Raw genomic sequence first — 57671 nt, 5'->3', positions numbered from 1 at the left:
GCAAAAGCACTGCTGGATGGCGGCGTCGATCTGTTCCTCGTCGAAACGATCTTCGACACGCTGAACGCAAAGGCCGCGCTGTTCGCGCTCGACGAACTGTTCGAGAACACCGGCGAGCGTCTGCCGGTCATGATCTCCGGCACCGTGACCGATGCATCCGGGCGCATTCTGTCCGGCCAGACGGTCGAGGCGTTCTGGAACTCGCTGCGTCACGCGAAGCCGCTCACGTTCGGCCTGAACTGCGCGCTCGGTGCGGCGTTGATGCGTCCGTACATCGCCGAGCTCGCAAAGCTCTGCGATACGTATGTGTCGTGCTATCCGAATGCCGGCCTGCCGAATCCGATGAGCGATACAGGCTTCGACGAACTGCCGGCCGACACGTCGGGGCTGCTGAAGGAATTCGCACAGGCCGGGCTCGTGAACATCGCGGGCGGCTGCTGCGGCACGACGCCGGAGCACATCGCCGCGATCGCGAAGGCGCTGGCCGACGTCAAGCCGCGCAAGTGGCCGACGCAATACCGCGACGCGGCCTGAACGGCCACACTGACTGCTCATTTTCAATCAGGCAACAAGCAGGCAACCGCGGCAACTCCCCGCAGCACGCAACCGAATCAGGCACAAGACATGACCGATCACACCATGCGCCTCGCCGGCCTCGAGCCGTTCAACGTCACTTCCGGCTCGCTTTTCATCAACGTTGGGGAACGGACCAACGTGACGGGCTCGAAAGCGTTTGCCCGCATGATTCTCAACGGCCAGTTCGACGACGCGCTCGCGGTGGCACGTCACCAGGTCGAGAACGGCGCGCAGGTCATCGACGTCAACATGGATGAAGCGATGCTCGATTCGAAAGCGGCGATGGTCCGCTTCATGAATCTGATCGCCTCCGAGCCGGATATCGCGCGCGTGCCGATCATGATCGACTCGTCGAAGTGGGAAGTGATCGAGGCGGGCCTGAAATGCGTGCAGGGCAAGGCCATCGTGAACTCGATCTCGCTGAAGGAAGGCGAAGAAGCATTCCGCCATCATGCGAACCTGATTCGCCGCTATGGCGCGGCAGCGGTGGTGATGGCGTTCGACGAACAGGGTCAGGCCGATACGTATGAGCGCAAGACGCAGATCTGCAAGCGCTCGTACGACTTCCTCGTGAACGAAGTCGGCTTCCCGCCGGAAGACATCATCTTCGATCCGAACATTTTCGCGATCGCGACCGGCATCGAAGAGCACAACAACTACGCCGTCGACTTCATCAACGCAACGCGCTGGATCAAGGAAAACCTGCCGTATGCGAAGGTGAGCGGCGGCGTGTCGAACGTGTCGTTCTCGTTCCGCGGCAACGATCCGGTGCGCGAGGCGATTCACACCGTGTTCCTGTACTACGCGATCCAGGCGGGCATGGACATGGGCATCGTCAACGCCGGCCAGCTCGGCGTATATGCCGACCTCGACCCGGAACTGCGCGATCGTGTCGAAGACGTGGTGCTGAACCGGCGCGACGACGGCACCGACCGTCTGCTCGAAATCGCCGACAAATTCAAAACCGGCGCCGCGAAGAAAGAAGAGAACCTCGAATGGCGCAACCAGCCGGTCGAGAAGCGTCTCGCCCACGCGCTCGTGCTCGGCATCACGAACTTCATCGTCGAGGACACCGAGGAAGCGCGCGCGAAGATCGCGGCCGCGGGCGGCCGCCCGATCAACGTGATCGAGGGCCCGCTGATGGACGGCATGAACGTCGTCGGCGACCTGTTCAGCCAGGGCAAGATGTTCCTGCCGCAGGTGGTGAAGTCGGCGCGCGTGATGAAGCTGGCGGTCGCGCACCTGATCCCGTTCATCGAAGAAGAAAAGAAACTGCTCGAACTGGCCGGCGGCGATGTGCGCGCGAAAGGCAAGATCGTGATCGCGACCGTCAAGGGCGACGTGCACGACATCGGCAAGAACATCGTATCGGTGGTGCTCCAGTGCAATAACTTCGAAGTGGTCAACATGGGCGTGATGGTGGCGTGCAACGACATCCTCGCGAAGGCGAAGGTCGAGGGCGCTGATATCGTCGGCCTGTCCGGACTCATCACGCCGAGCCTCGAGGAAATGGCTTACGTCGCGTCGGAAATGCAGCGCGACGACTACTTCCGCATCAAGAAGATTCCGCTCCTGATCGGCGGCGCGACCACGTCGCGCGTCCACACGGCCGTGAAGATCGCACCGCATTACGATGGGCCGGTGGTGTACGTGCCGGACGCATCGCGCTCGGTTTCGGTGGCGTCGAGCCTGCTGTCCGATCAGGGCGCGGCGAAGTACCTCGAAGACCTCAAGACCGACTACGACCGTATCCGCGAGCAGCATGCCAACAAGAAGGCGCTGCCGATGGTCACGCTCGCCGAAGCGCGCGCGAACAAAACGAAGATCGACTGGCGCAGCTATCAGCCGGCAAAGCCGAAGTTCATCGGCCGTCGTGTGTTCAAAAATTTCGACCTGAACGAACTGGCCCCGTTCATCGACTGGGGTCCGTTCTTCCAGACGTGGGATCTCGCGGGCCCCTACCCGGCGATCCTGAACGACGAGATCGTCGGCGAATCGGCGCGCAAGGTGTTTTCGGACGCGAAGTCGATGCTCGCACGCCTGATCCAGGGGCGGTGGCTGCAGGCCAACGGCGTGATCGCGCTGCTGCCCGCCAACACCGTGAACGACGACGACATCGAAATCTACACGGACGAATCCCGCTCGGAAGTCGCGCTGACCTGGCGCAACCTGCGCCAGCAGAGCGTGCGTCCGGTCGTCGACGGCGTGATGCGGCCGAACAGGTCGCTCGCCGATTTCATCGCGCCGAAGGATTCGGGCGTCGCCGATTACATCGGGATGTTCGCGGTGACGGCGGGAATTGGCGTCGACGTGAAGGAACAGCAGTTCCTGAAGGATCACGACGACTACAACGCGATCATGCTGAAAGCGCTGGCCGACCGCTTCGCGGAAGCGTTCGCCGAAGCGATGCACGCCCGTGTCCGCCGTGACCTGTGGGGCTATGCGAGCGGCGAAACGCTTTCCAACGACGACCTGATCGGTGAAAAGTACAAGGGCATCCGTCCGGCGCCGGGCTATCCGGCGTGCCCGGACCACCTGGTCAAGCGCGACATGTTCGACTACCTGCAGGCCGGCGAAGCCGGCATGAGCGTGACCGAATCGCTCGCGATGCTGCCGGCGGCAAGCGTGTCGGGCTTCTATCTGGCCCATCCGGACAGCACGTATTTTTCGGTCGGCAAGATCGGCGAAGACCAGCTGGCGGACTACGCGCGGCGCGCCAGCCTGTCAGCCTCCGATGCCCGCCGGGCACTGGCTCCCCAGCTATAGGCGGCCCGCGCGGGACGGACTATATCGTTGCGCGTATAAGCTGAATATTTCAGGCAGCCTGGTTTTCGGCTTTGTAGACTGCGATTGCCTGATCCCGCCAGACGCGGCCCAAAAACGCGTCGGTTCAATGACTTGCAACCGTCATGGAGAAAAATCGCATGAAGAAGCTGACGCTGATATTGACTGGACTTTCACTCGCCTGCGGCGCCTCGGTGACGCTGGCGCAACAGCCGGCGGCCCCGGCGCAGGCGAGCTCGGTGAGTTCGTATTCACCGCCCACGACCAGGCACGTGAAGAAGCCGAAGAAGGCGAAGACAAAAAAGGGTGCCTCGGCGCCGATGGCCGCACCGGCAAACGCCGCCAGCGAGTAAATACCGGCGATCCATCAGCAGGAAACGAAAGAGCCCGCATCGCATGCGGGCTCTTTTTTGTCAGGCAAGGATCGATACGCACGAAGAGGGCATCGCGCTCCATCAGCGCAGTGGCGTACCGCCGGCCCTGTCAGATGCCCCAAAGGACGTCTGTGTTTTCCTTCTGCGCCGCGCGCAGCATGTCGAGGAACGGGAACGCGCGCTGCGCGAGGCCGATCGGAATCTCGTGATGCTCATGGCCTTCTTCCCCTTCGTGGAAGTGGCCGTCGTGCTCGGCGCGCTCTTTCTTGTCGGTGTGAATCGCGGCTTCGAGTTTCGTGATCGCGCCGGGGAGCTCATCGTGCGTGATGACGCCACGCTCGCCTAACCGCTTGCCCACGATACCGACCAGATACTGGGCGAGATTCTCCAGCATCACCACATCCGGACAGGAGCGGCACTTAAAAGTAATCAACATGACATTTCCCTTTTCGTTTTGTTGGATCCGCGCGCGCGGCGTCAATCGGAACGCGTCCGCGCTGGTCCCGCCAACGCTTTCGCGCGTGCCGGCGGCCCCGGCTGTTGCCGGGTATCTCATTGGATATATTAGCACCTGCTAAAATCCGTCTGAACGGAAAAGCGCCGACTGGTGCGCCGCACAGGGCCTTGTGTGCATGGTCACGCGCCGCGATGGCCGGACATGCCGATGGCGCTGCCGCGGCTGTCGCGGCACGAAGCCCGCTTTCCACCTCATTCGACGGACCGGCCGGAAGCATTAAACAAGGCCGGTGCCGCGCCCGAACACACGGACTGCCTCACTGGACTCGCAACAAGCATGCTGCCCGCACATAAACAAACCATCGAAACCCTCTTCGCCGATGCCGTGAAGCAGGTCGCCCGGACGACCCAGGGCGCGACCGAAGCCGCCTTCGTCGAGCCGGTGATCACACTCGAACGCCCAAAGGTCGCCGCGCACGGTGACGTCGCGTGCAACGTCGCGATGCAGCTCGCCAAACCGCTGCGCGCGAATCCACGCCAGCTCGCGCAGCAGATCGTCGAAGCCGTGCTCGCGCATCCGAAGGCTGCGGGGCTCGTCGAAGGCGCGGAAGTGGCGGGTCCGGGCTTCATCAACCTGCGTCTTGCCGCGACCTCGAAGCAGGCCGCGGTCGGCGCCGTCTTCGCCGAAAAAGAAGCGTTCGGCCGCTCGACGCGCGAAGCCGGCAAGCGGGTGCTGGTCGAATTCGTGTCGGCGAACCCGACCGGTCCGTTGCACGTGGGTCACGGCCGTCAGGCCGCGCTCGGCGACGCGCTGTCGAACGTGCTCGCTTCGCAAGGCTATGCGGTGCATCGCGAGTTCTACTACAACGACGCCGGCGTGCAGATCGCCACCCTCGCCGCTTCGACCCAGGCCCGCGCCCGCGGGCTCAAGCCGGGCGATGCCGGCTGGCCGGAGTCGGCCTACAACGGCGAGTACATCGCTGACATCGCGCGCGATTACCTGGCGGGCGAAACCGTGTCGGCAAGCGACGGCGAGCCGGTCAAGGGCGAAGGCGACGTTGAGAACATCGACGCGATACGCCGCTTTGCCGTGGCGTATCTGCGCCACGAGCAGGACATGGACCTGCAGGCCTTCGGCGTGAAGTTCGACCAGTACTATCTGGAATCGTCGCTGTACAAGGAAGGCCGCGTCGAAAAGACGGTCGCGGCGCTCGTCGCCGCCGGCAAGACGTACGACCAGGAGGGCGCGCTGTGGCTGCGCACCACCGACGACGGCGACGACAAGGACCGCGTGATGCGCAAGACCGACGGCACGTACACGTACTTCGTGCCGGACGTCGCCTATCACGTCGCGAAGTGGGAGCGCGGCTTCACGAAGGTCATCAACGTGCAGGGCTCGGATCACCATGGCACGATCGCGCGCGTGCGCGCCGGTCTGCAGGGACTCGGCGTCGGCATTCCGAAGGGCTATCCCGACTACATCCTGCACAAGATGGTCACCGTGATGCGCGACGGCGCCGAGGTGAAAATCTCGAAGCGCGCGGGCAGCTATGTGACGGTGCGCGACCTGATCGAGTGGTCGGGCGGCGCGACGCCGGGCGCGGAAGTGTCGCCGGACCTGCTCGACGAAGAGACGATCCGCCGCGGCCGCGACGCCGTGCGCTTCTTCCTGATCTCGCGCAAGGCCGATACGGAATTCGTGTTCGACGTCGACCTCGCGCTCAAGCAGAGCGACGAAAACCCGGTGTATTACGTGCAGTATGCGCATGCGCGGATCTGCTCGGTGCTGAACGAATGGAAGTCGCGCTACAACGCCGACGAAGCCATTCTGCCGGCGGTTGATCTCTCGCCGCTGGTCACCGAACGCTCGCTCGCGCTGTTGCAGAAGATCGCCGGATTCCCGGACATGCTCGAACACGCCGCGAGCGAGCTCGCGCCGCACGCGGTCGCGTTCTACCTGCGCGATCTCGCGGGTGAATTTCACTCGTTCTACAATGACCGCGCCGAACGTGTGCTGGTCGACGACGAAGCGGCCCGCAACGCGCGCGCCGCGCTTCTCGCCGCGACGCGCCAGGTGCTGGCCAACGGTCTCGCGACGATCGGCGTCTCGGCCCCCGAAAAGATGTAATCGTCGCAATGCGACTTGCGTGCGGCCGTCGTTATAATCGACGGTCGTTCCAGGCTCTTTTCAAGACTCATTTCTCTGGCAGGTGATTCAGACGATGGCAAAACCACGCCGCACAACGAAGCAGTCAAAGCAGTCCGGGGGCACGTTCCTCGGCATCGTGCTGGGCCTCATCGTAGGTCTCGCGATCGCGGTGGTGGTGGCGCTCTATATCACACGTGCGCCCACGCCATTTGTGTCGAAAGTCGCGCCGCCTGCGGCATCGGAGGGTGGCGCAAGCCAGCCGCAATACGATCCGAACCGTCCGCTGCAAGGCAAGACGCCGGGGCAACCCGTGCCGCAGGCCGCCCAGCCGGCGCCGCCGAACACCGCGCCCGGCCAGACGACCAACCAGACGCAGTCGTCGGGCATGCTCGAAGAGCCGCAGATCGTCGAAGTGCCGCCTTCGACCGCGAACGGCGTCGCCGTACCGCCGAAGGCCGCCACCGACAACGGCAGCAGCGCCGCGCCAGGCAAGAAGCCACAACCTTCAGGCGCAACCGCGGGCACGGCAACGTCCGCACCGAAGCAGGCCGAGGCGAACGCGAAGTCAGGCTCCGCGCCCTCCGCCGCGGAGGCGAACACCGGCTATTTCCTGCAGGTCGGCGCCTACAAGACAGCCGCCGACGCCGAGCAGCAGCGCGCGCGTCTTGGCTTCCAGGGTTTCGAATCGAAGGTCACGCAGCGCGATGCCGGCGGCGTCACGTACTATCGCGTACGCATCGGGCCGTTCTCGAAATTCGAGGATATGAACACAACACGCCAGCGGCTGTCTGATGCTGGAGTGGACACCGCCGTGATCCGCTTCACCAGACAGTAACCACAGGCCAACGCCATTCCGCCTTCACAGGTCAATACAACATGATCAAAAAACTACTCGGCATTCTCTTTCTCTCGCTCGGTCTCGTGACCGCTGGCGCAGCGCAGGCTTCGCCCGCCGCGCCGGTCGCCGGCAAGGACTACACCGTGCTCGCCTCGCCGCAACCGGTCGAAGCGCCGGCCGGCAAGATCGAAGTCACCGAATTCTTCTGGTACGGCTGCCCGCACTGCAATGAATTCGACCCGTTCCTCGAGGCGTGGATCAAGAAGCAGGGTCCGGATGTCGTCTTCAAGCGCGTGCCGGTTGCTTTCCGCGACGACTTCATTCCGCACTCGAAGCTGTATCACGCACTCGACGCGCTCGGTCTCGCGCAGCAACTCACACCGAAGATCTTCAACGAAATCCACGTCAACAAGAACTACCTGCTGACGCCGGAAGATCAGGCCAGATTCCTCGCGAAGAACGGCGTCGATCCGAAGAAGTTCATGGACGCGTACAACTCGTTCTCGACGCAGAGCGAACTGCAACGCGACAAGAAGCTGCTCGACGCCTACAAGATCGAGGGCGTGCCGACGCTCGCCGTGCAGGGCAAGTATGAAACCGGCCCGGCCGCGACCGACAGCCTGCCGGGCACGATCCAGGTGCTGGATTACCTCGTCGCACAGATCCGCGCGAAGAAGATGTAACACCCGGGCGCCGGTATGAATTCACCGTTGAAGGTTTTCATTACCGGCGCGTCGAGCGGTATTGGTCAGGCACTCGCCGCCGAATACGTGCGGCGCGGTGCGATTCTCGGCCTCGTCGCCCGTCGCGGCGAAGCACTCGCCGCGTTTCAGCAGGCGCATCCGCAGCACCTCATCTCCGTTTATCCCGTCGATGTTCGCGATGCCGACGCGCTGGCGTCCGCGGCCGAACAGTTCATCGCGCAATATGGCTGCCCCGACGTGGTGATCGCCAATGCGGGCATCAGCCGCGGCGCGGTCACCGGTCAAGGCGATCTGGCGGCGTTTCGCGACGTGATGGACATCAACTACTTCGGCATGGTCGCGACGTTCGAGCCGTTCGCGCGCGCAATGATCGCGGCACGCAAAGGCACGCTCGTCGGCGTGACGAGCGTCGCGGGCGTGCGTGGACTGCCGGGTTCAGGCGCGTACAGCGCGTCGAAATCGGCGGCGCAGAAGTATCTCGAGGCACTGCGCGTCGAGATGCGGCCGTTCGGCGTCCCGGTCGTGACGATCGCGCCCGGCTACATCCGTACGCCGATGACCAGGCACAATCCGTATCCGATGCCGTTCCTCATGGACGCAGACCGCTTCGCCACGAAGGTCGCCGATGCGATCGCGAAGAAGACCGTCTTCGCGACGTTCCCGTGGCAGATGCGCATCGCGGGTGCGATGCTGCACGTGTTGCCGCGCTGGCTGTACGACCTCGCGTTCGAAAAGGCACCGCGCAAGCCTCGGGCGTCCGATAGCGGATCGTGACGCGTGCGCGTCGAGACACCAACGCGTCGCACAGGAACGCTGTCGACATCGATGCCGGCCGCACGCCGCAATCCATCCATCGGATAGCCGCGCGTTAGGCAACGGGCAAACGCCGTCGCCCATATCGGTATGCCGATTAAGTTGTTGTCGTCGCAACCACGCAGCGTTTAAGCTTTCCCCCAGGCGGGCACGCCCGACTGGCACCCGGCTGGGTCACGCGCCCGCATCGAAAACGATTCACAATAAAGCGGTCTGTATCAGCCACGATCCGCGTCCTCGCAGCGCCCATGCAACGAACCCGGCGCACTGCCTGACCACGTTTGTTACCGGAGATCCTATGCGCTTCAAACTGTTCGCCGCCGCCCTGCTCGCTACAGCGCCCGTGCTCGTCCTCGCGAAGCCGCTGACCGTCTGCACGGAATCGAGCCCGGACGGCTTCGACGTCGTCCAGTTCAACTCGCTCGTGACCACCAACGCTTCGGCCGATGTGATCTTCAATACACTCGTGTCGTACGACGAAGCCGCGAAGAAAGTCGTGCCCTCCCTCGCCGACAAGTGGGACGTAAGCGCCGACGGCCTCACATACACGTTCCATCTGCGTCCGAACGTGCAGTTCCAGAGTACCGGTTACTTCAAGCCATCGCATGCGCTGAACGCCGACGACGTCGTTTTCACGTTCACGCGCATGCTCGACGAGAACAATCCGTGGCACAAGGTGGCTGGCCCGAGCGGCTTTCCGCATGCGCAGTCGATGGGTCTCGTGAAGCTGGTCAAGGCCGTCACGAAAGTCGACGACAACACGGTGAAATTCGAGCTGAACGAGCCGAACGCGACGTTCGTGCCGATTCTCTCGATGGGCTTCGCATCGATCTATTCCGCCGAATACGCCGACCAGTTGCTGAAGGCCGGCAAGCAGGTCGACCTGAACGCAAAGCCGATCGGCACCGGCCCGTTCGTGCTGAAGAGCTACACGAAAGACGCGGTCATCCGTTACGACGTGAACCCGACCTACTGGGGCGCGAAGCCGAAGATCGACCGCCTGATCTACGCGATCACCCCGGACGCCTCCGTGCGCGCGCAGAAGATCAAGGCCGGCGAATGCCAGATCGCGCTGTCGCCGAAGCCGCAGGACGTCGCCGATGCGAAGACCGACAAGTCGCTGAAGGTCGTGCAGACGCCCGCCTTCATGACCGCGTTCGTCGCGCTGAACACGCAGAAGAAGCCGCTCGACAATCCGAAGGTGCGCCAGGCGCTGAACATGGCGTTCGACCGCGCGACGTATCTGAAAACGGTGTTCGACAACACGGCATCGCCCGCGACGAATCCGTATCCGCCGAACACATGGAGCTACGACAAGGCGATCCAGCCGTATCCGTATGACGTCGCGAAAGCGAAGAAGCTGCTTGCCGACGCGGGCCTCCCGAACGGCTTCGAAACGACGATCTGGGTGCGCCCGAACGGCAGCGTGCTGAATCCCAGCCCGAAGGCCGGCGCGGAACTGCTGCAGGCCGACTTCGCGAAGATCGGCGTGAAAGCCGACGTGAAGGTGATCGAATGGGGCGAGCTGATCAAGCTGGCGAAGCAGGGCCAGCACGATGCGCTCTTCATGGGCTGGGCCGGCGACAACGGCGACCCCGACAATTACCTGTCGCCGCTCTTTAGCTGCAATGCGGTGAAGTCGGGGATCAACTTCGCGCGCTATTGCGATCCGCAACTCGACAAGCTGATCGACGAAGGCAAGGCGACACCGGATCAGGCGAAGCGCACGAAAGCCTATGAGGCCGCGCAGAAGATCATCCACGACGAAGCGCTGTGGATTCCGCTGGGTTATCCGGTCGCGGCGGCGCTGACGCGAGCGAACGTGAGCGGCTATAGCGTGAGCCCGTTCGGCCGGCAGAACTTCACGACGGTCGTGGTGCGGTAACGCCGTCACCTGTCGTTTAACGGCGTGCAGAAAAACAGGCCCATGCGGGCCTGTTTTTCCATCAGCAGCGATACGTCAGCGTCATCGTCACGTGGAAAAGCGGATCACGCCATCGCCATCGAACTGACGCTTCAATTCTCCCTTGAGCCATAGCACGTGAAGATGGGCAAGCGCCTCGCCCATCGCGAACGTCAACTGATGGATATCGAGCTGGCGTTTGAACATCAATGGCACGATGTCCGCGGCGCTATGCGGTTTTTCCGCACAGGCGGCGCGTACCTCGGCGAGACGCGCATCGTGATGATCGCGTAGCTGGCCGATACGCGTACGCACGCCCGTAAACGGCTTGCCGTGCGACGGCAGCACGAGCGTATCGGGTGCCATCGTTTCGTAGCGGCCCAGCGACTCCAGATAGAGCGCAAGCGGATTGCTTTCCGGCTCGATGTCGAACACCGACACGTTCGTCGAAATACGCGGCAACACCATGTCACCGGAAATCAGCACGGCGGTTTCCTCGCAATGCAGCGCGCAGTGTTCCGGCGAATGGCCGAAACCCGTGACGACGCGCCACGTGCGCCCGCCGATCGCGAGCCCGTCGCCTTCGCGCATCCGGCGGTATTGCGCGGGTATCGAGGGCACCAGGCTCGAGTAATAGCTCGTGCGGTTGCGCAGCTTGTCGATCGACGCCTCATCGGTCAGACCGTGCCGCGCGAAATGCGCCGCCGCGCGCTCGCCGCCGGCGTTCGAGCCATCGCCGGCCGCCATCACGCGCCCCAGCATGTATTCGCCGAGCGAGATCCATAGCCGGACGTCCCAGCGCTTTCGCCCGCCGCCGGTGCAGATCCAGTCCGCGAGGCCCAGATGATCGGGATGACAGTGCGTGACGATCACCCGCAGCACCGGCAGGCCTTCGAGCGCCGTGTCGAAGACCGTTTCCCAGTTCGCCTTGATCGTGTCGCTGGCGACGCCGCAATCGACGACCGTCCAGCCTGCCTCGCCGTCTATCTCGTCGCGCAACAGCCAGAGGTTGATGTGGTCGAGCGCGAACGGCAGCGGCATGCGCAGCCAGCGCACACCGGGCGCGACTTCGAGAGCGTGGCCCGGTTCGGGAAGCGTGTCGCGGAACGGATAGTCGAGTTGATGTTCAAGAGCATTCATCGTAGGGATCGGTCCAGAAGCGTGGCAGGCGTAGTGCGGGTATTGCGGCAGGTATTGCGATATCGGGCGCACCCTGCTTCGAGGCAATGTTGCACTTTATCAAGGTTGACGATAACGTAAACGTCTATCTCACGTCCAATCCGCTTTGGGCCAGTCGAGTCGGCCATTCACGGGATACCCGATGAACACGCAATACACGATCACCGAGCTCGCGCGCGAATTCGACGTCACGCCGCGCGCCATCCGCTTCTACGAAGATCAGGGTTTACTCTCTCCCAGCCGGGAAGGATCGAGCGGGCTGCGACGCGTATATTCCGGTCGCGACCGCACGCGCCTGAAGCTCACGCTGCGCGGCAAGCGGCTTGGCTTCACGCTGTCGGAAATCCGTGCGTTGCTCGATCTGTACGAATCCCCGACCGACACCGTGCCGCAACTGAACGCGTTCCTTGCGACGGTGAACCGTCATCGCGAAGTGCTCGAACGCCAGCTGGAAGACCTGAACGCGACGCTCGAGGATCTCGCCCAGTACGAAACACAGGCGCGGGCGCTGCTCGAAAGCGGCACGCGAGCCGGGGTTGAAAACGTCGCCGGGCCGGCTACCGGAGACGCCGGGCGCGCTCCGGCGCAGCACGCGCGGCCGGCAGACGGGAAAGTGGCGCATTAGCTTCGGCGCGCGCCCGGGACGATACAATTGCGGGTGACTTCACGACATCAAACGCACGCACGGTCGGTATGAGTCAATTTCCCAAACTGCTTTCGTCGCAGATCGGCTTCGATGTCGCGCAGACCATGCTCGAGGGATTCGATCGTCACTACCGGATTTTCCGCGAGGCGGCGATCCGTGCAAAGACGCTGTTCGAAGCCGGCGACTGGCTCGGGCACCAAAAGCTCGCACGCGAGCGCATCACGTCGTATGACGAACGCGTCGCGGAATGCGTCGTCCTGCTCGAAGACGAATACGACGCGGAAAACATCGACGACGAAGTGTGGCAGCAGATCAAGCTGCACTTCATCGGCCTGCTGACGCGGCATCGCCAGCCCGAATGCGCGGAAACGTTCTTCAATTCCGTGTGCTGCAAGATCCTGCACCGCTCGTATTTCAACAACGATTTCATCTTCGTGCGTCCGGCGATCTCGACCGAATACATCGAGAACGACGAACCCGCCGCGAAGCCGACGTACCGCGCGTATTACCCCGGCAAGGATGGTTTCGCGGCAACGCTCGAACGCATCGTCACGAACTTCCAGCTCGAGCCGCCGTTCGAGGATCTGACGCGCGATGCCGGCTGCGTGATGCAGGCCATTCACGATGCGTTCGGTACGTTCGAAGCGGCGGCCAACTTCCAGATTCACGTGCTGTCGTCGCTGTTTTTTCGCAACAAGGCGGCGTATATCGTTGGACGCATCATCAATGGCGAGGCGGTGCTGCCGTTCGCGATACCGGTACGCCATGTGCAGCCCGGCCTGCTCGCGCTCGATACGGCCCTGCTCAGACGCGAGCAGTTGCTGATCATCTTCAGCTTTTCGCATTCGTATTTCCTCGTCGATATGGAAGTGCCGTCGGCATACGTGGTGTTTCTGCAAACCGTCATGCCGGGCAAGCCGAAGGCTGAAATCTATACGTCGGTCGGCTTGCAGAAGCAGGGCAAGAACCTGTTCTATCGCGACCTGCTGCATCATCTGAAGCACTCGAGCGATCCGTTCATCGTCGCGCCCGGCATCAAGGGGCTCGTGATGCTGGTGTTCACGCTGCCGTCGTTTCCGTACGTGTTCAAGCTGATCAAGGACAGTTTCCCGCCGCCCAAGGAAACCACGCGCGAGAAGATCCAGCAGAAGTACCAGCTCGTCAAACGGCACGACCGCCTCGGGCGCATGGCCGACACGCTCGAATATTCGAGCGTCGCGCTGCCGCTGTCGCGCCTCGACGACGCGCTGCTTCGCGAGCTGGAAAAGGAAGTGCCGTCGCTGCTCGAATACGACGGCGACAGCGTCGTGATCAGGCATCTGTACATCGAGCGAAGAATGGTACCGCTCAACCTGTATCTGCAAAACGGCACGGATGCCGATGTCGATCACGGCATCAAGGAGTACGGCAACGCGGTGAAGGAGCTGATGCAGGCGAACATCTTCCCCGGCGATATGCTGTACAAGAACTTCGGCGTGACGCGCCACGGACGCGTCGTGTTTTACGACTACGATGAAATCGAATATCTGACGGACTGCAATGTGCGCGCCGTGCCCGCGCCGCGCAACGAGGAAGACGAACTGTCGGGCGAGCCGTGGTATGGCGTCGGCCCACACGATATCTTTCCGGAAACGTACGGCACGTTCCTGCTCGGCGACCCGAGGGTGCGCAAAAGTTTCATGAAGCACCATCCGGATTTCTTCGAGCCGGCACTATGGCAAACCAGCAAGGAGCACCTGCTCACGGGTGAACTACCCGACTTCTTTCCCTATGACCCAGGCATGCGATTCTGCAACTGCTATCCAGAGCGCTTCAGCGTTCCGGATGCGCAACCGCAAAACGCGGACGGCGAACCTGCCGCGCGCGCTGAACGTGTCGCGTGATTTCGCTCGCAATTCGCGTTGACCGTCCATGCCGTTTGTTCCTGTTGTTAAGACACTGGGCGCATGACCGGCCCTGAACCCTGACAAGACACCTATGAATACGACTACTCAACCTCCTGCCAATCCGCTCTCGCGTCTGTTCGACAATAACGAGGCGTGGGTTGCACGAGAACTCGCCCAGGATCCGGAATATTTCTCGCGGCTCGCGCATCAGCAGACGCCGGAATACCTGTGGATCGGCTGCTCCGATTCGCGCGTGCCGGCGAACCAGATCATCGGCCTGCCGCCGGGCGAAGTGTTCGTGCACCGCAATATCGCCAACGTCGTCGTGCACACTGACCTGAACTGCCTGTCGGTGATCCAGTTCGCCGTCGATCTGCTGAAGGTCAAGCACATCATGGTGGTCGGCCATTACGGATGCTCCGGCGTCGGCGCGGCGCTGCATGGGCGACGCGTCGGCCTCGCCGACAACTGGCTGCATCACGTGCAGGACGTGCGCGAGAAGCACGCGGCGCTGCTCGAGGAATGGCCGCTTGGCGATGCGCGTCACCGTCGTCTTGTCGAGCTGAACACGATCGAACAGGTCGTCAACGTGTGCCGCACCACGATCGTCAACGACGCGTGGGCGCGCGGCCAGGAGCTGACCGTGCATGGCTGGGCGTATGGCATCCATGACGGCCGCGTGCGCGATCTCGGCATGGCGACGAGCGCGCCCGACACGCTCGCCGCAACGTACGAACATTGCGTGGCCGCCGTATCGGCGGGCCGCGCGCACGAAGCCGACAACGACGTCGTCGTCGCCGATGCCGCGAGGCTCGGCGATGTGCCGGCCATCGTCGAAGGTGTGATCAAGGAGCTGAAACATGAGTGAGATACAACGTGATCCGGTCGTGATCGTTTCGGTGGCGCGTACACCGATGGCCGCGTTCCAGGGCGATTTCGCCGCATTGACCGCACCGCAACTCGGTTCCGTGGCGATCAGGGCGGCCGTCGAGCGCGCCGGCCTGAAACCGGAGCAGGTCGAAGAAGTAGTGATGGGCTGCGTGCTGCCTGCCGGCCTGGGCCAGGCGCCCGCGCGGCAGGCCGCGCGCGGCGCGGGCCTGCCGCTCGCCACGGGCAGCACCACGGTCAACAAGATGTGCGGCTCGGGCATGCGCGCGGCGATGTTCGCGCACGACATGCTGGCCGCCGGTTCCGTCGACGTGATCGTCGCGGGCGGCATGGAAAGCATGACGAACGCGCCGTATCTGTTGCCGAAAGCGCGCGGCGGCATGCGCATGGGGCACGGACAGGTACTCGATCACATGTTCCTCGACGGCCTCGAAGACGCCTACGAAAAGGGCCGTCTGATGGGCACGTTCGCCGAGGAATGCGCAGGCTCCTTCGACTTCACGCGCACGGCGCAGGATGCGTTCGCGATCGAATCGCTGCAACGCGCGAAGCGCGCCAACGAAGACGGCTCGTTCGCATGGGAAATCGCACCGGTTACCGTCGCAAGCCGCAAGGGCGACGTGACGGTCGACCATGACGAGCAGCCGTTCAAGGCGAACCTCGACAAGATCCCGACGCTCAAGCCCGCGTTCAGCAAGACGGGCACCGTGACGGCGGCGAATTCGTCGTCGATTTCCGACGGCGCCGCGGCGCTCGTGATGATGCGCGAGTCGACCGCGAAAAAACTCGGCGTGACGCCGCTCGCGCGCGTCGTCGGTCATACGACGTTTGCGCAGGAACCGGCGAAGTTCACGACGGCGCCCGTCGGCGCGATACGCAAACTGTTCGAAAAGAACGGCTGGCGCGCCGACGATGTCGATCTGTACGAAATCAACGAAGCCTTCGCGGTTGTCACGATGGCCGCGATGAAAGAGCACCATCTGCCGCACGAGAAGGTCAACGTGAACGGCGGCGCGTGCGCACTGGGTCATCCGATCGGCGCGTCGGGCGCACGCATTCTCGTCACGCTGATCGGCGCGCTGAAACAGCGCGGCTTGAAACGCGGTGTCGCGAGCCTGTGCATCGGCGGCGGCGAAGCGACCGCGATGGGCGTCGAGCTGGTTTAAGCAGATGTTTCGCGTGCGGCGCGCGCCGCACGCGAGTGGACGCAAAGCGCGGACGCGGCAAATGACAGGCATGCAAACCGTACATCAGGACGAGGTCGGCAGATGAAGACAGCGTTGATCGTGGGTGCATCACGCGGCATCGGTCGCGAGTTCGCCCGGCAGTACCGGCGTGCCGGCTGGCGCGTGCTGGCCACCGCGCGCGACGAAGCCGCGCTCGATGCGCTGGCCGATCTCGGCGTGGAGACGTTTTCGCTCGATATCGCCGAACCCGAAGAGATCGCCGCCCTCGGCTGGAAACTCGACGGCGAGCCGCTCAATGCCGCGGTGATCGTCGCCGGCGTATACGGTCCGCGTACGGAAACCGTCGAGACCTTCACCGCCGAGGATTTCGATCACGTGATGATCACCAACGTGCGCGGACCGATGCAGCTGATTCCGGTTCTGCTGCCGCTCGTCGAAGACGCGGGTGGCGTGCTCGCCGTGCTGTCGAGCAAGATGGGCAGCATCAGCGAGGCGAGCGGCACGACCGGCTGGCTCTATCGCGCGAGCAAGGCGGCGCTCAACGACGCGATCAAGGTCGCGTCGCTCGAGACCACGCGGGCGGCGTGTCTGTCGCTGCATCCGGGCTGGGTGCGCACCGACATGGGTGGCGCGCAGGCGGCCATCGATCCGGAACGCAGCGTCGCCGGCATGCGCGACGTGCTGGCGCAGGCCGCCGGCGCGCGCGACGCGTTCAATGGCCGCTTCTACCAATACGACGGCACGCCACTCGAGTGGTGAGGAGACGAGGCAGCCATGGTGCTTGATCAGGACCATCAGATGATCCGCGACGCGGTTCGCACCCAGAAGATACTGATCGCGCGCGGACTGAACTGAACCTTCGACGATGACCCTTTCCGCCTCGAAGACAGCGCGGCCGTCCGATTGCCCGTGCGGCGGCGCCGCGCCCAGCCTGCGCAACGGTGCGAAACCGCCTCGTTTTGCCGCGTGTTGCGGGCGGCTCATCGATGGCGGCGCGAGCGCATCCGACGCGCTGGAACTGATGCGCTCGCGTTACAGCGCGTACGTGCTGGGCGAAACGGCGTATCTGCGCGCGACGTGGGCGCCGCAAACCTGCCCCGCGGACCTCGACGTCGATCCCGAAGCCGCCGATGCGCCTCGCTGGCTCGGACTGCAAATCAAACGCTTCACCGCCGTTGACGCCCGCAACGCCGAGGTCGAATTTGTCGCGCGATACAAGGTGGGTGGACGCGCGCACCGGCTGCAGGAACTCAGCCGCTTTGTGCGTGGCGAGGATGGCCGGTGGCGTTACGTCGACGGCGATGTAAGCGAACGCTGATTCCGGTCAGCTTACGATTAGCCTGTCCAGATGGCACGATCCTTCATGGCCCTCAAAATCGCCAGTATTTTCCTGTTGGCCTCGCGCCACTATGTCTTTGGGGCCGGTCCGTCCGCAGGCCGCGCCGGCGCTTGTTCCCGCTGTTTCGCCGATCTGTCTCGCCGGGGTATCGCCTCGATCCGGGGGTTCTCCTGCATTGCACAAAGATAATTTGTCGTGCCAGGATGCCCATGTGGATCTTGCAGTGCCGGCGTATCGCTGGTGCTCAAATAACGGCGTAAACGATTTGCGCGCCGGCCGGCTTTCGGTTCATCCCATACGAATTGCAACTGTATGCGAGTGCTTTGCGCCACATACACGAGATTTTTTGCGCTCTGGCGGGCGCTGAAAACGATTCGTCAGGTGAGAACCGGGAGGCGGCAGTTCTCAGGTGGCGTCCAGGGCAGGCGGGTAGAGCGGATGATGTTCAGAAATATTTTGACCGGATGGATCGTCATGGCGTGTGCGACGCTTGCCGCATCGCCGGTCTGCGCGGATCCGCTTCACGACGCCCCGGCTGGCCCGCTGGGAAGCGCGCACGTCGCGCCGATTGTTCTCGACGACGCCTACCTTCCCACCGTTCCCGCGAGCCTGAATGAGCAGGTCATCCGCATTCCGGCGGACGCTTCCGGCTCGATCACGCTTGAAACGACGATCTACAAGCCGGACGGCGCAGGTCCGTTTCCGATGATCGTTTTCAACCACGGCAAGATTCGCGGCGATCCGCGCACGCAGGAGCGCAGTGATCCGTTGCCGCTTGCGCGTGAGTTCGTGCGACGCGGTTACGTGGTCGTGGCGCCGAACCGTCGCGGCTTTGCGGAATCAGGGGGCACTTACGAGCAGGATGGTTGCGATATCGCGCGCAACGGGTTGGGTCAGGCGGCCGACGTGGCGGCGACGATAAATTTCATGTCGAGGATGCCGTACGTCGATGCGACGCATATCGTTGTGTCCGGCACGTCACACGGTGGTCTCGCGACGATTGCATATGGTTCCGAAGCGACGTCGGGCGTGCGGGCGCTGATCAATTTTTCGGGCGGACTGCGGCAAGACTCGTGCGCCGACTGGCAGGGCAACCTGGTGCAGGCGTTTGGCGATTACGCCGAAAAGACGCGTGTCCCGTCGCTGTGGCTGTATGGCGATAACGATTCGATCTGGCCGGCCGCGCTGGTTGGGAAGATGTACACCGCTTACGTGGAGCATGGCGCGAGCGCGAAGATGGTCGATTTTGGCGTGTACAAGAACGACGCGCATCGGCTGGTGGGCGATCGCGACGGCGTGCGGGTCTGGTGGCCGGCCGTCGAGGCATTCCTTGCGCGGGTGGGGATGCCCACGGGCGTGCAATATCACGTGACTGATCCGGCGCCACCGAAGCCGACGGGATTTGCATCGATCGATGCTGTCGATGCCGTGCCGTTTCTCGATGAAGCGGGACGCAATGGGTATCGGAACTTTTTGCATCAGTACCCGAGCCGGGCGTTTGCTGTTTCGGATTCCGGATCGTGGTCATGGGCGGAGGGCGGCGATGATCCGATGTCGGTGGCGATGGCCAACTGCCAGAAGCATAGTGAGGATGCGTGTCGGCTTTATGCTGTGAATGAGGCCGTCGTATGGAAGGGGTCTGCTGATACGCAGACGGCTGATGGGGCGGGTGATTCTGCTGCTGAAGGGAAAGGGGCGCTTGCTGCTCGCTAGCGCGAGCGGTTTTTCTGTTTTTTGCTTTTTTCTGTTTTTTGCGTTTTTTTTGCTCTCGCTGGTTCTGCTTTTTCTCTCTGGTTTTTTCCTCTTTCTGGTTGGCCTTTCCTTGTATTCGTGTCGGTCTATTGGCGTCGCCCCTGTGCGGGGCGGCACCTACTTTTCTTTGTCCCCCAAGGGGACTTCCTTCGGGGCGTCTTCCAAAGAAAAGTAGGCAAAAGAAAGGCGCTCCGAAACCTTATCTCTTCCCGGTGTGTCATCTCTGGGGAATGGCAACCCATGAAGTGTCGCCCCCACGCTTCACCCGGCATCGGTCCCCGCGCGATTCCATCCCGCGCGAGTTCAGTGCCCGTGACAAAGCCGTCGTCCACCCGACTCCGCGCTACGCGCATCGCCGACCGACATAACCCCCTCTCCGCGCACTCGCACTCGCGCCCTCAATCGCGATCGGCGATCCTCAGCCCCTGATGCCGGCACCATCGAGCGGCCGTTCCGCGACGCACGTAGAGCGGAGTGGGATGAATGAGCCCTGTGTCACGGGCGGTGCTGTGCGGGGGATCAGATCGTGCGCGGACCAGCACGGCATGAAGTGCGAGGGCGACATCTTATGGGGTGCCATTCCCGGCGGGTGACACACCGGGAAGAGATAAGGTTTCGGAGCGCCTTTCTTTTGCCTACTTTTCTTTGGAAGACGCCCCGAAGGAAGTCCCCTTGGGGGACAAAGAAAAGTAGGTGCCGCCCCGCACAGGGGCAACGCTAATAAACCGACACCAATACAAGGAAAGGCCAAAGCAACACCAGAAAACGAAAAACAAAATGCCGCCCCGCCAAAGGGGCAAAAAGATCCCTCATTGGGCGGCATGACTTTGCCGTCGTCATCTGCGCTCATCTGCGATGTTCGTAAACCAACAGCCCTGAGCCGCGCCAAACCCCCTTCAACCTCGAGCCAAACAGAAAAACCCAGCAAATTCCAGCTAATGCAAACACCAGGATAAACAGCTAATCTGAGCCCCGAATCGACCGCGATGCCCCACATCGCCGCGCAAAAAACCGACGATTGACCAAAAACCACCGAACAAACACGCCTGAAAAAAAGCAGGCCCGCATGAACATGCGCACAACACCTACATCAACCGAAGACTGGATCACCCGCAGCCTGCGTGCCGTCTGGCATCCCTGCACGCAGATGAAACATCACGAGCGTCTGCCGCTCATCGCCGTCGCGCGCGGCGCGGGCCCGTGGCTTTATGATCGCGACGGCCGTCGCTATCTCGATGCCATCAGCTCCTGGTGGGTCAACCTTTTCGGTCACGCCAATCCACACATCAACGCCGCGCTCAAAACGCAACTCGATACGCTCGAACACGCAATGCTCGCCGGCTGTACGCACGAACCGGCAATCGAACTGGCCGAACGTCTGCACGCACTCACGCAGAACACGCTCGGTCACGCATTCTTCGCGTCGGACGGCGCGTCAGCCGTCGAAATCGCGCTCAAGATGAGCTTTCACACGTGGCGCAATCGCGGCCACGATGAGAAACGCGAATTCGTCTGCGTCGCGAACAGCTATCACGGCGAAACGATCGGCGCACTCGGTGTCACCGACGTCGCCCTCTTCAAGGACGCCTACGATCCGCTGATCCGCAACGCACATGTCGTCGCTTCGCCAGATGCCCGACTCGCGCAGGATGGCGAAACAGCCGCCGATGTCGCACGCCGCGCGCTCGATAACGTGCGCGCGCTCTTCGATGCGCGAGGCACGCACATCGCCGCGCTGATCGTCGAGCCGCTCGTGCAATGTGCCGCTGGCATGGCAATGCACGATACGTCGTACATTGCCGGCCTGCGCGCGCTATGCGACCAGTACGGCATCCATCTGATCGCCGATGAAATCGCCGTCGGCTGCGGCCGCACGGGCACCTTCTTCGCGTGTGAACAGGCCGGAGTGTGGCCCGATTTCCTGTGTCTGTCGAAGGGCATCAGCGGTGGCTATCTGCCGCTTTCAATCGTTCTGTCACGCGACGAAATATTCGAAGCGTTCTACGACGACGACACCACGCGCGGCTTTCTGCACTCGCATTCGTACACAGGCAATCCACTCGCGTGCCGCGCCGCACTCGCGACACTCGATCTCTTCGAAAACGATAACGTCCTCGCTGCCAATGCGAAAAAATCCGCGATGCTGCGCGCCGCGCTCGAACCGCTAGCAACACATCCGCAGGCACGTAATCTTCGCCAGTGCGGAACGATCTTCGCGTTCGATGCCGTCCTCGAAGACAAAGCAGAAGCCGCGACCTTCTCGCGCCGCTTCTTCGAAAACGCGCTGCAGCGCGAACTGTTGCTACGCCCGATCGGCACAACCGTGTATCTGATGCCGCCGTACATTCTCGACGACGCGGAACTCGCGCTGCTCGCAGCACGCACGCGCGATACGTTCGACGCCACACTCACGAGAGCTCGCTAATGCATTTGCTGGACACACTCACACAAGGCCTGAACGATATCGACGCACGCGGTCTGCGGCGTCGCCGCCGTACCCTCGATACACCGTGCGCCGCACACATGACGGTCGACGGTCGCGCGATCATCGGCTTCGCAAGCAACGACTATCTGGGCCTCGCCGCGCATCCGGAACTCATCGCGGCCGTCGCGGAAGGCGCACAGCGCTACGGCGCGGGTAGCGGCGGCTCGCATCTGCTCGGCGGCCACTCGCGCGCCCACGCGCAACTCGAAGAGGATCTCGCCGCATTCGCGGGCGGCTTCATCGATGCGCCGCGCGCGCTCTACTTCAGCACCGGCTACATGGCGAACCTCGCCGTCGTGACGGCGCTCGCGGGCCGCGGTACGACGCTCTTCTCCGATTCGCTGAATCATGCTTCGCTGATCGACGGCGCGCGGCTCTCGCGTGCCGACGTGCAGATTTATCCGCACGCGGACGCGGATGCGCTTTCGGCAATGCTCGAAGCGTCGGACGCCGCGGTGAAGATGATCGTCACCGACACGGTCTTCAGCATGGACGGCGACATCGCGCCGCTCGCCGCGCTCGTCGCGCTGGCGGAAAAACACGGCGCGTGGCTCGTCGTCGACGATGCGCATGGCTTCGGCGTGCTCGGCCCGCAAGGTCGCGGGGCACTCGCGCACGAAGCGCTGCGCTCGCCGCATCTCGTGATGGTCGGCACGCTCGGCAAGGCCGCGGGCGTGTCCGGCGCATTCGTCGCCGCGCACGAGACGGTGATCGAATGGCTCGTGCAGCGCGCGCGCCCCTACATTTTCACGACCGCGGCGGCGCCCGCCGTCGCGCATGCGGTCTCGGCAAGCCTGCGCATCATCGGCGGCGACGAAGGCGAGACGCGTCGTGCGCATCTGCGGACGCTGATCGAACGCACGCGCGCGATGCTCAAGGAAACCTGCTGGTTGCCGGTCGATTCGCACACAGCCGTGCAACCGCTCATCATCGGCGCGAACGAAACCACGCTCGAAGTCGCCGCCGGACTCGATCGCGCGGGCCTGTGGGTGCCTGCGATCCGTCCGCCGACAGTGCCCGCCGGCACGTCGCGCCTGCGCATCTCGCTGTCGGCGGCGCATTCCCACGCGGATATGGACCAGCTGGAAACCGCGCTGAAAACGCTGAGCGGGTGCGCTGCATGAACGCGCCGCTCTCCGTTTTCGTCACCGGCACCGACACCGGGATCGGCAAGACGCTCGTCTCGGCAGCGTTGCTTCGCGGCTTCTCGCGTGAAGGACTGCGCGCCGCCGCGATGAAGCCGGTCGCCGCCGGCGCATTCGAGCGCGACGGCGTGTGGCATAACGAAGACGCGGATCAGCTCGACGCAGCCGCCAGCGTGCTGCTGCCCGCCGCGATACGCACGCCGTTTCTGCTGCGCGAACCCGCCGCGCCGCACATCGCGGCCGCGCTGGAAAACGTGTCGCTCGATATCGCGCACATCGTCGATTGTCACGCCGAGGCGCTGACGCTTGCGGATGTTGTCGTGGTCGAAGGCGTCGGCGGCTTTCGCGTGCCGCTCACCGATGCACACGATACGGCCGACCTCGCGCTCGCGCTAAACCTGCCGGTGGTGCTCGTGGTCGGCATGCGGCTCGGCTGCATCAGCCACACGCTGCTCACCGCGGAAGCGATTGCCGCACGCGGACTGCAACTGGCCGGCTGGGTCGCGAACCGCATCGACCCGGCAATGCATTTCGCTGACGAAAACATCGCCACGATCCGCGACTGGCTGGACCGGCACTACGACGCGCCGCTCCTCGGCGTCGTGCCGCATCTGAGCCCCACATCACCCGACGACGCCGCGAATCATCTGGACGTCGCCACCCTGTTGCATGCGCTGCGCGAAGCGCGGCACTGAACACGAATTGAATCACCGTCTCCGAGGATTGACGCCATGACCGATCTCCACACAGAAACCACACTCGCCGAGCCTTCCGCTCAACATGCTGGGGGCGCCGCGAATATCGCAAGCACGGCAAATGCAGCATCATCACCCGCGCGCTGGCGCGTGGCGGATATCGTCGCGTTGTACGAACTGCCGTTCAACGATCTGCTGTTTCGCGCGCAACAGGTGCATCGCGAGCATTTCGATGCGAACAGCGTGCAGCTTTCCACGCTGCTGTCGATCAAGACGGGCGGCTGCGAGGAAGACTGCGCGTACTGTCCGCAATCGGTGCATCACGACACGGGTCTGAAGGCCAACAAGCTGATGCCCGTCGACGAGGTGCTCGCAGCCGCCCGTGTCGCGAAAGAGAACGGCGCGACGCGCTTCTGCATGGGCGCGGCGTGGCGCAATCCGAAGGACCGTCATCTTGAGCCGATCAAGGAAATGATCCGCGGCGTGAAAGCGATGGGTCTCGAAACGTGCGTGACGCTCGGCATGCTCGAACCACATCAGGCGCACGGACTGCGCGAAGCCGGTCTCGACTATTACAACCACAACCTGGATACGTCGCCGGAGTTCTACGGTCAGATCATCTCGACGCGCACTTATCAGGACCGTCTCGATACGCTGGAGCGCGTGCGCGATGCGGGCATCAACGTGTGCTGCGGCGGAATTGTCGGGCTGGGCGAATCGCGTCGCGAGCGCGCGGGCCTCATCACGCAGCTGGCGAACATGGAGCCGTATCCGGAGTCGGTGCCGATCAACAATCTGGTGCAGGTCGAAGGCACGCCGCTCAGCGGCACCGAGGCGCTCGATCCGTTCGAATTCGTACGCACGATCGCGGTCGCGCGCATCACGATGCCGAAAGCGATGGTGCGCCTGTCGGCCGGGCGCGAGCAGATGGACGAGGCGCTGCAGGCGATGTGTTTCCTCGCGGGCGCGAACTCGATTTTCTACGGCGACCAGTTGCTGACTACCCGCAACCCGCAGGCCGAAGCCGACCGCAAGCTGCTGGAACGCCTCGGCATCCGCGCCGAAGCGGCACAGCAGATGCCCGTCGAGCAAAGCGGCTGCGAACATGGCTGTGATCGTCACTGATTTTTCTTCGACGTGAAGCGTGGCGCGACGCCCTGAACGCGTCACGCCGGACCGCTGCAATGCAAAAGGCCGCCTGATCGCTCAGGCGGCCTTTTGCATGGTGCTACGTGCGCGTCCGCTCAGCGCATCACTTCCGGTCGACGATGATCTGATCGAACGTGCCGCCATCCGAGAAATGCGTTTGCTGCGCCTTCTGCCAGCTGCCGAATTCCTGCTCGACGGTGAATGTCTTCAGCGGCCTGAATTCGTTTGCGTGCTTTGCCAGCACACTCGCATCACGCGGACGCAGATGATGCTGCGCGATGATCTCCTGCGCTGCCGGCGAATACAGATACTGCAGGTATGCCTGCGCCTCCTTGCGCGTGCCGCGCCTGTCGACCACCTTGTCGACGAGTGTCACCGGCGGCTCGGCCAGCAGGCTGATGGACGGATAGACCGCTTCGAAACTGTCCGCGCCCACACCGGTATCGATCAGCGAAACCTCGTTCTCGAACGTCACCAGCACGTCGCCGATATCGCGCTGGGTGAACGTCGTGGTCGCGCCACGACCGCCCGTGTCGAGTACTGGCACGTTCCTGAAGATGGCTTTTTCGAAATCGAGCGCCTGGGCGTCCGTGCCGCCGTGCTGCTTGCGATAGCCCCACGCCGCGAGATACGTGTAGCGGCCGTTACCCGACGTCTTCGGATTCGCGATCACGACCTGCACGCCCGGCTTCGCGAGATCGTCCCAGTCCTTGATGTGCTTCGGGTTGCCCTTGCGCACGAGGAACACCATGGTCGTCGTGTACGGCGCGCTGCCGTTCGGCAGGCGTGCGCGCCAGTTCGCCGGCACGAACTGTCCGCGTTCGGCGAGCAGGTCGATGTCGTTCGGCTGGTTCATCGTGACGACATCTGCCTGCAGACCCTGTGTCACCGATAGCGCCTGTGCGCTCGACGCGCCATGCGACTGGCGTATGGATACGGTTTCGCCCGTCTTCTGCCTGTAGGCCGCAACGAAGCTCGTGTTGATGTCCTTGTACAGTTCGCGCGTCACGTCATAGGACACGTTCAGCAGCGACACGTCCGCCCGCGCGCTACCTACGCAACCCAGCGACAGCGTGAGCGCCGATATCCCCGCCGCCAGCCGGCGCGCCTTCCCCGATTTGCCTGCCTTGCCTGTCATTACTTCCCCGCTCATTGATGATGAATGCATATGCCGCCAGCTAAAGATCTGCAGCCAGAAGCGCGACTTTATCGAATCGACCGGAATGGCGCTGACAGGCAACGACACATCCTATGCCATCCGGGCGAATGTCCGACATGATCTGGATTCCGTACGATCGGCCCGATGCTGTTATCTCACAGCCTTGTTCGGTCATTCGCCATGGATATGCGAATGAATCTGTCAATTTTGTTTGCAGGATGGTTCGCCACGTCATGGATATCCTATACGATGATTCTCCCAGGTTGATCGATGCGAATGCGCACGAAACGTCGCACTCGGCGTTTCGCCGAAGTGAGGAGGAAGAGATGACCGTACACATCAGCAGACTCGATGCTGCCTGGAGGCAACTCAAGGAAGACGTCCAGGTATTGCGGCACGATATCCGCGACGTTCGCGATGTCATGTTCAACGGCTTCCGTGACCTTCGCGCGGAGTTTCGTGCCGAACAAAGCGCGCTTCGGGATCAGTCTCGCGCCGACAATAGCGCGCTACGAGGCGAGATTCGCACGGACATCAGCGAGATTCGCGCGGAGATCGGTCAATGCCGAGCTGAAGCCCATACCGATATCGGCGGCCTTGGCGCCGAAACACGCGTGGAATTCAAATCGGTCCGCACCGATATCAGCGATCTCAGAGCCGAAATGCGCACTGATTTCAACTCCGTTCACAGTGAAATCGATAGCCTTCGGACTGAAATGCATGCTGAAATCGGTGGTTTCCGGACTGAAATGCACGCTGGAATCGGTGGTTTCCGGACTGAAATTGACGGCCTTCGAACGGCAGTGCGCGCTGACATCGCCGATGTCCGTACCAGCATCACCGGCGTCCGAAGCGAGCTACGCCTGGAAATCCGTCTCATGTGGGCGGGATTCTTTGCGCTGGCGGGCATCATGGCGAAAGGCTTTAACTGGGTCTGACCAGCGCAGGCCGGTCGCTCACACCACGGCCTGCACCGCGCACACCGTCGCTTCCTCGAGAAATCGCAGCGGTGCCGCGCAATGCGCCAGCGTATCGACGAAGTACTTCGCCCGGGGCCAGGGTCCAAATCCTGCTGCCGTATTGATGTGCCCCGCATCGCCCAGATTGACGAACGCACTGCCGAGACGCGCCGCCATTTCGCGCGCCCCGGCAAGCGGCATCCACGGGTCGGTCTCGCTCGCGATCAGGATGGACGGAATGCCCAGTCTTCGTGCGTCGAACGCACCGGCGAACGCGAATTTCTCCGGGCTCGCCGGTGCAACGAGCAGCACGCCCACGACTTCGCTCGCGTACGCGGCCTGCTGCAATGCATGCGCGGTCGCAAGGCACCCAAAACTATGCGCGGCGAGCACGAACGGACCACGCTCGCGCGCGATCACATCGCGAACCGATTGCGACCATCGAACGAGTTCAGGCGCATTCCAGTCGGCCTGTTCGACGCGCAGCGAGCGGGCGAACTGCCGTTCGAGCCAGGTTTGCCAGTGTGCGCCTTCGCTGCCATGCAGGCCTGGCACGGTGACAACGCGCGGCGGCCACGTCGATTTGCTGCAGGACATGATTCTCCTCACGGGCGGAATCCTTAAATTGCATTGTCGCGTGCGATTCCTTGCCGCCGAACCAATTTATCGTGCTTTGTTTATCGTATGAATCGGCACGGCAGGCCCCTTGAGGTGAGGTTCAGGGACAGCGCGCCGCCAGGCGGCGCGCGCGTTGTCCCGCGAAAAAGTAGAATGAGGCCTGTCCATAAAAGGAGAACGCCTCATGTCGCAAGCACCGTCCCCACAGGCACGTTCGCTGCAACCGTTCCACCTCGCGTTTCCGGTAACCAGTCTCTCGAACGCCCGCGCGTTTTACGGTGACCTGCTGGGTTGCGCCGAAGGCCGCAGTTCGCCGGAATGGGTCGACTTCGATTTCTTCGGCCACCAACTGGTCGCTCACCTGGCGCCGGACGAAGTGAGCCGCGCCGCCGTCAACGCCGTCAACGCCGTCGACGGCGACGACGTACCGGTCCGTCACTTCGGCGTCGTGCTGACAATGGATGACTGGCACGCGCTCGCGGAACGTCTGAAGGCCGCAGGTACGCGCTTCATCATCGAGCCGCATATCCGCTTCAAGGGTGAGGTTGGCGAGCAGGCAACCATGTTCTTCCTCGATCCGTGTGGCAATGCGCTCGAATTCAAGGCATTCAGGGACATCGGACGGCTCTTCGCGAAATGACGCGCTTCGCCGCCATCACCGGCCTGCATACGTGAGCCTATGAAGATACTTTTCTACATGCCGCATGCGGACGCAGGCGCCTGGCTTCATGACTTCGCCCGCGCGCTGCCGGAAGCCAATCTGCGTGAGTGGCAGCCAGGCGATCGCGAGCCGGCCGATTTCGCTGTTGTCTGGCGCCCGCCGCGCGAAATGTTCGAGAGCCGCGATGACCTGCGCGCCGTGTTCAATCTCGGCGCTGGCGTGGATGCGATTCTCGCGCTCGAACACGCGAATCCCGGCACGCTCCCGCGTCACGCGCAGGTCGTGCGTCTCGAAGATTCCGGCATGGCGCCGCAGATGGCCGAATACGTCACGCACGCCGTGCTGCGCTACATGCGCCGGTTCGACGAGTACGAACGTCAACAGACCGAACGGCGCTGGCGCGAAATCGACCCGCATCCGCGCGCGACGTTCACCGTCGGTGTGCTCGGCCTTGGCGTGCTCGGTGCGCATGTCGCGAAAACACTCGCGTCGTTCGACCTGCCGGTACGCGGCTACAGCCGCGGCGCCAAACAGATCGACCGCGTGGCGACATACGCGGGCGATGCGCAGCTCGATCCGTTCCTCGATGGCGTCAAGGTGCTGGTGAACCTGCTGCCGCACACGCCTGACACCCGAGATGTGCTGAACGCCCGAACCTTTTCGAAGCTCGCGCGCGGTGCGTACCTCGTCAACGTGGCGCGCGGCGGACACCTGGTCGAGCAGGATCTGCTCGACGCGCTCGCGCACGGCCAGCTCGCCGGCGCGACACTCGACGTTTTCCGCGAAGAACCGTTGCCGCCCGACCATCCGTTCTGGCGCGAGCCGCGCGTTACGATTACACCGCATATCTCGGCCGTGACGTTGCGCGAAGACAGCGTCGTGCAGGTCGCGCGCAAGATCCAGTCGATGATGCGCGGTGAGCCGGTCACCGGCGTGGTCGATCTCGCACGCGGATACTGAACACAATCAATACGCCGCTCCGATGCGGCAGGAGACAGGTCATGGCGTTGCCCCAGTCAGTCAAGATCGTTGAAGTCGGTCCGCGCGACGGACTTCAGAACGAAAAAGAGTTCGTCCCGACCCGCATCAAGGTCGACCTCATCAACCGGCTGTCGGCGGCGGGATTTCGTAACGTCGAATCCGCGTCGTTCGTTTCGCCGAAATGGGTGCCGCAGATGGCCGACGGCGCCGATGTGATGGCCGGCATCGCACGCCGTCCGGGCACGATTTACTCGGTGCTGACGCCGAACCTGCGCGGCTTCGAAGGCGCGCTCGCCGCGAAGGCCGATGAAATCGTGATCTTCGGCGCAGCGAGCGAGGCGTTCTCGCAGAAGAACATCAATTGCAGCATCGCCGAAAGCATCGCGCGCTTCGAGCCGGTTGCGCAGGCAGCGAAAGCGGCCGGACTGCGCATTCGCGGCAGCGTGTCGTGCGCGCTGGGATGCCCGTATCAGGGCGAAGTGCCGGTCGCGTCGGTGGTCGACGTGGCCGAACGCTTCGCGGCGCTCGGCTGCGACGAAATCGATATCGCCGATACGATCGGCGTCGGTACACCGAAGCGCACGCGTGAAGTCTTCGAGGCCGTGACTCACGTGTTTCCACGCGAACGTCTGTCGGGTCACTTTCACGATACGTACGGTCAGGCGCTCGCCAACATCTACGCCGCGCTGAACGAAGGCATCGAGATCTATCACGCGTCGGTGGCCGGGCTGGGTGGCTGCCCTTACGCGAAAGGCGCGACCGGCAACGTCGCCACCGAGGATGTCCTGTATCTGATGAACGGCCTTGGCATCGAAACCGGCATCGACCTCGCGCAGGTCGTGGCGATTGGCGACTTCATCTCGACGGCGACCGGCAAGCCGAATGGATCGCGCGCGGGCAAGGCGCTCCTTGCGAAAGCGCGCAGCGAAGAGACGCGGTGCGCCTAGCACCACGTTCGCGCCACATTAGCGGCGCACGATTACAGCAAACAGAAAGTAGAACGGAACAGCAACCATGATGGACAGCACCTCCACGACCTCTCAAGGATCCGGCAACCTCGACGATCTGCCCGACTCTGCCCGCCGCGTCGCGCTGCTGCTGCGCGAGCATGGTCACGCGAAGCCGGTTGTCATGCTGCCGGAAACGGGCAAGACATCGGCGGAAGCGGCGGCCGGGCTCGGCTGCTCAGTGGCGCAGATCGCCAAGTCGATCCTGTTTCGCCGGCGCGACGACGATGCGCCCGTGCTCGTGATCGCGAGCGGCGTGAACCGCGTCGACGAAAAGAAGGTGGCGGCACAGGTCGGCGCAATCGGACGCGCGGACGCGAAGTTCGTGCGCGAGAAAACCGGCTACGCGATTGGCGGCGTGTGCCCGATCGGCCATGCGACGCCGCCCGTCACGCTGATCGACGCCGACCTGCTCGCGCTCGACAGCCTGTGGGCCGCGGCCGGCCATCCGCACGCGGTGTTCAACCTTTCGCCGCAGGAACTCGTCGCGCTGACTGGCGCGCCGGTTGCCGACGTCGCACTTCGCGAGCCCGCATGACGGCGGGCAGCAACGCCGGAGACAGGGAAAGCGGCAACGCGAACATCGCACCGGTGCCGTCGCCGTGCATCGACGTCTGTCGCATGAACCGTGCAGCGGGATGGTGCGAAGGGTGTCTTCGCACCATCGATGAAATCAGGGGCTGGTCGTCGTTCGACGAACAGCAAAAGCGCGCGGTCTGGGACGCCATCGATGTGCGCCATGCACAACTCATCGCTGAAAAGAAGGTTCCAACGTGAACGCGCCGCCCCGGGTTGTGACCATCGGCGAGACGTTCAGCAGCACGCTCGCGCTATCGGCGGATTCAGTGAAGTCGTTTGCTTCGCTGGTGAACGATCTGAATCCGCTCCATCACGACGACGCGTACGCAACTGCAAGCCGCTTCGGCGGGCTGATCGCATCGGGCACGCAGCCGTCGGCGCATTTCATGGCGCTCCTCGCGACCCATTTCTCGACGTACGCACAGCCGCTCGGCCTCGAATTCGACATCAAGCTGAAGAAGGCCGTCTACGCGAACGACACGCTGACCATCACGTGGCATGTGCGCGATGCGTGGTGGAAGCCGAGCCTCAACGGCGACCTCACGCAACTCGACGGCAACGTCGTGAACCAGCGCGGCGAAACGGTGCTGCTCGGCACCTCCACCATTCTCGTCATGCCGAAACCGGAGCGCGCCGCACGATGATCACACTGCCCGCGTCGATACGCGTCTTCGAACGCGGCTGGCTGTCGTCGAACAATGTGCTGCTCGTCGACGATGCGTGCGCGGCACTCGTCGACACCGGCTACGCGTCGCATGCACAGCAGACGCTCGCGCTCGTTCAACGGGCGCTCGGCGAGCGGCCGCTGGATCTGATCGTCAACACGCATCTACATTCGGACCATTGCGGCGGCAATGCGCTGTTGCAGGCCACCTGGCCGTGCCGCACGGCGATTCCGTCGCTGGAAGCGGACGCCGTGCGCGAATGGGACGAAGCGCGCCTCACCTTCCGCGCGACCGGGCAAACGTGCGGACGCTTCGGGTTCACCGAGACGATCGAACCCGGCACGACGCTTACGCTCGGCGCGCTGCAATGGGACGTGCTCGGCGCGCCCGGACACGATCCGCATTCACTGATGCTGTACTGCCCGGCCGAACGCGTGCTGATCAGCGCCGACGCGCTGTGGGAAAACGGCTTCGGCGTGATCTTTCCCGAACTGGAAGGCGAAAGCGGCTTTGCGGAAGAGCAGACGGTGCTCGAGCAGATCGCGCAGCTCGACGTGCGCGTGGTCATTCCCGGCCACGGCGCACCGTTCACCGACGTCCAGCCGGCGCTCGAAAGGGCGTTTTCGCGCGTCGCGTGGCTGCGCGCCGATCCCACGCGCAATGCGAAGAACGCGCTGAAAGTCCTGATCGTGTTCAAGCTGCTGGACGTGCGTGCGATGACGTTCGACACGCTGCTGGCCATGCTGGATGAAGCGAACGCGATGCGCGCCGCCGCCACGATGCTCGCGCCGCGAACACAATGGCCGGCGCTGCTGGCGGAGCTGGTCGAAGGGCTTGCGAAGAGCGGCGCGCTGAGCGTCGATGGTGAGCGCATTCTCGCGCCCACGGCGTGAGGCGGCCTGTAGACGTGCCCTGCACACGGTGACGCTCAACAGCGGCCGCACAAAAAAGAAAGCCGCTCACCAGCGATGGCGAACGGCGCAATTTTTGACGACGTGATCAACGTCGAAACGGATGATACCGAGCGGACCTTTCGAACGCATCGGTGATTTCCCTACAGAAGCATGACGTCCACTGAAAAACCGCATGCCCTCTGATGGTGCGAACCGCACTCGTAAGCGTTCGCAACATTCATCGTTCTTTGCGACCGGTCATCTTGCGCGGCGAACTGGCGAAGAAGCTGCCGCCGTGGAATTCACGCTTTAAGATACCGAATAACGTCGCTGTGGCACGATACGCCAGCCGAGATTGACGCCCGCGGCGGCGAGCAGAATGAGCGCGGCACCCGCCACCTGCACCCAGGCGAGCTTCTGCCCGAACGCCACGCGATCCACGATGATGGCGACGACCGGATAGATGAACGAAAGCGCGCCGGTCATCGCGGTCGGCAGCTTCTGGATCGCGCCGTAGAGCAGCACGTACATCACGCCGGTATTGACGATCCCGAGCGTCGCCAGCTTCAGCCATTGCGTGCCGCTCGCGGGCAGTGCGTCGAAATGGACGAACGGCGCGAGCATCAGCACGCCGAGCCCAACCTGGATCAGCGCGATCAGATGCGGCGGCGTGCCCTTCAGATGCTTCGTGATGATCGACGACACCGCGTACAGAAACGCCGCGCCGACTGCGAGCGCGACGCCTTCGAGATACTCGCCGGGCACGGCGAGCACCGCCGGCTCGACCTTGACGACCAGCACGAGCCCGGCGAACGCCACAAGCAGCCACACCACGACAGATGCCGTAATGCGCTCGCGAAACACGACCGCCCCGAGCGCGACCAGCATGAACGGCTGGGTGTTGTAGACGGCGGTCGCCATCGAGATCGACGCACGCGAATACGCCGCGAACAGCAGGATCCAGTTGGCGACGATCGCCGCGCTGCCAAGCGCCGTGAGTCCCAGCATGCGCCAGGAGAACAGGTCGCGACGGAACAGGCCGAGTGCCGCGCACACGATGGCGAGCGTCGCCGAGCCGAAGACGCACCGGAAGAACACCACGTTTTCCGACGATTGATGCGATGACACGACGAGCCAGCCGATCACGCCCGACATCAGCATTGCGATGGTCATTTCGGCAGCGCCACGCCGGATTTCGCTTGAAGCCATGATTCGATCCTTCCTGCCAGTTCCTTACTTATCAGGAGTGTAATTAATCCGGCGAGTCGAATACATGGATAAACTTAAGCCGGAGACAGAAATCACCTTTCGAACGAAGGTTGACATGACGAAACGCCTTTTCTCCGACGTCGCGCCCGTCACGCTCGACGACATCGACCGCGTGCTCATCACCGCACTCGCCGAAGACGCGCGCATTGCAGTGAGCGAACTCGCGCGCCGCGTGGGACTTTCGGCGCCGAGCACCGCGGACCGTTTGCGCAGGCTCGATGCGCAGGGCGTGATCGAGCGCTTCACCGTGCAGCTCGACCCGCGCGCACTCGGCTACACGCTGCAGGCAATCGTGCGCGTGAAGCCGTTGCCCGGCCAGTTGCATCTCGTGGAAGACGTGATCCGCCGCATTCCGGAGTTCGTGGAATGCGACAAGGTGACGGGCGACGACTGCTTCGTCTGCCGGCTGTTTCTGCGCTCGATCGATCAGCTCGACGCGATCCTGTCGAAGGTGACGGAGCGCGCCGAAACGAGCACGGCGATCGTGAAATCGACGCCCATCGCACGCCGGCTGCCGCCGCTCGCGTTCACCGACCCGTGATCGACACCTGACGGCTAACGACTAACGACTGGCGAAGACACGCGCGCGGCGCCGTTACTGCTCGATCGCTTCGAAGAACGCGAGCATTTCGGTGACGAGCGCATCCGGCGCTTCTTCCGGGATGTAATGCCCGCACGGCAGCGCGCGTCCGCTGACATCGCGCGCAACGTGCCGCCACTCATCGAGCGGCGCGAAGCATTTTTCGACGACGCCCTCCGCGCCCCACAGCACGCGCAACGGACAGCCGATCTTGTGACCGCGCTCGATATCCGCGCGATCGTGCGCCAGATCGATCGTCGCGGATGCCCGGTAGTCCTCGCACATCGCGTGGACCGCGCCCGGCTGGCGCAACGCGTCGCGATATGCGGCGAGCGCTTCGGGCGCGAACGGCGCCAGCCCGGCATGACGGCCGCCCATCACGCGATCGACGTATACATCGGGATGCGCGCCGATCAGCGTCTCCGGCAGCGGCTCGGGCTGGATCAGGAAGAACCAGTGGAAATAGAGCGTGGCGAACGTGCGGTCGGTGGCTTCGTACATCGCGAGCGTCGGCGCGATGTCGAGCAGCATCAGACGCTCGACGGCGTCCGGATGATCGAGCGCCATCCGGTGCGCGACGCGCGCGCCGCGATCGTGCGCGCACACGAGAAAGCGTTCGAAGCCGAAGTGCTTCATGACGGCGACCTGATCTGCCGCCATCGCGCGCTTCGAATAGGGCATGTGCGACGCGTCGCTCGCCGGTTTCGCCGATGCGCCGTAGCCGCGCAGGTCGGTGGCGATCACGGTGAAGTGTTCGGCCAGCTGCGCGACGCAGCGATGCCAGATCATGTGCGTCTGCGGATGGCCATGCAGCAGCAGGAGCGGCGGCCCGGAGCCGCCCTTGACGCCGAAAATGTCGATATCGCCGGCGGCGACGCGAAACGGCGTGAATTCCTCGAAGGACATGGCAGGCCTCTTGTCATTTTGTGTGTCCTGCATTGTAGAAGCGGGAGGTGTCCCGGGGAGGTGTCCCAGACCACCATTTCATGAAAACCGAACACTCCCTCAAACACGCTTCCTCGCGCACGTCCGTGCTATTCCCCTATAATCGAACGATCGTTCTGAAAATGATGCGCTGAGATGCTGATGACGAACGGCGCGTGCCGCGCCGGCCTCGCCCGCCCCGTTCAGCCGCTACACTCACAGGACCGGGCGCGCCCAGCACCGCGTGCACCGTTCCGCCCACAAGGAGACTTGCGCCATGGCATTGCCCGCCGTCCTGCAGAATCTTGCGTTGCCTGTCGTCGCCTCGCCGATGTTCATCGTCAGCTATCCCGAACTCGTGCTTGCGCAATGCAAGGCCGGTATCGTCGGTTCCTTTCCCGCGCTGAACGCGCGCCCCGCCGAACTGCTCGACGAGTGGCTCACGCAGATCCAGACGTCGCTGGCTGAACACAAGGCGGCGAATCCGGATGCGGTGATCGGGCCGATCGCGGTCAACCAGATCGTCCATCAGTCGAATACGCGGCTGGAGCACGACGTGCGTGTGTGCGTCGAACACAGGATTCCGATTTTCATCACCAGCCTGCGCGCGCCGTCGAAGGAAATCATCGACGCCGTGCATAGCTACGGCGGCATCGTGCTGCACGACGTGATCAACCTGCGGCACGCGGCGAAAGCGCTGGAAGCGGGCGTCGACGGCCTGATTCTCGTCGCGGCCGGCGCCGGCGGGCACGCGGGCACCACTTCGCCATTCGCGCTGACCGGCGAAGTGCGAAAAATGTTCGACGGCCCGATCGTGCTGTCGGGCGCGATCGCCAACGGCGGTTCGATCCTGGCTGCCCAGGCAATGGGCGCCGATCTCGCCTACATGGGCACACGCTTCATCGCGACGCGGGAAGCGCACGCGGTCGAAAGCTACAAGCACGCGATCGTGAATTCCAGCGCGTCGGACATCATCTACACGAACCTCTTCACGGGCGTGCACGGCAATTACATTCGCGAGAGCATCGTGAACGCCGGGCTGGATCCGGACGCTCTGCCGGAATCCGACAAGACGAAGATGAACTTCGGCGGCGACAAGGCCAAGGCGTGGAAAGACATCTGGGGTGCGGGCCAGGGCGTCGGCCTGATGGACGACGTGCCTTCGGTGGGCGGGCTTGTCGCGCGTCTGAAGCAGGAATACGAAGCGGCAAAGTCGCGGCTGCGCATCTAGCGCGGCTTGACCCGTCGCGCGCGGGGCGGGCAAGGCTCACTCAGCGTATGGCGGCGGCCTTGATCTGATCGAGCGTCGGCCAGAGCGTTTCGCTCGCAAACCGTTCGGCGAGAAAATCGACAAACGAACGCACCTTCGCCGACAGATGCCGCCGGCTCGCGTACACGACGTGAATCGGCAACTCGCGCGGCGCCAGTTCATCGACGAGGAGCGGCACGAGCCGGCCGGCCGCGAGATCGTCGCCGATCACTTCGGTGCCGAGCATCGCGATGCCGGCGCCCTGCAGCACGACCACGCGCTGCGCCTCCAGATGGTTGACGATCATGTTGCCGGCGAGGCGCAGGCGCGCGCCGGCCGCATCGACACCCTGCGCGAGTTCCTGTGCCGACACGCCGGTGTACTGGATAAAGTTGTGCTTTTCGAGGTCGGCGAGCGTCTTCGGCGTGCCGTGGCGACGCAGATAATCCGGCGAAGCGCACAGCACGATATGCGCCATCGCGATCTGCCGCGCAATCAGCGAAGACGACTTCAAGCCGGTCGGCGATGCCCGGATCGCCACATCGAACCCTTCGTCGATCAGTTCGACGACGCGATCCGACAACGTGATATCGACCGTGACCTGCGGAAACCGCGCTGCGTAATCGGCCAGCGCGCTCATCACGTGACTCAACCCGAATGCCGTGAGCGACGAGACCCGCAGCTTGCCTTGCGGCACCACGCTCGCCGCCCCGACAGCCTGCCCGGCTTCGTCGAGTTCGGTCAGCACCTGCGAGAGTCGTTCATAGTATTCGCGCCCGGCCTCGGTCGGGGCAACCCGGCGCGTCGTGCGGTTGAGCAGGCGCGCACCGAGCTGCTGCTCGAGATGCATCACATGCTTGCTCGCCATCGCAGCCGAAATGTCCATCCGCTCCGCCGCGGCGACGAAGCTGCCCGCTTCGACGACGTGGCGAAATACTTTCATGCTGACGAGGGTATCCATGGTTAATCGCTCACAACAGGAATGAATCGGGACTGCCGGAAGGACTTTATCAAGGATCAGTGTGGAAAGCGCGACAGGATCCAGTACAGCGCACGCAAAAAAGCCTCACGTTCCGAAAGCAACGTGAGGCTTTTTCAGGACTTCCCGCGATGCCGCTTTCCGGCAGAGCCTCGTTGTGCTGCGAGCGAGACAGGAGATCTACCTGTCAGACGCTGTGACGTTTAGAACTTCGCGCGGATACCGACGCCGAACGTGTCGCCCGACGACTGCGAGCTGATCTTGTCGTACATGTAAGCCGCGTAGACGTCCGTGCGCTTCGACAGCGGGTAGTCGTAGCCGAGCGCCGCCGTCTGGCGCGTCTGGTCGAGGCCGCCGCCGTCACGCGAGTACGCGTACGACGCCATGACCGTGCCCGGACCCGCCGGCACGGTCACGCCGCCCTGCGCCGTATTGACGTGCCAGCTGCCAAACGCGCCCTGATCGTTCTTCGTGTACATGTACTGGCCGAAGAACTTCACGTACTTCAGGTCGTACGTCAGACCGAGCTGACCCACACCCTGGCTCTTCAGGCCGAGGACACCCGACGCACCCGGATCCGTCAGGTCGCCCGGGGCGTTGTTGAAGTTCACGTACTGGTACACGGCGGTCGCCGCGAACGGGCCGTGGAAGTACAACACCTGGCCGCTCCACTTCTTCGCGCCGTTCTCGGTCGTGTTGCCGAGCGCGTACATCGCGCTCGCCGACAGGCCGTTGAAGTTCGGCGACTGATACTGCACCGCGTTACTCCAGCCCGAATCGCCGGTCACGCCCTGATCGGTGTTGTACGTCGGGAACGTGCCGAGGCCGAGATAGGTGTGGTACACCATCGGCGAGAATACGTACGAGTCGGTGAACGGGTTGAACAGAATCGTCGAGACGAACAGCGACGTCGTCAGACGGCCGGCGGTCAGCGTGCCCCACGGCGCTTCGATACCGACGTACGCGTTACGCGAGAACATCGTGTCGCCGGTGAAGCGGCCGTACTGACCGTTCTGCGCGAGGAAGAAGCCTTCCAGCGTGAAGATTGCCTTGTAGCCGTTACCCAGGTCTTCCGCGCCCTTCATGCCCCAGTACGAAGTCGACATCCCGCCACCCGACACAACCCACGAACGCTGGTTGCCTGGGAATTTCTGCGAGCCGACCCACTCGTCTACCTGTCCATAGAGCTGAACGCTCGACTGCGCGAACGCAGTCGAGGCGCCTGCCAGCAGGCCGGCGATCACGCTTGCCTTGAGAGCGGTCTTCAGCGTGCGGCTGACGTTTGTTTTCATGGGTTCTCCTGTCTTTGTCAAAAGTAAGCGTGGCTGGCGCGGCGGGTTCACTCGCGCAAACGGTTGTTGTTGTCCGTCAGGTCGTCGAGCTGATCTGGGTCAGTGGGCGGAGACCATCTTTGCGGACCATTTTTATGAAAAAAAATATGTCTGGTTATTGCCGGTATATGGGTCTGCCTAGTTTCTTCGGATAACGACTTGTTAAAGCACGGTCGTATCCGGCACCGGCTGCAGTGCGACATGCGTTCCAGTTCGTCGCGAGCACGGTGGCCATTGCCCCGCAGACAGGCGACATGTGCAAACCGGGTGCGCATGATGCGTTGCCGCAACCGGCACTTCATCGAAGGTCGAATCGTGCCCTGAAGATTGGGGGTTTCAAAAAAGTGTGGTGCGCACGCGTCATATCGACGGGCGGCAAGCGCTCCGCTGCAGCAATCAGCTGCAGTCAGTTGCGATCAATTGCGATACGGCGAGGGCGGTGGAGGACGGGGAACGTCATCCGGCGGATGGGGAATGGAGCGCACGGCCCCGCGTTCTTCGTTATAGCGGGCGACGTCGGCACGGATCGATCCGGTGCGGACAACAGGTGCGTTGACGGGAGGACGCGGCACCGCGCGACCTTCGGCACTCACCGGCGTGATCGCACCCGCGTAACGGACCGGTTCGCCGTCGGCGCGGAACGAACGATCCTGTGCGGCGAGGTGCGGCAAGCCGCTATACGCCGATGCCGGGCGACGAGCCGTGCCGAAATTGCGGTCGCCCGGGCTGACGCGTGTACCGGGTTGCAGGCCGTACCAGTGACCGCCGCCCGGTGCACTCTGCTGCACCGGGCGGAAGAACCCGCCGCTGTGAGCAGTACCGCGAGGTACGTCGCCGCGCGGGGCAGACGAAGGTTTCGCAAAGGCGAGCGTAGCCATGAGCGCAAACAGCACGCCCAGCAGCCAGCGCAACCCTTTCGAATACCCTGCGTTCACGATCCTTCACCTGCTCGACAACCCGCCACAGGTTCGCCGTTCGAGCATCGGCGGAACCTGATTTGAGAGTCGGATACGCCAGCGACGCAGCGCCGGGCCTGACGACTTCCCAATAGCCTGTGAGCAGTAATTTATGGGCGGCCATCCGACGTGTCGAGCCAAAAAATGTTATGCCACCGGAAGGGTTGTAACACCATGTTACGGCAGGGTTTTTCGTGAAAAAGCGCATACGGCAAGGCTCTCCGGGAAGTGAACTGCGGGCGTCCAGCACCCCTGATACGGCACGCCAGAACCAGTCAGTAAATCCGACCGAATGCATTGCGTCTGACGAAATCGCACCTGCAACCAGAGAGGCGTCGTGCGCTTGCAACATGCTCAATACGCATTAATCGATTCATCAAATGAATTTGCATATTCAATCGAGAACGCCGGACAATAGGCGTTTCCATTGTTTGCCTTTCGTGATCGGCGCTCCTGTTCACGCGCCAGCGTTTTTCGCGTCACACTGCATCTATTGCTTCGAGATTCCCGAGATGGCCCGCCCTAAACTGCTTCCCGACAATTTCACGCTGTGCCTCGTCAGCACCGTCATTCTGGCTAGTCTGCTGCCTGTTCACGGCCAGGCAGCCGTTGCGTTCAACTGGCTAACGAACATTGCAGTCGGGCTGCTGTTTTTCCTGCACGGCGCGAAACTGTCGCGTGAGGCGATCGTTGCGGGCGCAACGCACTGGCGGCTGCATCTGGTGGTACTGCTAAGCACGTTCGCGTTCTTTCCGCTGCTCGGCCTCGCGCTCAAACCGCTTCTTTCGCCGCTCGTCACGCCGGCGCTCTATGCGGGCGTTCTCTTCCTCTGCACGCTGCCATCGACGGTCCAGTCCTCCATTGCGTTCACCTCGATTGCGAAGGGCAACGTGCCCGCCGCGGTGTGCAGTGCGTCTGCTTCGAGTCTGCTCGGAATCTTCATCACGCCCGCGCTCGTCAGCGTGGTCATCACGAACCAGGCTGCCGGCGGCACTTCGGCCTGGCACACGGTGTGGAGCATCGTGCTGCAACTGCTCGTGCCGTTCGTGGCCGGGCAGCTGCTGCGCCCGATGATCGGCCGGTGGATCGAGCGTAATCGCGGCGTGCTGAAGTTCGTCGACCAGGGCTCGATCCTGCTCGTGGTGTATGCCGCCTTCAGCGAGGCCGTGAACGAAGGCCTCTGGCATCACATTCCGCTCGCCGCCCTGGCAGGCCTCCTCGTGGTGTGTGCGGTGCTGCTCGCTATCGCGCTCGCGCTCACGATGTTCGTCAGCAAGCGGCTTGGCTTTAACCGCGCGGATCAGATCACGATCATCTTCTGCGGTTCGAAGAAAAGCCTCGCGGCCGGTGTGCCGATGGCCAAGGTGATTTTTGCTTCGCATTCGGTGGGGGCGGTGGTGCTGCCGCTGATGTTGTTCCATCAGATCCAGCTGATGGTGTGTGCGGCGCTCGCGCAGCGCTGGGGCGCCCGCGATATCAGCCCCGAGAAGCGCGCCGCCAGCAAGGAAGCCCGACCAGCCGCGGTTGCGCGCCGCTGAGCGGATGGATGCGTCGAACAGATGAACCATGAGATCTCCTGAGCGAGAGTACGACGAGGCAACAACCCCTCGTGAAACTGGAAAGCCGCCGTGTGCGGCTTTTTTGTTATTTCACGCGACGCCGCGCCCGCCGTCACCTCGGCCGGATGGCATAGTCAGTGACATCCATCACACACCCATCACGCACCATTGCAGTGCAAAGCTTCACCAAAAATTCACTTAATTGCTACCCGCCGCGGCCGTTAAGCCGACAGTCCACTCGTTTCGGCAACCCTGCTCATGTCTGTTCGCTCGCCCCTCGGCCAGCCCTCGTCGGGCATCGAAGATCTGATTGCCCGTCGCGATCTGTCCGCGGTGTTCCAGCCCATCGTCGATTTCGACGACGGGACGATCCTCGGCTACGAAGGTCTGATCCGCGGTCCGTCCGGCTCGCCGCTGGAAGCGCCGCACGCGCTCTTCGCGCAGGCGACGGCCGAAGGCTGCGCGATCGCACTCGAACGCGCCGCCGCGCACGTATGCATCGACGCATTCGCGCGCCTCGAATGCGAAGGCAAGCTGTTTCTCAACTTCAGCGCCGGCGCCATCCGCGCGCTCGCCGACGCACGTGAAAGCACGCTTTCGCTTCTGCGACAGTCGGGCGTCGCGGCGAACCGGATCGTGATCGAACTGACAGAACAAAGCGCGATTCCGGACATCGGCAGCTTCCTGCCGATCATCCAGGCGCTGCGTTCGTCCGGCGCGCAGTTCGCGCTCGACGACTACGGCACGGCGAACGCGAGCATGAACCTGTGGGTGCGCCTGCAACCGGACGTCGTGAAGATCGACCGCTTCTTCATTCACGACATCGCGAGCGATCCGCTCAAGTTCGAAGCCGTCAAGGCGATGCAGCATTTCGCGAACGCGAGCGGCGCGCGGCTCGTCGCGGAGGGCATCGAGAACGAAGCGGACCTGATCGTCGTGCGCGACATGGGGATCGGTTGCGGGCAGGGGTATTTCTTCGGACGTCCGCACGCGCAGCCGTCGCGCCTTGTCAGCGACGACGCCCGCGAGGCCATCCGCGCGCATCACATCGCGGTGTTCCCGGAGACGACACGTACCGTGAGCGCATCGCCGTCGGGCGGCATGGCGTCGGACAGGATGCTGGTGCATGCGCCCGCGCTGCCGCGCGAAGCGACGAATAACGACGTGCTCGATCTCTTCAACCGCCTGCCGGACCTGCACGCCCTTGCCGTCGTCGAGAACGACGAGCCGGTCGCGCTCATCAATCGCCGCGCATTCATGGACCGCTACGCGCTGCCGTATCACCGCGAACTGTTCGGCAAGCGCCCGTGCCTGCTGTTCGCGAACGCGTCGCCCTTCGTCATCGAAAAATCGATGACCGTCGAGCAGATGGCGAAACTGCTCGCGAGCGACGACCAGCGGTATCTGGCCGACGGCTTCGTCATTACCGATAACGGCAGATATGCCGGCCTCGGCACCGGCGAGAAACTCGTGCGCGCGGTCACGGAAGTGCGCATCGAGGCGGCGCGCTACGCGAATCCGCTGACGTTCCTGCCGGGCAACATTCCGATCAGCTCGCACATCGGGCGGCTCCTCAACAACAACGCCGCGTTCTGCGCGTGCTACGTCGACCTGAACCACTTCAAGCCGTTCAACGACGAATACGGCTACTGGCAGGGCGACGAAGTGCTGAAGTTCGCGGCCGCCGTGCTCGCCGACGTCTGCGACCCGACGCGCGATTTTCTCGGGCACGTCGGCGGCGACGATTTCCTGATCCTGTTCCAGAGCGAAGACTGGCTCGAACGCGCGATGGACGCGATCCACGCCTTCAACGAAGGCGCGCAGCGTTTCTACGCACCGGCCGACCGGCTGGCGGGCGGCATCCACGGCGAAGACCGGCGCGGCAATCCGACGTTCTTCAGCTTCGTGACGATGGCGATCGGCAGCGTGCGCGTGAAACCGGACAGCGATGCCGCGCTCTATACGAGCGAGGAGATCGCCTCGGTTGCGGCACTGGCGAAGCGTCGGGCGAAACAGGAGCCTTCGGGTTTCGTGCTGATCGACAGCGCCGAGAGCGAGGCGCTGCTGCGCGGGCGCATCGAATCGCCAGCATGAGCGGCAGCTGAACGGCCAGGGCCACCCGAAGCTACCCGCACGCACCCACGGCAAGCGCCACGAACGCGCTGCCGTCCGACCCGGATATCACATCAGACTGACACGACAACCCGGCATCGTGGGGATGCGCCCGCCTGCACACGCCCGTCGAAAATGCACTGCAACAGCTCGTTTAGTTGATTTTACTAAACACATAAAAGCTTGATATCAGCCATTAAATACAGTGCTTTACACGGGTTAACACCGTGACGAACGGGTTTTCCTGAGTCCGTTTTACTATACAATCTCCGGACTCGAAACCAGCGGCCTTCCCGGCCAGCCATACGTACATGGGGACTACCATCCGTGACGTCGCGCGCGCTGCCAGCGTGTCGATCGGCACTGTCTCACGCGCGCTGAAGAATCAGCCCGGTCTCTCCGATGCCACGCGTCTGCGTGTCGTCGAGGCCGCGCGACAGCTCGGCTACGACGCCGCGCAACTGCGTCCGCGTATCCGCCGGCTCACGTTCCTGCTGCATCGCCAGCACAACAACTTCACCGTCAGCCCGTTCTTTTCGCACGTGCTGCACGGTGTCGAGGACGCGTGCCGCGAGCGCGGCATCGTGCCGTCGCTGCTGACGGCCGGCCCGACCGAGGACGTGATCCAGCAGATGCGTGTCCATTCGCCGGACGCGGTCGCCGTCGCCGGGTTTGTCGAACCGGAGACGCTTGCCACGCTCGTCGCGATGCAGCGGCCGCTCGTGCTGATCGATCTGTGGGCACCCGGCCTGCGTTCGGTGAATCTCGACAACGCCGAAGGTGCGGCACTCGCGATGCGGCATCTGTTCGCGCAGAAACGCACACGCATCGCGTTCATCGGCGGCTCGCTCGCGCATTTCAGCATCGCGCAGCGCGCGCTCGGCTACCGTCGCGCGTTCTTCGAGGCGGGGCTGCTGTTCGACCCGTCGCTGGAAGTCGCGATGGACGCCGGCCTCGATCCCGACACCGGCGCCGCGCAGGCGATGGCGCGTCTGCTCGACGCACCGGGCCCGCGCGTCGACGCCGTATTCGCCTACAACGACGCCGCCGCGCTCGCCGCGATGCGCGTCTGTCTGGCGCGCGGCCTGCGCGTGCCGGAAGACATCGCCATCATCGGTTTCGACGATATTCCCGCCGCGGCACATGCCACGCCGCCACTGTCAACGATCGCCGTCGACAAGGAAGCGCTCGGCCGGCGCGGCGTCGAGCTGCTGCTCGAAGACGCGCCAGCCGAAACGGAAGTCCGCCTGCCTGTTCAACTCATCGCCCGTGCCAGCACTTCGGTGAAAAAGCCATGACGCAACCCGACCTGAATCACGCCAACCCTCACGCCGAAGCCCCGGTGCCCGTGCCGCCCGTCGCCAGCTTCCGCGAACCGGAATTCCTGCTTTCGCACATCAAGGACACGCTGCGCTTCTACGCGCCGAACGTGCTCGATCCAGGTGGCGGCTTCTTCCACTTCTTCCGCGACGACGGTTCGATCTACGACAAAACCACGCGCCACCTGGTAAGCAGCTGCCGCTACGTCTTCAACTACGCGATGGCATACCGCCAGTTCGGCGACCCGCAGCATCTGGAATACGCACGCCACGGCATGCGTTTTCTGCGCGACGCGCACTGGGACGCCCAGCACGAAGGCTACGACTGGGAGCTCGAATGGCGCGACGGCCACAAGCGCGTGCTCGATTCGACGCGCCACTGCTATGGCCTCGCGTTCGTGCTGCTCGCGTATTCGCATGCGGCGATGGCGGGCATCGAGGAAGCGAAGCCGATGATCGCCGCGACCTTCGAACTGATGGAACACCGCTTCTGGGACGCCGCCGCCGGTCTTTACGCTGACGAAGCATCGGCCGACTGGCACGTATCGAGCTATCGCGGCCAGAACGCGAACATGCACACTACCGAGGCGCTCCTGACCGCGTACGAAGCGACCGGACATCTCGTGTATCTCGACCGGGCGGAGCGCGTCGCGTCGAATATCACGCTGCGGCAGGCAAAGCTGTCGCAAGGTCTGGTGTGGGAACATTTCCACGCGGACTGGTCGGTGGACTGGCATTACAACGAGGAAGACAGCTCGAACATCTTCCGTCCGTGGGGTTTCCAGCCGGGCCACCAGACAGAATGGGCGAAGCTGCTGCTGATTCTCGAACGTCATCGTCCGCTGCCGTGGCTGCTGCCGCGCGCCATCGAACTCTTCGACGCCGCGATGACGCACGCATGGGACGAAAACCACGGCGGCCTGTACTACGGCTTCGGCCCGGACCGTACAGTCTGCGATCATGACAAGTACTTCTGGGTGCAGGCCGAAACCTTCGCGACGGCGGCGCTGCTCGGCAAACGCACGGGCAACGAGCGCTTCTGGGACTGGTATGACGAAGTCTGGCGTTACAGCTGGGCATACTTCGTCGACCATCGTCATGGTGCGTGGTATCGCATTCTCACGTGCGACAACCGCAAGTACAGCGACGAAAAGAGCCCGGCCGGCAAGACCGACTATCACACGATGGGCGCGTGTTACGAAGTGCTGACGCACGCACTGGCCGACGCGCCTGTCGAATCCGCACGGTGACCACCATGACAACGAGCACCGAATTTCCCCTCTTCGTTTCCGCCGGCGACATCCTGACCGACATGGTCCGCACCGACGACTCGCGCTGGCTCTCCGTGCCAGGCGGCGCCGGCTGGAACGTCGCGCGCGCCGTCGCGCGGCTCGGGCTGCGCACGGCCTCGGTGGGCGCGCTCGGCAACGACTGCTTCTCCGACGCGATCTGGAACGCGAGCGTCGCGGCCGACCTCGACATGCGCTTCATGCAGCGCTTCGACCGCTCGCCGCTGCTGGCGATCGTCCACGAGACGCATCCGCCGACCTACTTCTTCATGGGCGACAACAGCGCCGATCTCGCGTTCGATCCGTCGCTGCTGCCGCAGGGCTGGATGGAGCAGGTGAAGTGGGCGCACTTCGGCTGCATCAGCCTCGTGCGCCAGCCGCTTGGCGACACACTCGCGACGCTCGCCGCCGACCTGCGCGCGCGCGGCGTGAAGATCAGCTACGACCCGAACTACCGCAACCTGATGGAACACGGCTACGAGCCGATCCTGCGCAAGATGTCCGCGCTCGCCGACCTGATCAAGGTCTCCGACGAAGACCTGCGTCTGCTGTTCAAAACGGATGACGAAGCCGCCGCGCTCGCGCAGCTGCGCGCGCTGAATCCGTCAGCGACGGTGCTCGTCACGCGTGGGCCGGAAACGTCGACGCTCCTCGTCGGCGATGCGGTGTATGAAGACCAGCCGCCGCGTGTCGAAGTGGCCGACACCGTCGGTGCCGGCGATGCGTCGATCGGCGGCCTGCTGTTCAGCCTGATGACCGCGCCGAGGCGCACGTGGCCCGAACATCTGGCGTTTTCGCTGGCGGCGGGCGCCGCGGCATGCCGGCATTCCGGCGCGCATTCGCCGACGCTCGACGAAGTCGTCGCGTTGCTGAAAGAATAGGAAGAACCGCACCGGCGACAGATCACGCGCGTCCCGGTGCGCGCATGGTTACGCGCCGGTAAGGCTGCGATCTGCGTGCTACGATGGAATCTCCCACTTGCCGGAGTTGCATCATGGCCGAGCTCACCTACACCAAGGGTATCTACACGGCGATCGCAACCGTTCGTGAGCTGAAACGCGACCAGTATCAGGGCGTCGTCTCCCTCGCGCGCGACGACGGCGACGAGCAGGAGAACACCGTCTACGAAGTCGATGCCACGTCAGCGACGCCCGAAGAGGCGCTCGAGGAGGCCAAGGCGCTCGCCCACCGCATCCTCGGCGAACTTGAACTCTAGCCGCGCGAACTCTGGACGCCGCAAAAAGTCACATGGTCTATGTAGCCCCGGCGCCGCGGCCTCCCTGCCGCTGACGCCATTTCCGGACGAACCGGCTGGAGGCGAAGATGGCTGAACAGCTCTTCCTCTACGGTGTGTACGCGATCCATGTACGCCCGCTCGAACTGCAGGGCGCGCGATGGGACGCGGAATACGAAATCCGTCATCGCGACAAGCCTGTCCAGCCGTGGACCACGGTGGGCGGCGACGCGGGTTTCGGCGAACCCGGCGAAGCGGTCGAATCCGCGCATCGTCAGGCCGTCGCCGATATCGAGCACGGCGCGGGCATTCCCAAACCACGTTCGTTCCCGTAAGCGCGTTTTCCTGCAGCGCACATGCGTGACCGTATCCGGCAGACCCGGGGTCACGTAACCGCGCTCACAGCCACTGCGCGCGCGTTGCGTCGAAAGACACGTGCCGCCACCGCGCGGCGAGGCGCCCTTGCGTGCTACGCTTTGCACGTTTCCACAGCCGCCGCAACGCGATGCCTCACGACCCGTCAGAACGCGCCACGTCTCCCGCTTCGCAAGACGGTTCCGTGCCGCCCGCGCGCGACCTGCGCGGCCGTCCGGGGCGCAGGATACGCAACGGCCAGCGCATCGTGATCGCGCACGGCCTGCCGCTGCCGGTCTGGAAGGATCTCTACCACCGCGCGCTGATGGTCACGTGGCCGATATTTTTCGTGTCGCTCGCCGCGCTGTTCCTGCTGCTCAATACCGCGTTCGCGTCGCTCTACATGCTCGGGCATGCGTCAATCGCCAACCAGGCGCCGGCGGGCTTCGCCGGCGCGTTCTTCTTTAGCGTCGAAACGCTCGCGACCGTCGGCTACGGCGACATGCATCCGCAAACGGTCTACGCGCACAGCATCGCCACGCTGGAAATCTTCGTCGGGATGTCGGGCATCGCGCTCGCGACCGGGCTGATCTTCGCGCGCTTCTCGCGGCCGCGCGCGAAGATCATGTTCGCGCGCTACGCGGTGGTTCATCCGGTCGACGGCCTGGAGACGCTGATGGTGCGCGCCGCCAACGCGCGTCAGAACGTGATCTCCGAAGCACGCGCGCGATTGCGTCTGATGCGCCGCGAAACCACGTTCGAAGGTCTCTCGATGCTCAAGATTCACGACATGAAACTGATGCGCGATCAGCATCCGATGTTTCTGCTCGGCTGGAACATGATGCATGTCATCGACGAAAACAGCCCGCTCTTCGGCGAAACGCCGGCGAGCCTCGCGGCATGCGATGCCTCGCTCCTCCTCACCATCGAAGGCTCCGACGAAACGACCTCGCAGACCATGCAGGCGCGCCACACGTGGCTGCACCAGAATATCCGCTGGCGCCACCGCTACGCGGACGTACTCTTCGAACAGGACGGCGTAACGCACATCGACTACGCGTTCTACGACTCCGTCATTCCGTTTGAAGAACCGGCAACGGTGAAAACGCAGCCCGCCGCCGACGCGCCCGTACCGAAAACGCGGCCGCACTGAGCGGCGCGCCGGGGTGACGCCGGTAGAACTCACTCAAAAGGGCTAGAAATCGCCCAAGGGCTCGCGCGAATACATACCCGCCGCCCCCAGTTAGTAAAAAAACACTCCAATCGGCGATAAAAAATAGAGTCTCTTTCGCTGCGACGGCGTTGCGCTGTCTTTTCCGTTCCAGCGAAGCGATAACAAGGAGACTCCCCCCAATGACCGCACGACTGCCTGTCGACGGCACGCCCGCCCTCGCCGATTACCGTCTTTCCGACAATCTGACTGCCACGCGCGGCCGCATCTTCCTGACCGGCACGCAGGCGATCGTGCGCCTGCCGCTGATGCAGCGCGCGCTGGACAAGGCAAACGGACTGAACACAGCCGGCTTCGTCAGCGGCTATCGCGGCTCGCCGCTCGGGATGGTCGACCAGCAGTTGTGGAAGGCGCAGAAACTGCTCGACGCCAGCGACATCCGCTTTTTGCCGGCGATCAACGAGGAACTCGGCGGCACCGCCGTGCTCGGCACGCAGCGGGTGGAATCGGATCCGGAGCGCACCGTCGAAGGCGTGTTCGCGATCTGGTATGGCAAGGGTCCGGGCGTCGACCGGGCCGGCGATGCGCTCAAGCACGGCAACGCGTACGGCTCGTCGCGGCATGGCGGCGTGCTCGTCGTGGCGGGGGACGATCACGGTTGCGTGTCGTCGTCGATGCCGCACCAGAGCGACTTCGCGATGATGTCGTGGCACATGCCGGTCGTGAACCCGTCGAACATCGCGGACATGCTGGAATTCGGCCTGTACGGCTGGGCGCTGTCGCGCTTTTCCGGTGCGTGGGTCGGCTTCAAGGCGATTTCCGAGACGGTCGAATCCGGCTCGACCGTCGATCTCGACGCGCTGCAAACCGAATGGATTCCGCCGGCTGATTTCGTCGCGCCCGCCGATGGCCTGCATAACCGCTGGCCCGATCTGCCGAGTCTGTCGATCGAAGCGCGGCTGGAAGCGAAGCTCGACGCCGTGCGCCACTTCGCGCGCACGAACAGCATCGATAAATGGATCGCGCCGAGCCCGCATGCGAACGTCGGCATCATCACGTGCGGCAAGGCGCATCTGGACCTGATGGAAGCGCTGCGCCGGCTCGATCTCACCGTTGCCGATCTCGAAGCAGCCGGCGTGCGGATCTACAAGGTCGGCCTGTCGTTTCCGCTGGAAATGGGTCGCATCGATACGTTCGTCGAAGGGCTGTCGAACGTGCTCGTGATCGAGGAGAAGGGTCCCGTCATCGAGCAGCAGATCAAGGACTATCTCTACAACCGCCGCGAAGGCGCGCGCCCGGCGATCCTCGGCAAATACGCCGAAGATGGCTCGATGCTGCTTTCCGCGCTTGGCGAGCTGCGCCCGTCGCGCATCCTCCCGGTGTTCGCGAACTGGCTCGCGCGGCACAAGCCCGCGCTCGACCGGCGCGAACGCGTCGTCGATCTGGTCGCGCCGCAAATACTGTCGAACGCCGCCGATGCCGTGAAGCGCACGCCGTACTTCTGCTCGGGCTGCCCGCACAACACGTCGACGAAGGTGCCCGAAGGCTCGATCGCGCAGGCGGGCATCGGCTGCCACTTCATGGCTTCGTGGATGGAGCGCGACACGACCGGCCTCATCCAGATGGGCGGTGAAGGCGTCGACTGGGCATCGCATTCGATGTTCACGAAAACGCGCCACGTGTTCCAGAACCTCGGCGACGGCACGTACTTTCACTCGGGCATTCTCGCGATCCGCCAGGCGGTCGCGGCGAAGACCAACATCACGTACAAGATTCTCTATAACGACGCCGTCGCGATGACGGGCGGCCAGCCGGTCGACGGCAGCATCTCCGTGCCGCAGATCGCGCGTCAGGTGGAGGCGGAAGGCGTATCGCGCTTCGTCGTGGTCAGCGATGAGCCGGAAAAGTACGACGGCCAGCACAACCTCTTTCCGTCCGGCACGACGTTTCATCACCGCGACGAACTCGACACGGTGCAGCGCGCGCTGCGCGACATCGACGGCGTGACCGTGCTGATCTACGACCAGACATGCGCCGCCGAGAAACGTCGCCGTCGCAAGAAAGGTGAGTTTCCCGATCCGGACAAGCGTTTGTTCATCAACGAAGCCGTCTGCGAAGGCTGCGGCGATTGCGGCGTGCAGTCGAACTGCCTGTCGGTCGAACCGCTCGAAACGACGCTCGGCCGCAAGCGCCGCATCGACCAGTCGTCGTGCAACAAGGACTATTCGTGCGTGAACGGCTTTTGCCCAAGCTTTGTCACGGTCGTTGGCGGCAAGCTGAAAAAGGCCGCGGGTAACGCGTTCGATCCGGCCGCGCTCGCCAGGCGCGTCGACGCGCTGCCGATACCCGCGACGCACCTCGACGCCGCGCCGTACGACATCCTCGTGACGGGTGTCGGCGGTACGGGCGTCGTGACGGTCGGCGCGCTGATCAGCATGGCCGCGCATCTGGAAGGCAAGAGCGCGTCGGTGCTCGACTTCATGGGCTTCGCGCAGAAGGGCGGCGCGGTGCTGTCGTTCGTGCGCTTCGCGGCACGCGACGAATGGCTGAACCAGGTGCGCATCGATACGCAGCAAGCCGACGTGCTGCTCGCGTGCGACATGGTCGTCGGCGCCAGCAGCGATGCGCTGCAGACAGTGCGCCACGGCCGCACGCGCATCGTCGTGAACACGCACGCGATTCCGAACGCCACGTTCGTGCAGAACCCGGACGCGAACCTGCACACCGATGCGCTCATCGACAAGATGCGTCACGCGGCGGGCGCCTCGAAGGAAGCCTCTCCGGGAGTGGAGGAATACCTGTCGATGTGCGATGCGCAGTTGCTGGCGGGCCGTTTCCTCGGCGACACGATTGGCGCGAACATCCTGATGCTCGGCTTCGCGTGGCAGCTCGGCCTCGTGCCGGTCTCGTTCGCGGCGCTGATGCGCGCGATCGAACTGAACAACGTCGCGATCGAAGCGAACAAGCTGGCGTTCGCGATCGGCCGCATCGCCGCCGACGATCCAGCCGCACTCGATACGCTGCTACAGACCCGCGCCGATGCAGTCGCGTTGCCCTTCGCCGTCGCCAGCGACGCAGCGCTCGACGTCGATGCCGTGATCGCCGATCGCGAAACACGTCTCGCCGCGTACGGCGGCGCGGCGTATGTGAAGCGCTTCCGCACGCTCGTCGACCGGGTTCGCCAGGCCGAACGGCAGCGCACGCGCGCGCGCGGAGCAAGCGAGCCGCTCACTCGCGCGGTCGCGACGACGTTCTACAAGCTGCTCGCCGTGAAAGACGAATACGAAGTCGCGCGCCTCTATTCGGACGACAGCTTCCGCCGTGCCGTCGAAGCGCAATTCGAAGGCACCGCGGGCCGCGACTTCCGGATCGGCTTCAACATGGCGCCGCCGACGCTCGCGCGCGCGGAGCATGGCGCGCGTCCGAAGAAGGTGAAGGTCGGTCAGTGGATGTGGCCGGTGCTCGGCGGTCTCGCGAAGATCCGCGCATTGCGCGGCACGGTGCTCGATCCGTTCGGCCACTCGCTGGAGCGCCGCATGGAACGCGCACTCGCCGACGATTACGAAACGACGATCGACACACTGCTGGGCGCGCTCACGCCCGCAACGACGGAAAGCGCGATCGAGTTCGCGCAGGTCATGCAGCGCGTGCGCGGCTACGGTCCGGTGAAGCTGAACAGCCTCGTCGCGGCAAAGGCGCGTGAGCGCTCGCTTGCACGGCCTCTGAACATTGAACCGGCAACGTCCGCCGTCGTGCAGGAAGCGATCGCCAGCGTGCGCGGCGGCAGCGCATTGAGCGGCATTCCGGTGGTGGTGGCGAAGTAAGTAAGTGAAGTGCGGTACGCCGCGTTGCGATGCGGCGTACCGGTTCTAGATCATCGCGTGCGTGGAGGCCGCTTCTTCGCTCTCGGGATGCCAGTCGATATCGCCGCACAGCACCGCCGTGCGTTCGCCGATGCGCGTGGCAATCGAAAGCGTCACGCACAACGTCGCCTCGTTGATCGACAGATACGGCTGCGTCACCTGCACGCGCTGCGGTTCACGAATCGCCGCGCGAAAATACGGCCTGCGCAACCAGCTCGCCCCCTTCGCGTCCGACAGTGGCAGAAAGCGCGACATCTGCACCGCGCGGTCCGCGCGCAGCACGACGTTGCGCTCCGACTGACGGCCGTTGTCGTCGAGCAGGAAACAGCGCGCCGCATCGTCGAGCGACAGAAAATTCCAGCAGACTTCGTCGAGCGCCTCGCCTGCGGCAAGCCGCTCGGCGGCGCGCTCGAACGCCCGCACATACGGCGCGAGTCGCGACGCGTCGCGCTTCTCGCGCATTTCGGTGAGCCTGCGATTGCGTTCCGTCAAACCGGCGATCACCGCGGTGCTCGCGCACGCATCGGCGAGCACCGCGCTCGGCCGGCCGAAGTAAAAGCCCTGGACGAAATCGGCGTCGCAAGCGAGCGCCATCAGCGCTTCGCTTTCCGTCTCGATGCCTTCGACCAGCACGAGCTTGCCCGCCTCGTGCAGCAACGACACCAGACCCGGCAGTATCGACGAGCCTTGCGGCCGGATCGGGCCTGGCGCCAGCAACGAGCGGTCGAGCTTGACGATATCGGGATTCAGTTGCCAGACGCGCTCGATGTTCGAGTGGCCCGCGCCGAAATCGTCGAGCGCGATCAGAAACCCGCGCTCGCGGAACTGGCGGACCGCGTCCGCCAGCCGTTCGAGATCGTCGGCGCGCTGCTCGAGCACTTCGAGCACGACGCGGCGCGGCGGCAGATCGAGACGCCGCAGATTCGCAAGCAGCGCGGCGGCATGATACGGGTCCGTCAGCGCACCCGGATGCACGTTCAGGAACAGCCATTCGCACCCGGCGTCCAGCGCCTTGAAGTTCTCCAGATGCAGCGACTGCGCAAGCCGGTCGACCTGCAGCACATCGCCGATGCGGGCAGCCTGGCCGAATACGTCGAGCGGCGAAACGGGCCGGTCGAGTGAATCGTGCGCGCGCAGCAGTCCCTCGTAGCCGACCGCGCGCATGTGCGACAGACTGAAAACCGGCTGGAAGACGCTGGTCAGTTCCAGATCCCCGTGGTGCGTCGAATACCGCTCACGCCCCGAGGTAAAACTGACCTCGAAGCCGTGCGGCGCGACCGCTGTAGTGTCCTGCTGCGCAATGCTCATGCAATCCTCTCACGCGCGAATGGAACGATCCTGCCGGGGAACGACCGGGCCTGGTCCCATTCTCAAAATGTGCGTCATGGCCACTTCATAAGCAAGCTCCGTGCGCACGCTGGCGCACGTATCGCGCTAATTCGCGCGCCAGCTTGCAGCGACCGTAAGCTTCGTGCGTCGAGCAGGGGCGCCCATTGCACCGCGACGGTGCATCAGGATTAGCCGAACCAGCCAAAATATGCGCCGGACGACAGTTTAGTAAGCGCCGGGCTACACTCCGGGCTGATGTTCCCGTACCGCGAAAAGTTGCCGCCGCGCACCGAAGTCACCTTCCCACCTCCGTTGTCCGAGTCTGATGGAAATCGTTTTTACTGTTCTGATCCTGCTTCTCGCCGTGGCTGTTTCGGGTCTCGCGATCCGTCTGCTGCCAGTCAGGCTGCCGCTCCCCCTGATCCAGATCGCGATCGGCGCACTGCTCGCGTGGCCGACGTTCGGCCTGCACGTCACGTTCGATCCCGACATCTTCATGGTGCTATTCATTCCGCCGCTGCTCTTCGCGGACGGCTGGCGAATTCCGAAGCGCGAATTCTTCATGCAGCGGCGCTCCATCCTGATGCTCGCGCTCGGGCTCGTGTTCATGACGGTGGTCGCGGTCGGCTACTTCGTACATGCGCTCGTGCCGGCGATTCCGCTGCCTGTCGCGTTCGCGCTTGCCGCCGTGCTGTCGCCGACCGACGCCGTCGCGCTGACCGGCATCGCCGGCAAGGGAAGAATCGCGCCGCAACTGATGCATATCCTCGAAGGCGAGGCGCTGATGAACGATGCGTCGGGCCTGGTCGCACTCAAGTTCGCGATCGCGGCGGCGCTGACCGGCGTGTTCTCGCTGCGCGCGGCGTCGCTCAGCTTCGTGATCATCGCCGCCGGCGGACTGGCGACGGGCGCCGCGGTCGGCTGGGTCTTCAGTTTCGTCTCGTCGCGCTTTCTGAACATGACCGAGGAAGGCGACCCGGCGCCGGGCGTCGTGATGACGCTACTGATTCCGTTCGCGTCATATCTGTTCGCCGAGCACTTCGGCTGGTCGGGCATTCTGGCGGCCGTCGCGGCCGGGATGATGATGAACTACACCAGCATCACGCACGTCGGGCCGGTCTCGTCGCGCATGCGTGCGGCGAGCACGTGGACGATGATCGAGTTCGTCTTCAACGGGATGGTGTTCATTCTGCTCGGGCTGCAGTTTCCCCACATCCTCGGCGATGCGCTGCTCGACGCCCATCACACGAGTGACGCGCAGGCGCTGCGGCTGATCGGTTACGTCGCGGCCGTGCTACTCGTGCTGTATGTGCTGCGCTACGTGTGGGTGTGGATACTGCGGCTCGTCGCAAGCCGCGGCGCCAAACGCAAGGGCGTCACGAACGCCGTGCCGGGCGTCCGGATGGTCGCGGTGACGACGATCGCAGGCGTGCGCGGCGCCGTCACGCTGGCGGGCGTGCTGTCGCTGCCGGTCACGCTGGCGGGGCGCGATCTGGCGATCTTCATCGCATCGGGCGTGATACTGGCGTCGTTGCTGGTGGCGGTGATCGTGCTGCCGTTGATTACGCACGGCAACCGTCGCGATCCGCACGAAGCCGAGGAAAAGCTCGCGCGGGCGCAGGCGGCGCAAGCGGCGATCCGCGCCGTCGACGATATGCATGACCCGGTGAACGCCGGTCTCGACGAATCGGAGTCGGCCTCGGCCGCGGACGTGACGGCACGCGTGATGGACATTTACCGGCGAAGGCTCGCGACGCTCGGCGAGGAAGGCACGCCGCGCGAAATGGCGCGACAGGCGGAAGCGCTGGAATTGCGGATGCGGCTCGCCGCGATTCATGCCGAGCGCGCGACGCTGGTCGCGCTGCGCAACGCCCAGAAGATCAACGACGAAACCCTGACGCGGCTGATGCGCGAGATCGACCTGTCGGAAACCGCGCTGACGACGCGCGGCCGCATGCGCGGATGACGGGCAATCGGGGGCGGTGAACGCCGCGCGCGTCGCGGGTTGAACCGGGGCGCGGCGGGCGGCTGTTGTTGCTTTCGCTTAAACGACCGGCTGCTGTGCCGGCTTGCGACGCAGCAGCGCGTACAGGATGATCGCGCCGAACGTCGCCGTGCCGATCCCGCCCAGCCCGAAGCCGCCGAGTTTCAGCGTGAAGTCGCCCGCGCCGAGCACGAGCGTGACGGCCGCGACGATCAGATTGCGGTTATCGGAGAAGTCGACCTTGTTGACGACCCAGATACGCGCGCCGGTCACCGCGATCAGTCCGAACACGACGATCGACACACCGCCCAGCACCGGACCTGGAATCGTCTGGATGACCGCACCGAACTTCGGCGAAAACCCGAGCACGAGCGCGATCAGTGCGGCGATCACGAACACGAGCGTCGAATAGATCTTCGTGACGGCCATCACGCCGATATTTTCGGCGTACGTCGTGACACCCGTGCCGCCGGCGAATCCCGACACGGTGGTGGCGAGGCCGTCGCCGATAAACGCGCGGCCGATGTAACGGTCGAGGTTCTGACCGGTCATCGCGCTCACTGCCTTGATGTGTCCGAGGTTTTCCGCGACGAGAATCACGGCGACCGGCGCGAGCAGTGTCATCGCCTGCAGGCTGAAGACGGGTGCCGTGAAGTGCGGCATGCCGAACCACGCGGCGTTCGCAACGACCGCGAAGTCGATCGGCTTGCCCATGCCCAGACCGTTCGTGACGATCGCATAGATCACATACGCGATCAGCAGGCCAACGAGAATCAGCAGACGCTGCAGCATGCCGCGCGCGAACACGGCGACCGCGCCGACGCACAGCACCGTCACGAGCGCCATCCATGCATCGAACGCGTTCGCGCTCACGCCCTTCACCGCGATCGGCGCGAGATTCAGCCCGATCACCGCGACAATCGCGCCGGTAACGACGGGCGGCATCAGCGTCTCGATCCATTTCGTGCCGATCGCCGACACGATCAAGCCGATGATCGCGTACACGACGCCACACGCGATGATCCCGCCGAGCGCCACGGGAATGTTCAGGTTCGGACCGTGTCCGCCGTAGCCGGTCACCGCGATCACGAGGCCGATGAACGCGAAGCTCGAACCGAGGTAGCTCGGCACGCGCCCACCCACGAGCACGAAGAAAAGCAGCGTGCCGATGCCCGACATGAAGATACAGAGATTCGGATCGAAGCCCATCAGCAGCGGTGCGAGCACCGTCGAACCGAACATCGCCACGACGTGCTGGATACCCATCGCGAGCATCTGCGGCCAGGCGAGCCGCTCGTCGGGCCCGACGACGCGCCCCCCGATGGCTTGCGGCTGGACGCGCCAGCGGGGGAAGTAGGAATCGGCCATGGCGGGATGTCTCCTCTAATCGGCGTGAAGGCTGCGGGAAGCGACGCAAAAGCGGCACTGTTCGGGAATTACGCGCGAGTGTACGGAGCAGGCCTGCCGATGACAAGCCGTCAACGAGTTGCCGCTTGCCGCGCCTGCACGTCGAGGTCCCGGATGAAACCACTCACCTGGCCTTGCGGCGCGGTTTTGGCGGTTCCACCGAAGGCGCCGCTGACGTTGATGCTGGCGCCGCGCAGATCAGCGCGACGCCAGCCGCCGCCGTCGCGCGCCGCGTCCCGCGGCGGTGGCCCCCCCGCGCGCGCCCAGCGCGGCGGTGGATGATAGCGGGCCC

Annotated in this window: 51 protein-coding genes (1 of these 51 running past the window's edge); 39 read left to right on the top strand and 12 right to left on the bottom strand. The window is 63.8% G+C overall.

The genetic code is table 11. The features are described 5' to 3' along the window. The 3 genes from LPA34_RS09295 to LPA34_RS09285 all read left to right on the top strand — a co-directional run. Positions 1–534, top strand: partial view of a homocysteine S-methyltransferase family protein gene (locus tag LPA34_RS09295; RefSeq protein ID WP_228977271.1) — the 3' portion only. 537 nt of this gene lie to the left of the window's left edge; the window shows 534 of its 1071 coding nt (coding positions 538–1071); its start codon lies beyond the left edge, outside the window; its stop codon occupies positions 532–534. Positions 535–543: 9 nt separating this feature from the next. Beyond that, the gene (metH, locus tag LPA34_RS09290; RefSeq protein ID WP_267478869.1) at positions 544–3342 is read left to right on the top strand and encodes a methionine synthase; all 2799 of its coding nucleotides are present in this window, start codon (positions 544–546) and stop codon (positions 3340–3342) included. Between the two features lie 158 nt (positions 3343–3500). Next, complete coding sequence (locus tag LPA34_RS09285) at positions 3501–3713, top strand: acid-shock protein (RefSeq protein ID WP_228977266.1); 213 nt, start codon at positions 3501–3503, stop codon at positions 3711–3713. 130 nt (positions 3714–3843) lie between these two features. Here the strand turns inward: LPA34_RS09285 and LPA34_RS09280 are convergent, their stop codons facing one another. Beyond that, positions 3844–4170, bottom strand: coding sequence for a DUF1840 domain-containing protein (locus tag LPA34_RS09280; protein WP_228977264.1), 327 nt, complete (start codon positions 4168–4170; stop codon positions 3844–3846). A 357-nt stretch (positions 4171–4527) separates the two neighbouring features. Here LPA34_RS09280 and argS point away from each other — a divergent pair, with 357 nt between their 5' ends. The 5 genes from argS to LPA34_RS09255 all read left to right on the top strand — a co-directional run bounded on the left by argS (position 4528) and on the right by LPA34_RS09255 (position 10579). Beyond that, on the top strand, positions 4528–6318 hold the full coding sequence (argS, locus tag LPA34_RS09275) for an arginine--tRNA ligase (protein ID WP_228977262.1): 1791 nt from the start codon (positions 4528–4530) through the stop codon (positions 6316–6318). A 94-nt stretch (positions 6319–6412) separates the two neighbouring features. After that, positions 6413–7174: an SPOR domain-containing protein gene (locus LPA34_RS09270; protein WP_228977260.1), complete on the top strand. Its 762-nt coding sequence runs from the start codon at positions 6413–6415 to the stop codon at positions 7172–7174. 44 nt (positions 7175–7218) lie between these two features. After that, positions 7219–7860 (top strand): thiol:disulfide interchange protein DsbA/DsbL, encoded by a 642-nt coding sequence (locus tag LPA34_RS09265; protein ID WP_228977528.1) that lies wholly within the window; start codon positions 7219–7221, stop codon positions 7858–7860. 15 nt (positions 7861–7875) lie between these two features. Beyond that, on the top strand, positions 7876–8655 hold the full coding sequence (locus LPA34_RS09260; RefSeq protein ID WP_228977258.1) for an SDR family oxidoreductase: 780 nt from the start codon (positions 7876–7878) through the stop codon (positions 8653–8655). Between the two features lie 337 nt (positions 8656–8992). Further along, the gene (locus tag LPA34_RS09255; RefSeq protein ID WP_228977257.1) at positions 8993–10579 is read left to right on the top strand and encodes an ABC transporter substrate-binding protein; all 1587 of its coding nucleotides are present in this window, start codon (positions 8993–8995) and stop codon (positions 10577–10579) included. A gap of 87 nt (positions 10580–10666) precedes the next feature. On the opposite strand, the gene LPA34_RS09250 is transcribed toward LPA34_RS09255, so the two are convergent. Beyond that, a complete protein-coding gene (locus tag LPA34_RS09250; protein ID WP_228977254.1) occupies positions 10667–11737 on the bottom strand; it encodes an MBL fold metallo-hydrolase in 1071 nt (356 codons plus the stop codon). Between the two features lie 181 nt (positions 11738–11918). Between LPA34_RS09250 and LPA34_RS09245 the strand changes: the two genes are divergently transcribed. The 11 genes from LPA34_RS09245 to bioB all read left to right on the top strand — a co-directional run bounded on the left by LPA34_RS09245 (position 11919) and on the right by bioB (position 24924). Beyond that, on the top strand, positions 11919–12401 hold the full coding sequence (locus tag LPA34_RS09245) for a MerR family transcriptional regulator (RefSeq protein ID WP_228977253.1): 483 nt from the start codon (positions 11919–11921) through the stop codon (positions 12399–12401). Positions 12402–12469: 68 nt separating this feature from the next. Continuing rightward, the gene (gene aceK, locus LPA34_RS09240; protein ID WP_228977251.1) at positions 12470–14305 is read left to right on the top strand and encodes a bifunctional isocitrate dehydrogenase kinase/phosphatase; all 1836 of its coding nucleotides are present in this window, start codon (positions 12470–12472) and stop codon (positions 14303–14305) included. A 94-nt stretch (positions 14306–14399) separates the two neighbouring features. Then, the gene (gene can, locus LPA34_RS09235; RefSeq protein ID WP_228977249.1) at positions 14400–15176 is read left to right on the top strand and encodes a carbonate dehydratase; all 777 of its coding nucleotides are present in this window, start codon (positions 14400–14402) and stop codon (positions 15174–15176) included. Then, positions 15169–16362, top strand: coding sequence for an acetyl-CoA C-acetyltransferase (locus LPA34_RS09230; RefSeq protein WP_228977247.1), 1194 nt, complete (start codon positions 15169–15171; stop codon positions 16360–16362). Before can ends, LPA34_RS09230 begins: the two co-directional genes overlap by 8 nt. 102 nt (positions 16363–16464) lie before the next feature. Continuing rightward, complete coding sequence (locus LPA34_RS09225; RefSeq protein ID WP_228977245.1) at positions 16465–17142, top strand: SDR family oxidoreductase; 678 nt, start codon at positions 16465–16467, stop codon at positions 17140–17142. Positions 17143–17248: 106 nt separating this feature from the next. Beyond that, entirely contained in the window at positions 17249–17701 is a 453-nt protein-coding gene (locus LPA34_RS09220; RefSeq protein WP_228977243.1) for a YchJ family protein, read from the top strand. A 459-nt stretch (positions 17702–18160) separates the two neighbouring features. Next, positions 18161–19435, top strand: a complete 1275-nt coding sequence (locus LPA34_RS09215) for a dienelactone hydrolase family protein (protein WP_228977240.1) — start codon at positions 18161–18163, stop codon at positions 19433–19435. A gap of 1105 nt (positions 19436–20540) precedes the next feature. Continuing rightward, entirely contained in the window at positions 20541–21899 is a 1359-nt protein-coding gene (gene bioA / locus LPA34_RS09210; protein WP_228977233.1) for an adenosylmethionine--8-amino-7-oxononanoate transaminase, read from the top strand. Next, positions 21899–23083 (top strand): 8-amino-7-oxononanoate synthase, encoded by a 1185-nt coding sequence (bioF, locus tag LPA34_RS09205; RefSeq protein ID WP_228977232.1) that lies wholly within the window; start codon positions 21899–21901, stop codon positions 23081–23083. The genes bioA and bioF overlap by 1 nt, the downstream gene beginning before the upstream one ends. Then, complete coding sequence (gene bioD, locus LPA34_RS09200; RefSeq protein ID WP_228977231.1) at positions 23080–23799, top strand: dethiobiotin synthase; 720 nt, start codon at positions 23080–23082, stop codon at positions 23797–23799. The genes bioF and bioD overlap by 4 nt, the downstream gene beginning before the upstream one ends. 36 nt (positions 23800–23835) lie before the next feature. Continuing rightward, positions 23836–24924, top strand: coding sequence for a biotin synthase BioB (bioB, locus tag LPA34_RS09195; protein WP_228977230.1), 1089 nt, complete (start codon positions 23836–23838; stop codon positions 24922–24924). Positions 24925–25051: 127 nt separating this feature from the next. Here bioB and LPA34_RS09190 read toward each other — a convergent pair whose 3' ends face one another. Then, the gene (locus LPA34_RS09190; RefSeq protein WP_411178884.1) at positions 25052–26101 is read right to left on the bottom strand and encodes a sulfate ABC transporter substrate-binding protein; all 1050 of its coding nucleotides are present in this window, start codon (positions 26099–26101) and stop codon (positions 25052–25054) included. A 332-nt stretch (positions 26102–26433) separates the two neighbouring features. Here LPA34_RS09190 and LPA34_RS09185 point away from each other — a divergent pair, with 332 nt between their 5' ends. Continuing rightward, entirely contained in the window at positions 26434–27045 is a 612-nt protein-coding gene (locus tag LPA34_RS09185; protein ID WP_228977228.1) for a hypothetical protein, read from the top strand. A gap of 18 nt (positions 27046–27063) precedes the next feature. Here the strand turns inward: LPA34_RS09185 and LPA34_RS09180 are convergent, their stop codons facing one another. Continuing rightward, positions 27064–27666 (bottom strand): RBBP9/YdeN family alpha/beta hydrolase, encoded by a 603-nt coding sequence (locus LPA34_RS09180; RefSeq protein ID WP_228977525.1) that lies wholly within the window; start codon positions 27664–27666, stop codon positions 27064–27066. 202 nt (positions 27667–27868) lie between these two features. Between LPA34_RS09180 and LPA34_RS09175 the strand changes: the two genes are divergently transcribed. The 7 genes from LPA34_RS09175 (at position 27869) to LPA34_RS09145 (ending at position 32470) form a co-directional block, all read left to right on the top strand. Next, positions 27869–28324 carry a VOC family protein gene (locus LPA34_RS09175; protein ID WP_228977226.1) on the top strand — a complete coding sequence of 152 codons (456 nt, stop codon included), beginning with the start codon at positions 27869–27871 and terminating at the stop codon, positions 28322–28324. Positions 28325–28363: 39 nt separating this feature from the next. Further along, positions 28364–29305, top strand: coding sequence for a 2-hydroxyacid dehydrogenase (locus LPA34_RS09170; protein ID WP_228977224.1), 942 nt, complete (start codon positions 28364–28366; stop codon positions 29303–29305). A gap of 41 nt (positions 29306–29346) precedes the next feature. Then, the gene (locus LPA34_RS09165) at positions 29347–30273 is read left to right on the top strand and encodes a hydroxymethylglutaryl-CoA lyase (RefSeq protein WP_228977222.1); all 927 of its coding nucleotides are present in this window, start codon (positions 29347–29349) and stop codon (positions 30271–30273) included. Between the two features lie 70 nt (positions 30274–30343). Beyond that, the gene (locus tag LPA34_RS09160) at positions 30344–30871 is read left to right on the top strand and encodes a YbaK/EbsC family protein (protein WP_228977523.1); all 528 of its coding nucleotides are present in this window, start codon (positions 30344–30346) and stop codon (positions 30869–30871) included. After that, a complete protein-coding gene (locus LPA34_RS09155; RefSeq protein ID WP_228977221.1) occupies positions 30868–31110 on the top strand; it encodes a DUF1289 domain-containing protein in 243 nt (80 codons plus the stop codon). Before LPA34_RS09160 ends, LPA34_RS09155 begins: the two co-directional genes overlap by 4 nt. After that, complete coding sequence (locus tag LPA34_RS09150; protein WP_228977219.1) at positions 31107–31556, top strand: MaoC family dehydratase; 450 nt, start codon at positions 31107–31109, stop codon at positions 31554–31556. Before LPA34_RS09155 ends, LPA34_RS09150 begins: the two co-directional genes overlap by 4 nt. Then, positions 31553–32470: an MBL fold metallo-hydrolase gene (locus tag LPA34_RS09145; protein ID WP_228977218.1), complete on the top strand. Its 918-nt coding sequence runs from the start codon at positions 31553–31555 to the stop codon at positions 32468–32470. Before LPA34_RS09150 ends, LPA34_RS09145 begins: the two co-directional genes overlap by 4 nt. A 309-nt stretch (positions 32471–32779) precedes the next feature. Here the strand turns inward: LPA34_RS09145 and LPA34_RS09140 are convergent, their stop codons facing one another. After that, complete coding sequence (locus LPA34_RS09140) at positions 32780–33679, bottom strand: DMT family transporter (RefSeq protein ID WP_228977217.1); 900 nt, start codon at positions 33677–33679, stop codon at positions 32780–32782. A 115-nt stretch (positions 33680–33794) separates the two neighbouring features. Between LPA34_RS09140 and LPA34_RS09135 the strand changes: the two genes are divergently transcribed. Next, positions 33795–34280, top strand: a complete 486-nt coding sequence (locus LPA34_RS09135; RefSeq protein WP_228977216.1) for an Lrp/AsnC family transcriptional regulator — start codon at positions 33795–33797, stop codon at positions 34278–34280. A 54-nt stretch (positions 34281–34334) separates the two neighbouring features. Here the strand turns inward: LPA34_RS09135 and LPA34_RS09130 are convergent, their stop codons facing one another. After that, the gene (locus LPA34_RS09130) at positions 34335–35225 is read right to left on the bottom strand and encodes an alpha/beta fold hydrolase (protein ID WP_228977215.1); all 891 of its coding nucleotides are present in this window, start codon (positions 35223–35225) and stop codon (positions 34335–34337) included. A 295-nt stretch (positions 35226–35520) separates the two neighbouring features. Here LPA34_RS09130 and LPA34_RS09125 point away from each other — a divergent pair, with 295 nt between their 5' ends. Beyond that, on the top strand, positions 35521–36474 hold the full coding sequence (locus tag LPA34_RS09125) for an NAD(P)H-dependent flavin oxidoreductase (RefSeq protein WP_228977214.1): 954 nt from the start codon (positions 35521–35523) through the stop codon (positions 36472–36474). 40 nt (positions 36475–36514) lie between these two features. Here LPA34_RS09125 and LPA34_RS09120 read toward each other — a convergent pair whose 3' ends face one another. The 3 genes from LPA34_RS09120 to LPA34_RS09110 form a co-directional block, all read right to left on the bottom strand. Next, a complete protein-coding gene (locus LPA34_RS09120) occupies positions 36515–37453 on the bottom strand; it encodes a LysR family transcriptional regulator (RefSeq protein WP_228977208.1) in 939 nt (312 codons plus the stop codon). A gap of 221 nt (positions 37454–37674) precedes the next feature. Further along, positions 37675–38763 carry a porin gene (locus tag LPA34_RS09115; RefSeq protein WP_228977206.1) on the bottom strand — a complete coding sequence of 363 codons (1089 nt, stop codon included), beginning with the start codon at positions 38761–38763 and terminating at the stop codon, positions 37675–37677. 455 nt (positions 38764–39218) lie between these two features. Then, positions 39219–39737: a hypothetical protein gene (locus LPA34_RS09110; RefSeq protein WP_228977203.1), complete on the bottom strand. Its 519-nt coding sequence runs from the start codon at positions 39735–39737 to the stop codon at positions 39219–39221. A gap of 533 nt (positions 39738–40270) precedes the next feature. On the opposite strand from LPA34_RS09110, the gene LPA34_RS09105 reads away from it, so the two are divergent. From LPA34_RS09105 to LPA34_RS09065, 9 genes are all read left to right on the top strand, one after another. After that, positions 40271–41296 carry a bile acid:sodium symporter family protein gene (locus LPA34_RS09105; RefSeq protein ID WP_228977201.1) on the top strand — a complete coding sequence of 342 codons (1026 nt, stop codon included), beginning with the start codon at positions 40271–40273 and terminating at the stop codon, positions 41294–41296. A gap of 279 nt (positions 41297–41575) precedes the next feature. Further along, on the top strand, positions 41576–43411 hold the full coding sequence (locus LPA34_RS09100; RefSeq protein ID WP_228977198.1) for an EAL domain-containing protein: 1836 nt from the start codon (positions 41576–41578) through the stop codon (positions 43409–43411). A gap of 329 nt (positions 43412–43740) precedes the next feature. Next, entirely contained in the window at positions 43741–44727 is a 987-nt protein-coding gene (locus tag LPA34_RS09095) for a LacI family DNA-binding transcriptional regulator (protein WP_228977197.1), read from the top strand. After that, entirely contained in the window at positions 44724–45998 is a 1275-nt protein-coding gene (locus LPA34_RS09090) for an AGE family epimerase/isomerase (protein WP_228977196.1), read from the top strand. The genes LPA34_RS09095 and LPA34_RS09090 overlap by 4 nt, the downstream gene beginning before the upstream one ends. Positions 45999–46003: 5 nt before the next feature. Continuing rightward, a complete protein-coding gene (locus LPA34_RS09085; RefSeq protein ID WP_228977195.1) occupies positions 46004–46918 on the top strand; it encodes a carbohydrate kinase family protein in 915 nt (304 codons plus the stop codon). A gap of 113 nt (positions 46919–47031) precedes the next feature. Then, positions 47032–47253 (top strand): hypothetical protein, encoded by a 222-nt coding sequence (locus LPA34_RS09080; protein ID WP_228977192.1) that lies wholly within the window; start codon positions 47032–47034, stop codon positions 47251–47253. 107 nt (positions 47254–47360) lie between these two features. Then, complete coding sequence (locus LPA34_RS09075) at positions 47361–47606, top strand: hypothetical protein (protein ID WP_228977190.1); 246 nt, start codon at positions 47361–47363, stop codon at positions 47604–47606. A 170-nt stretch (positions 47607–47776) separates the two neighbouring features. After that, entirely contained in the window at positions 47777–48778 is a 1002-nt protein-coding gene (locus LPA34_RS09070; RefSeq protein ID WP_411178893.1) for an ion channel, read from the top strand. 200 nt (positions 48779–48978) lie between these two features. Next, positions 48979–52620 (top strand): indolepyruvate ferredoxin oxidoreductase family protein, encoded by a 3642-nt coding sequence (locus tag LPA34_RS09065; protein WP_228977186.1) that lies wholly within the window; start codon positions 48979–48981, stop codon positions 52618–52620. Between the two features lie 45 nt (positions 52621–52665). Here LPA34_RS09065 and LPA34_RS09060 read toward each other — a convergent pair whose 3' ends face one another. Continuing rightward, complete coding sequence (locus LPA34_RS09060) at positions 52666–53967, bottom strand: EAL domain-containing protein (RefSeq protein WP_228977185.1); 1302 nt, start codon at positions 53965–53967, stop codon at positions 52666–52668. 346 nt (positions 53968–54313) lie between these two features. Here LPA34_RS09060 and LPA34_RS09055 point away from each other — a divergent pair, with 346 nt between their 5' ends. After that, the gene (locus LPA34_RS09055; protein ID WP_228977183.1) at positions 54314–55954 is read left to right on the top strand and encodes a Na+/H+ antiporter; all 1641 of its coding nucleotides are present in this window, start codon (positions 54314–54316) and stop codon (positions 55952–55954) included. Between the two features lie 78 nt (positions 55955–56032). On the opposite strand, the gene LPA34_RS09050 is transcribed toward LPA34_RS09055, so the two are convergent. Beyond that, positions 56033–57340: a solute carrier family 23 protein gene (locus tag LPA34_RS09050; RefSeq protein ID WP_228977181.1), complete on the bottom strand. Its 1308-nt coding sequence runs from the start codon at positions 57338–57340 to the stop codon at positions 56033–56035. A 110-nt stretch (positions 57341–57450) separates the two neighbouring features. After that, the coding region (locus tag LPA34_RS09045) for a hypothetical protein (RefSeq protein ID WP_228977178.1) at positions 57451–57671 on the bottom strand (221 nt) is incomplete at its 5' end.

Source organism: Paraburkholderia gardini (assembly GCF_907164575.1).
Taxonomy (GTDB): Bacteria; Pseudomonadota; Gammaproteobacteria; order Burkholderiales; family Burkholderiaceae; genus Paraburkholderia; species Paraburkholderia gardini.
The sequence above is the reverse complement of the archived record's forward strand: the minus strand, read 5'-3'. Positions and strand labels throughout refer to the sequence as shown.

Bases quoted from the DNA above. Each gene is read 5' to 3' on its own strand.
- LPA34_RS09285 (WP_228977266.1), top strand. From the start codon at position 3,501: ATGAAGAAGCTGACGCTGATATTGACTGGACTTTCACTCGCCTGCGGC.
- LPA34_RS09280 (WP_228977264.1), bottom strand. From the start codon at position 4,170: ATGTTGATTACTTTTAAGTGCCGCTCCTGTCCGGATGTGGTGATGCTG.
- argS (WP_228977262.1), top strand. From the start codon at position 4,528: ATGCTGCCCGCACATAAACAAACCATCGAAACCCTCTTCGCCGATGCC.
- LPA34_RS09270 (WP_228977260.1), top strand. From the start codon at position 6,413: ATGGCAAAACCACGCCGCACAACGAAGCAGTCAAAGCAGTCCGGGGGC.
- LPA34_RS09260 (WP_228977258.1), top strand. From the start codon at position 7,876: ATGAATTCACCGTTGAAGGTTTTCATTACCGGCGCGTCGAGCGGTATT.
- LPA34_RS09255 (WP_228977257.1), top strand. From the start codon at position 8,993: ATGCGCTTCAAACTGTTCGCCGCCGCCCTGCTCGCTACAGCGCCCGTG.
- LPA34_RS09250 (WP_228977254.1), bottom strand. From the start codon at position 11,737: ATGAATGCTCTTGAACATCAACTCGACTATCCGTTCCGCGACACGCTT.
- LPA34_RS09245 (WP_228977253.1), top strand. From the start codon at position 11,919: ATGAACACGCAATACACGATCACCGAGCTCGCGCGCGAATTCGACGTC.
- aceK (WP_228977251.1), top strand. From the start codon at position 12,470: ATGAGTCAATTTCCCAAACTGCTTTCGTCGCAGATCGGCTTCGATGTC.
- can (WP_228977249.1), top strand. From the start codon at position 14,400: ATGAATACGACTACTCAACCTCCTGCCAATCCGCTCTCGCGTCTGTTC.
- LPA34_RS09230 (WP_228977247.1), top strand. From the start codon at position 15,169: ATGAGTGAGATACAACGTGATCCGGTCGTGATCGTTTCGGTGGCGCGT.
- LPA34_RS09225 (WP_228977245.1), top strand. From the start codon at position 16,465: ATGAAGACAGCGTTGATCGTGGGTGCATCACGCGGCATCGGTCGCGAG.
- LPA34_RS09220 (WP_228977243.1), top strand. From the start codon at position 17,249: ATGACCCTTTCCGCCTCGAAGACAGCGCGGCCGTCCGATTGCCCGTGC.
- LPA34_RS09215 (WP_228977240.1), top strand. From the start codon at position 18,161: ATGATGTTCAGAAATATTTTGACCGGATGGATCGTCATGGCGTGTGCG.
- bioA (WP_228977233.1), top strand. From the start codon at position 20,541: ATGAACATGCGCACAACACCTACATCAACCGAAGACTGGATCACCCGC.
- bioF (WP_228977232.1), top strand. From the start codon at position 21,899: ATGCATTTGCTGGACACACTCACACAAGGCCTGAACGATATCGACGCA.
- bioD (WP_228977231.1), top strand. From the start codon at position 23,080: ATGAACGCGCCGCTCTCCGTTTTCGTCACCGGCACCGACACCGGGATC.
- bioB (WP_228977230.1), top strand. From the start codon at position 23,836: ATGACCGATCTCCACACAGAAACCACACTCGCCGAGCCTTCCGCTCAA.
- LPA34_RS09190 (WP_411178884.1), bottom strand. From the start codon at position 26,101: ATGAGCGGGGAAGTAATGACAGGCAAGGCAGGCAAATCGGGGAAGGCG.
- LPA34_RS09185 (WP_228977228.1), top strand. From the start codon at position 26,434: ATGACCGTACACATCAGCAGACTCGATGCTGCCTGGAGGCAACTCAAG.
- LPA34_RS09175 (WP_228977226.1), top strand. From the start codon at position 27,869: ATGTCGCAAGCACCGTCCCCACAGGCACGTTCGCTGCAACCGTTCCAC.
- LPA34_RS09170 (WP_228977224.1), top strand. From the start codon at position 28,364: ATGAAGATACTTTTCTACATGCCGCATGCGGACGCAGGCGCCTGGCTT.
- LPA34_RS09165 (WP_228977222.1), top strand. From the start codon at position 29,347: ATGGCGTTGCCCCAGTCAGTCAAGATCGTTGAAGTCGGTCCGCGCGAC.
- LPA34_RS09160 (WP_228977523.1), top strand. From the start codon at position 30,344: ATGGACAGCACCTCCACGACCTCTCAAGGATCCGGCAACCTCGACGAT.
- LPA34_RS09155 (WP_228977221.1), top strand. From the start codon at position 30,868: ATGACGGCGGGCAGCAACGCCGGAGACAGGGAAAGCGGCAACGCGAAC.
- LPA34_RS09145 (WP_228977218.1), top strand. From the start codon at position 31,553: ATGATCACACTGCCCGCGTCGATACGCGTCTTCGAACGCGGCTGGCTG.
- LPA34_RS09140 (WP_228977217.1), bottom strand. From the start codon at position 33,679: ATGGCTTCAAGCGAAATCCGGCGTGGCGCTGCCGAAATGACCATCGCA.
- LPA34_RS09135 (WP_228977216.1), top strand. From the start codon at position 33,795: ATGACGAAACGCCTTTTCTCCGACGTCGCGCCCGTCACGCTCGACGAC.
- LPA34_RS09130 (WP_228977215.1), bottom strand. From the start codon at position 35,225: ATGTCCTTCGAGGAATTCACGCCGTTTCGCGTCGCCGCCGGCGATATC.
- LPA34_RS09125 (WP_228977214.1), top strand. From the start codon at position 35,521: ATGGCATTGCCCGCCGTCCTGCAGAATCTTGCGTTGCCTGTCGTCGCC.
- LPA34_RS09120 (WP_228977208.1), bottom strand. From the start codon at position 37,453: ATGGATACCCTCGTCAGCATGAAAGTATTTCGCCACGTCGTCGAAGCG.
- LPA34_RS09115 (WP_228977206.1), bottom strand. From the start codon at position 38,763: ATGAAAACAAACGTCAGCCGCACGCTGAAGACCGCTCTCAAGGCAAGC.
- LPA34_RS09105 (WP_228977201.1), top strand. From the start codon at position 40,271: ATGGCCCGCCCTAAACTGCTTCCCGACAATTTCACGCTGTGCCTCGTC.
- LPA34_RS09100 (WP_228977198.1), top strand. From the start codon at position 41,576: ATGTCTGTTCGCTCGCCCCTCGGCCAGCCCTCGTCGGGCATCGAAGAT.
- LPA34_RS09095 (WP_228977197.1), top strand. From the start codon at position 43,741: ATGGGGACTACCATCCGTGACGTCGCGCGCGCTGCCAGCGTGTCGATC.
- LPA34_RS09090 (WP_228977196.1), top strand. From the start codon at position 44,724: ATGACGCAACCCGACCTGAATCACGCCAACCCTCACGCCGAAGCCCCG.
- LPA34_RS09085 (WP_228977195.1), top strand. From the start codon at position 46,004: ATGACAACGAGCACCGAATTTCCCCTCTTCGTTTCCGCCGGCGACATC.
- LPA34_RS09080 (WP_228977192.1), top strand. From the start codon at position 47,032: ATGGCCGAGCTCACCTACACCAAGGGTATCTACACGGCGATCGCAACC.
- LPA34_RS09075 (WP_228977190.1), top strand. From the start codon at position 47,361: ATGGCTGAACAGCTCTTCCTCTACGGTGTGTACGCGATCCATGTACGC.
- LPA34_RS09070 (WP_411178893.1), top strand. From the start codon at position 47,777: ATGCCTCACGACCCGTCAGAACGCGCCACGTCTCCCGCTTCGCAAGAC.
- LPA34_RS09065 (WP_228977186.1), top strand. From the start codon at position 48,979: ATGACCGCACGACTGCCTGTCGACGGCACGCCCGCCCTCGCCGATTAC.
- LPA34_RS09060 (WP_228977185.1), bottom strand. From the start codon at position 53,967: ATGAGCATTGCGCAGCAGGACACTACAGCGGTCGCGCCGCACGGCTTC.
- LPA34_RS09055 (WP_228977183.1), top strand. From the start codon at position 54,314: ATGGAAATCGTTTTTACTGTTCTGATCCTGCTTCTCGCCGTGGCTGTT.
- LPA34_RS09050 (WP_228977181.1), bottom strand. From the start codon at position 57,340: ATGGCCGATTCCTACTTCCCCCGCTGGCGCGTCCAGCCGCAAGCCATC.